Origin of the sequence: Enterococcus rivorum (assembly GCF_001742285.1) — a bacterium.
GTDB lineage: Bacteria > Bacillota > Bacilli > Lactobacillales > Enterococcaceae > Enterococcus_L > Enterococcus_L rivorum.
In genome coordinates this window covers 1-57,671 of record NZ_MIEK01000008.1, presented here as the reverse complement: position 1 = coordinate 57,671, position 57,671 = coordinate 1, and the positions used below count along the sequence as shown (strand labels likewise).

The following is a 57,671-nucleotide window of genomic DNA, read 5'->3' as shown; positions in this document are numbered from 1 at the left end:
AGAAGAAAAAACTGAAACCAGTCAAAATGAAGACTCAACAAAATACACATTGACTGAAAAAGAATTAGAAAAAGCTAAAAACATGGAGATTACAGCATTCGGTGATTCAGTGATTCTTGATGCTGCGGTTGAACTACAGGGAATTTTCCCAAAAATGGTTGTAAGTGGAGAAGTAGGAAGACAATTGTATAGTAGCGCACCAGAAATTGAGAAGTTGAAAAGTGAAAACAAGTTAAAGGATACAGTGCTTGTTGGATTGGGGACAAATGGTTCCTTTACTGAATCTCAGTTTAATACATTTATGGCCGCAATTGGCTCCGAACGTCGTGTTTATTGGGTGAATACAAGAGTTCCTACTCGGAGATGGCAAAATGAAGTAAATGACATGTTAAAAGCAATGGAAAAGAAATATAAGAATTTAAAAGTAATTGACTGGTTTAGTTACAGTAATGAACATGCTGATTGGTTTTATGAAGACCAGGTTCATCCAAATGTAGATGGAAGTATTAAGTATTCTGAATTTATTTCAAAAGCAATTTTAAATTAGAACTGGGATAGGGGAGGGGCTGTGACATTAGCATGCCCCAAACCACTAAAACCGAATAAACGGTGTTCCAGAAGCAACTCTCTCGGAAATAAGCCGAATAATCTCAAAAATATGAAAAGCTATTTTCGGTTTATTCGGTTTATTTCTCGGAGCTAACCACTTCTGTCATAACCTCTCTCCTATAATCTTAACCTGTTTTGGTTAGGTACAGCATAAAAAAGGCAATCACAAGGGTTCCGTAAAAATCTGGACATCTGTGATTGTCTTTTCATTTGTATTAAGAAAGGAGTAGCTGATAAGCAAAACGCTCACCATTTGAAACAGGTAACTGAATGTTGCCACGATACTCAAAACCAGTTTTTGTGATTAGGTGTTGCATGGCTTTATTTTTAGGATGAGTATCAATCCGAATATCGAAGTAATTCATTAATCGAGAAGTAGTTACTAGGTACCTTAAAAGAAGCTGTGCATATCCTTTTCCGTGGTAACGAGGATAAATGGCTACTCGATGAATGGCAACATAAGGCGAAGCACAATCGAGCCACTCTCCTGCTTCTAATTGTTCATAGGCAGCTTCTGGTTCATTTGAAATCGTTCCGATACCAACAATTTTATCTACAGCAATCAGAACATAACATTGCTTCTTTTGGATATCTTTTTGTAGGATTGTTTGACTAGGACCATCCCCATTTTGCCATTGAGGAATGTTTTTTTCGGAAAGAATAACTCTAGCCTGCTCAATTAAACTTAAAATTACAGGCAAATCTTTTTCTGTTGCTGTTCGCAAATAAATAGCTGTCATAAAATGCTCCTTGAATTAGAGATATTTAAAAATGGGTTCTATTTCAGTTCATAAATTTTTGAAGGGCGCCCAATTCCGACAGGACGTTCACCAATTTCATTAAAATGATGTAGCATGGCTTTTTTAAAATTAGAATGATCGATTGTTTTGTAATCGACTCCAGAAAATTTAGCAAAAACTTTTCGAGCCTCTGTAATGGTAAAATCTTTTCCCAAAACTTGCAAGACTTGAGGTTCGTGTTCCATTTTATTAGCTACTCGGTTAAAGGCCTTTAGAATGATTTCGCTGTGGTCGAAAGCCAAGGTGTCTTTTCCAGTAGATTCTCCCGTTTTTAAGTCAAGAATAATTTCGGTTTCTGCGTTTGTTAATAATAATTTTTCTTCTTTACGTTCCAAAGTGAACCAGCGGACTTCCTTCGCATCATCGCCTGCAATTAGCGGTTCTTCTCCAATAAAAGCTAGATAACTTACAGTTACGACCCAACCTCGAGGATCACGGTCTGGCCGACTAAAACTATGTAGCTGTTCAATATTTTCTTTTGAAATAATAACGCCGGTTTCTTCCTTAGTTTCTCTTAAAACACTTTCTCCTGTTGATTCGTTTCGATTTACAAAACCTCCAGGTAAAGCCCACGAAGCTCTGTAAGGATGCGCTTTTCGATTAATTAGTAATATTTTTAATTGATCTTCTTCTTTGTTGTAGCATAATAGAACGATATCAACTGTTAGAGAAGGTTTTTCATATTCTGGTAAATCTTGTTTGTTGTACCAGTTCAAAAACTCTGTTTCGCTTGCCTCTTGTTCGTAATATTTTTTTTCTTCTTCTTTTGAAGCAAAGTTTGGCACAATCTTCATCCTCTCTTATCTATATAAAAGTACTTTTTACTTTATTTTATCATTAACAATCATAAAAACAACTAAAGTCATCGATTTCTTGAAAGAAAACTTAAAATTTGTTACACTGAGAGCAACTTAACGAAAGAGATAGGTATTTTGACTATGTACAATACATCTACAAACAACTAATTTGAATACGCAATTGCGAAATTAGAATTCTGTAAGTAGATGAGTGTGCCTAAATTCAAAAAATATCCCAAATAGTAGAAGCGAACAACTGAATTTTTCTGTTTACTATTTGAAATCCGGTGAAAAAATTTAAGAAAAAATTGTGTGATTAGAGTACATTTTGGACTATTATCACTATTTTCTTGACAGTTTTTTTTAAAAGGATATTTAAACCATTATAGCGCGAGAGACCATCTTCTTCAGAATTGAAGGAGGTTTTTTTATGTCAATAGAGTTAAACAATATTGTAATGAGTTTCGGAGCTAGAGAACTTTTTTCAACGGAACATTTATTCATTACAGCAGGCAGTCGAATTGGGATTGTCGGGGATAATGGATCTGGTAAATCTACGTTACTAGCATTGATTGAAGGAAAAGTGACGCCAGATAAAGGAACAATTACACGCCATGAAGAAGTGTCGATGATTCGACAACTCATTGATGATACAACAACAAATAGTGGGGGAGAACAGACCAAACAAAGAATTAGAGATGCTCTAAGCAGTAATAAAGGGATTCTTTTAGCTGATGAACCAACAAATCACCTAGACGAAAAAGGCATCGCTTTTTTAGAAAGAAAATTGGCTGATTACCAAGGAACACTTTTAGTCGTCTCACATAACCGTTCTTTTTTAAACGAAACTGTCGATAATATTTTAGAAATTCAACAAGGGAAATTAACTTTGTTTGAAGGGAATTATGAAGCCTATCTTACTCAAAAAGAACAATTGGAACGAGAACAAGCCAGAGCTTACGAAAAATATCAAAAAGAACGGCAGCAGATCAAAAAGGCGATGAGAGCTGTTAGTAATCAGAGTGATCAGACCAGAAAAGCCCCACGGAGAATGGGAAATTCAGAAGCTAGGCTTCATAAAATGGGCGATCAAAGAGCAAAGAAAAATCTAGATAACAAAGTGAAAGCTTTGAATACACGATTAGGTCAGTTGGAAAAAATTGAAAAACCTAAAACTAAAAAGGAACTAGTGATTCCATTAACAACAGCACAAAAAATTCATAGAAAAGTAATGATCGAAGCAAATCACTTTAACCTATCTTTAGGAAAGAAACGCCTCTTTTCTGATGCTGAATTTAAGTTATTCACTGGATCAAAAACAGCTTTAACAGGAATAAATGGTTCTGGAAAAACGTCATTGTTTAAAGAAATAATATCAAAAAATGCTTCAATTACTTATGCTCATGGAGTAAAAATTGGCTACTTTAGTCAGACCTTTGAAAATTTAATCAACGATCAAACAGTCTTTGAAAATGTGAGTCGTCAATCGGTTCATGAAGAGCAAAGAGTCAGAGATTTATTGGCTCACATGCAATTTCGAGGAGAATCTATTTTCAATGAAATTGCTACATTAAGTGGTGGAGAACGAAGTAAGGTCGCAATTAGTCAATTACTCTTAGGGGATTATAATCTGCTATTACTAGATGAACCAACAAATCACTTAGATATTTCTTCAATAAATGTATTAGAAGAAGCACTATGTGCTTATCAGGGAACAATTCTTTTCATTTCTCACGATCAACAATTTATCGGAAATGTTGCAACAAAGAAATGGAAAATCGAAAATAAAAAAGTGAAAGGAACTCAAAAGCAGTTGACGAATTCAGAAAATCAAAAAGCTCAAGAAAAGTTAGTATTAGAAAATCGTAAGACGACCTTAATGTCGGACTTGTCTTTTGCTGATGAACACAAAAAACGAGTCTTAGAAGAAGAGCTTCAAAAAGTACTATTGCAATTAAAACAAGTTACGGAAAGCGGTTGACCTTTGAGTTTACTCCAATGATAGAATATCTGTGAGGTGATAAAATGAAAAGGAAATGGCATATCAAAGAAGCGTCTCAGCAATCTAAAATCAGCGAAGATACGATTCGTTTTTATGAAAAGGAAGGTTTAATTAAACCTGAAAGAGGAGAAAATAGGTATCGTCAGTATACAGAAAAAAACATGAAAGAGCTCCAATATATTGCGGTTATGAAATATGCCCATTTTTCGGTGAAAGAAATTGGAGCATTTATGAACTTGATGAATAGCCCCTTATCTGAAAATTGTAACGCTAAAGGACAAGAATTATTAGGGAAAAAAATAATGGATTTGAAGCAGGCAATTCATCATTATCAGCAGATTATTGAGCTACTAGAAGAGTTACCGATGCCAGATTCTTATTCTGAATATCTGGAAAAAAGGGATGAACTAGGTGAATATATGGATCAGTTTATCGGAAATATATTTAATAGCATTTATGAGGTCGCTGCCGATGAAAGTAATTAGAGAAAAGTTTCATAACCAATTAGTTACGATGCCTAGACTTTTTCCTATAAATTGTTATTTGATTAAAGAGCAAAAATTTATGACCCTAATTGATTGCAGCAAAAAAGGAGAGAGTCGTAAAATCATTGATGTGATTCAATCAGAAGGATGTCCCTTAAAGCATATTATTTTAACTCATGCCCATAGTGACCATATTGGTGATGTTGATAAGATAAAAAAAGTATTTCCAAAAGCAGAAATTATTTTATCAGAAAAAGAGAACCAAGATTTAAACCACAAGGAAAGGAAGTTGAGTCCCTTACCGGTTCAAGTAGACCGATTAGTTAAAGAGGGGGATTATGTGGGCTCTTTGCTTGTTAAAGAAACACCAGGACATACAAGAGGTTCCATCTCTCTTATAGATTTAAGGACTCATTTTGCCTTTGTAGGAGATTTAATACAAACGAAAGGAGGAAACGCAATTGCTGGTGATAGACGATTTATTTTTCCTTTTCCGGCTATGGCAACCCAAGACAAAACGGCTGCAATCCAATCTTTTGAAAAAATTAGCAAAGACCAATATGCTCGCTATTACTGTGGACACGGTTCTTACTTAGAGAACAATTCAGAAAAAATTCAACGAATGATTGCTCGAGGTAATGCAAAAATAAATTAGAATAGAACTCACTAAGAGGTCGTGACAGAAGTGGTTAGCTCCGAGAAATAAACCGAATAATCCGAAAATAGCTTTTCATATTTTTGAGATTATTCGGCTTATTTCTGAGAGAGTTGCTTCTGGAACACCGTTTATTCGTTTTTTGTGGTTTGGGCTATACTAATGTCACAGCTCCTTAGTGATTTTATATCTTTTTTTCTGTATTTTAAAAGATATATCCATATAGAGAAAGAGGATAAAAAAAGAAAAGGAATCTTTTTCATATCAATTTCTTTAATTTACTAATTGGTATAGAAAAGTTTACAAATATATATTAATAATGTATTATTAATTATAACATTATTATTGTGTGTCGGATGATAAATAATGTGTCGATAGCTTTTGCTGTATCTTCCCCAAAAAAAATACCAGCAAAAGCTATTCGTTAAAAGAACTATTTCAATAGATACTTTGTTTGGAATTAATAGATATTAATGTAAATCATATTTATTATGACAAAAGAAAAGCGAATGAAGAGTGAAAAATTATCATAAATTTGTTGCTAAACTAATTATTTCTAAATTTTAGGATTCACATTCTTTTTTTAAATATTAAAATGACTGTATAGTCATTTTTAGGGGGATTTACTATCAATAAAAGAGATGAAAAGAAGAAACGAACAAAGAATAAGATTTTAATCGCCGCTACTGAATTATATTCAGAAAAAGGCTTTGTTCAAACATCTGTAGATGAGATTAGTCAACGGGCTGGCGTAGCCAAAGGAACTATTTTTTTACATTATCAAAATCAAGACGTATTAATGGAAGCAGTGATTGCACAATTAAAACAAGAGTTTTCAGAAAAGATTGACAAGGTAAATCTAGAAGATATTGATACAGTGGAAGCCTTTTTATTTATTCATTTGGAAATTTTATCTCAACATGAAGCGCTGTATCGAAATTTTATTAGTCAAAGACGATTATTAGGTGAGCAAGTAAATGTTTGTTATTTAGGGATTCAATCTATTTTTTCACATCACTTTGGTTTACTTTTGAAGGAAGATATAAAGGTTCCATTAAGTATGCTATTTAATACATGGTTGGGATTAATTCATTATTACTTAAACAACGATGATTTATTTGGCAAGGAGGACATAATTTCTAAAAATAGAAATCAATGGATTGAAAATTATTTAAAGATGATTAAGTAAGGAGTGGAAAAAATGAAGACATGTGTTGCTTGTGGAATGCTTATGAGGAATAAAGAAGATTTTGCTTTGCAGGATATGACAAAAGATTATTGTGTCCATTGTGCTAGAGAAGATGGAACGATGCATAGTTTTCAAGAAAAAGTAGTTAGTATGACCGAATTTATCATTAGAACACAAGGACTAGAAAAAGCTGTTGCAAAAAAAGTGGCTGTTGCACAGTTAATGGAATTACCTTTATGGAAAGATCAGTCTCTATGAAAATTGAAGACGTTGACGGAATTGGTAAAGTAAGTAGTGGGAAATTGAAAAAAGTTGGAATTCATACTGCAGAAAAATTAGATGAAGTAGGAAGCAAAGCCGCCTTTTTACTTGTTTTTGAAAATGTAGATAAATCGGCATGTCTTTCTTTTCTATATTCATTAGAAGCGGGATGTCGAAGAATGCGAACCGTACAATTACCTTTAGAAACGAAAAAAGATTTACAAAAATTTTATAAGTCTTTAAAATAGTCAGGAAAAGAAAATATAGTATTTATCCATAATAAAGCGAACGTTTGAGAGATATTCATCGTTAGCTTTTTTATTTGTTATTTTTTTTGAAGTTAATTATTTGAGTAATTGCAAATTTTGTCCAAGAGGGTTGGACAAAACAATGTTTTCCTGTTGTTGTTTCTAGTATAGTCAGCGGTTACAATATGGATGACAGCAAGAGGCGTTGTCAGATTAATCTGCGCAGATTAAATCATCAATAAAACAAGAAAAGATAGTGGCTAAAGCGAATATGTTTTGTCACTAAGGAGGATATAGAATGGAGCAGACACAGGGAAATGTAAAGGTAAAAGTTCAGCAGTTTGGAAGTTTTCTTAGTGGAATGATTATGCCAAATATTGGTGCATTTATTGCTTGGGGAATTTTAACCGCGTTATTTATTCCGACTGGCTGGTTTCCAAATGAGCAATTAAATCAAATGACTGGACCGACAATCAATTACTTATTGCCTATTTTGATTGGTTTTACTGGGGGACGTCTTGTTTATGATATTCGTGGTGGGGTAGTAGGAGCCATGGTTACCATGGGAGTCATCACTGGATCAAACATTCCTATGTTCTTGGGAGCTATGATTGTTGGTCCTTTGGGTGCCTACTGCATGAAAAAATTTGATCAATTAATAGATGGAAAAGTAAAACCAGGGTTTGAAATGCTAGTAAACAATTTTTCTTCAGGGATACTCGCTTCTATCTTGGCTATTTTATCATTTTGGGTAATTGGCCCAGCTGTTGAAGGATTAAATGTTGCTTTGGCTTCAGGCGTAAGTTTCTTAATCGAACACTCGTTGTTACCTTTAGCGAGTATTTTTATTGAACCTGCTAAAGTCTTATTTTTAAATAATGCAATCAATCATGGGGTAATTAGCCCGATTGCAATTGAGCAAGCAGCAGAAACGGGTCGTTCGGTCCTATTTTTACTAGAAGCAAATCCTGGACCTGGATTAGGAATTTTACTAGCTTATACTTTGTTTGGGAAAGGGACTGCGAAACAAACCGCTCCAGGTGCAATTATTATTCATTTTTTAGGTGGAATTCATGAAATTTATTTCCCTTATATTTTGATGAAACCAGCCTTAATATTGGCAGCAATAGGTGGTGGAATGAGTGGTGTCTTTACGTTATCTCTTTTGAATGCAGGGTTAGTTGCACCAGCTTCACCAGGCAGTATTTTTGCCATTTTAGCCATGACACCTAGAGATGGTTATTTTGGAGTGATTGCAGGTATTTTAGTGGCAACCGCAGTATCGTTTGCTATAGGTAGTCTAATTTTGAAAACAGCTAAAGAAAGTGAAACGGATCTAGCAGCTGCATCAGAAAAAGTTAGTGCGTTAAAAGGTCGTCAAAGCGTGACACCAATGGGTACTTCAAACCAGGAACAAACAATGAACTTTAGAGAAACCAATGATAGTTTGGTGGAAACAAAAAAAATTATTTTTGCTTGTGATGCTGGAATGGGATCTAGTGCTATGGGAGCTTCTGTTTTGAGAAACAAAGTGAAAAAAGCTGGATTAGCTATTGAAGTCGTCAATTCAGCAATTGCACAGTTACCAGAAGATGCTGATATTGTCGTGACACATAAAGATTTAACCTCTAGAGCGAAAGAACGTCTACCAAAAGCGTATCATGTCTCTGTAGATAATTTTTTAAGTAGTGATAAGTATGACGAATTGGTTGCTGCATTAGTTCACGTTAAAAAATCAGAATAAGATAAAGAATTAGGGGGAAGCAAGCATGTATCTTTCAGCAAGAGCTAGATTAATTTTGGAACAACTATTAATTAGTCAGTTGCCAGTTTCTATAAAAAAAGTATCTGAAGAGTTGAATGTTAGTGAACGGACGATTCGTCGTGATATGAAAGAAGTGGAAGATACGTTGCTTGCTTACGATTTAAAGATAAAAAAAGAGCAAGGAAAGATAATATTAATTGGCACAGAAAAAGAAAAACAAAATTTTCGTTGGTATTTCATGGATTTATCCTATAACGAATATAGTCCAGAAGAACGACAACAGAAAATTCTTAAAGCATTGTTGAAAGAAGATGGAGGGCTCAAACTAGTTGGTTTGGCCAATGATTTAAATGTTACAGTCTCAACAATTAGCAATGATTTAACGAAATTAGAGGAATGGTTACCAGATTCAGTACAAGTTGAACGGCGAAGAGGTCTTGGTGTCTTTCTAAAAGGATCTGAGACCCAGAAGCGCAACTTAATGAGTGAAGTTTTTACTCAACAATTCCCTAATTATCAGTTACTTAAATTTTTTCAAGAAAAATCAAGAAGTGAGTTAACTAGCGAATGGATGGAAGACCGCTTGTTGAATTTGGTAGATGAATCATTGTTATGGAAAGTTGAGGGGAAAATTAGAGAATGGCGTGAAGAAAACCCTAATGTGGTTAGTGATGAAGCTTATTTAAATTTGGTTGTTCACATTGCGATAGTTGTGGAAAGGATACTTGAAGGTCATTTTGTCCAAGCGTATCGTTCAGATGAATCTTTGGAAGATTATCCAGAATTTCAATTGGCGAAACAATTATTGGCAGAGATTTTAGAGATGGAGGAAGAGGCTGTTCCAGATGGTGAAGCGACATATGTAACTCTTTATTTAAGAGGAGCAAAACCGAGGACAGCCGATGAACAGTTTATCGAAAATGAAGATATGCAAGTGGTTATCCTCGCCAATAAAATAATTAACCAAGTTGAAAAGGAATTAGGACAAAACTTACCTAAAGATCAATTATTAAAAGGATTAGTTTCGCATTTGAAACCAACTTTAAGAAGGTTAAAACAAGGGATGCGAATCTATAATCCTCTGTTAGAGTCTATCAAAAATGATTATTCAGAATTATTTACGATGATTCGTAGAATTTTTGATCAAATATATAAAGGAGCTATCGCTCCAGATGAAGAAATTGGCTATTTAGTTCTTCATTTTGGGTCTGTCATTTTACAACTAGAGAGTGAAAATGAATTTTCTGGATTAGTTGTTTGTGCTAGTGGAATAGGTACTTCACGTATGTTGGTTACGAGATTGCATCAAAGAGTGCCTCAATTAAAACATTTGAACACTGTTTCTCTTTTTGAGTTACCTCGAACAATTGCTGAAAAAAAAGTTGATATAATTATTTCCACCATCGATCTGGGAAACGTTGATTTTGAGTATTTTTTAGTTTCACCGATTTTAACAGAGCAGGAATTAGCTCAAATTGAGATGTTTTTACGAAATAAAGGAACCACGTATCAAAAAAGAATCCCTAAAGAGGAACAAAAAAGTCAGTTAACGTTATTAGAAGCTAGTAATTATTTAGAAGAACAACAAATCTATTCAGGCGTTGTTTTGTCTATTTTGAAAAATTTTAAATATGGAAAATTGGCAGAACAAGTAGGAACGATCGAAGATGTGATTCGAGCGATTTGCACCCAGCTTTTAGAGAAAGATCCAGAAATTGAAGTTGAGATACTGGTGAATGCGTTATATGGAGAAGGAAAATGGAGCGGTTTTGGGATTCCAGATACAAAAATTGGCATGTTTCATGCACGGGATGAATCAATTAAGCAACCATTTTTTCAACTGTTTTCTTTAGAGCAACCGATTTTAATCAAAAGTATGGATGACTCTAAATTATTGGTTGATAAGCTAGTCTTACTTTTAGCACCAGAGAAATTTTCTCAACAGGGCTTGGAAGTTTTAAGTTTTATTAGTGCAAATTTTGTCGATAATGAAGAACTTTGTCATTTGCTAGAGTACAGTTCTGTAGATGAAGTTTCTAGTTATTTTGTTGAACAGTTACTCCATTATTTAGACGATAGGAGGAAAAAAGATGATTGCGTTAAAGAAAGAAGATATTGTGTTGAATAAACAGTTTAACGATAAAATTGAAGCTATCGAAGGTGCAGGGGCGTTATTAAAGGAGCAAGGCTATATTTCCGAAGAATATATTGAAAAAATGATTGAAAGAGATGCTTTAACTAGTACTTTTATTGGCAATATGGTGGCGATTCCCCATGGAACAGATGATGCCAAAAAATTTATTTCGGAATCAGGAATTGTATTAATCCAAGTCCCAAATGGTGTTAGTTTTGATGGAAATGAAGTGAAATTAATTATTGGGATTGCTGGAATCGAAAATGAACATTTAGAATTACTTTCTGAAATTGCGATGGTTTGTTCAGAAATCGAAAATGTTGAAAAAATTATTGCTGCAACCTCTGAAGAAGAAATCATGGTTCTTTTTCAAGGAGGGCTTGTCGCATGAAGAAAAAAGCAGTTCATTTTGGTGCCGGAAATATTGGTAGAGGATTTATTGGCTGGTTACTAGTTGATGCAGGTTATGAAGTGGTTTTTGCAGATGTGAATCAAACAATCGTAAATGAAATAAATCTTAAAAAAGAGTATCAAGTGACTTTGGCGAATGAAGCCCAAGAAACATTCATTGTAAATAATATTGCTGCAGTTAATAGTAGTCAAGAAGAGGAGAAGTTGGTTCATCTAATCAGTGAAGCTGAGATAGTGACGACTGCTGTAGGTCCAACAATCTTACCTATATTAGCCCCAAGTCTTGCAAAAGGAATTAAGAACAGGATGGCTCAAAAGATAAAGCAACCATTGACGATTATTGCCTGTGAAAATATGATTGGTGGGTCAACTATTTTAAAAGAGCAAGTCTATCTTTTATTAGACAAAAAAGAACAAGGCTTTGCAGAGGAGTACCTAGCTTTCCCAGATTCAGCAGTTGATCGGATCGTTCCGAATCAAGAAAATCAAGATTTGTTAGCAGTTACGGTCGAGCCATTTTATGAATGGGTAGTAGAAACACCTGAAAATCCAGCAAACAGACCACAAATTGATGGATTAACGTATGTTTCTGATTTAACGCCATATATAGAAAGAAAATTATTTACTGTAAATACAGGACACGCAGTAACCGCTTATTTTGGTTATATGAAAAATATTGAATCTATTGAAGATGCGATCCATAATGAAAAAGTTCTTTTTATTGTGCGCAGTGCTCTTGAAGAAACCGGGGCTTTATTAGAAAAAAAATTCCGATTTTCTCATCGAGAACATCAAGAATATATTGATAAAATTATCGAACGGTTTAAAAATCCTTATGTTTCAGATTATGTTGTTAGAGTAGGGCGTTCACCGATTCGTAAAATTGGTGAGAATGACCGCTTTGTTCAACCAGCAAGGCAGTTTGTAGAGGCATTTAATGAAACACCGAAAGCATTGGCGGTAGCAGTAGCAGCTGCTTTAAAATTTGAAAATCCATCAGATGAAGAAGCGTGTAAAATTCAGTCGGCAATTGCTGAAAAAGGTTTAGATGCAGTAATAGAAGAATATACAGGCTTGAAACCTTACACTAAATTATTTGAAAAAGTTAGAGATTCATATTATGAGCTAGTATAATTAAAAAAAGGTTTTGGAATGTCATTAAAAACATTCCAGAACCTTTTAGTCGTTTATTGTGTTAATTCTAATAATTTATTTTTTAGATCTTCTTCCATATTACCTAGTTCAATTTCAGCAGAACGTCGTTTTTCTTTTCCTTCTTGCTGAATACGAAGCGTTTCTTGAATGGTTTCTACCAAATCGTTTTGTGTTTTTTGCAAGGTTTCAATATCAACAATGCCACGTTCATTTTCTTTAGCTGTTTCGATAGCAGAGATTTTCAACATTTCTGAATTTTTCTTTAATAAATCGTTAGTCGTTTCAGAAACTTGTCGCTGCGCAGTTACGGCATCTTTTTGACGTAGCAAGGTTAACGCAATCACTACTTGGTTTTTCCATAATGGAATGGCTGTGCTAATTGAAGATTGAATTTTTTCAGCTAATGCTTGGTTAGTATTTTGAATTAAACGAATTTGTGGTGCTTGCTGGATTGCAATTTGTCGTGCTAAACGTAAATCATGCGTTCGTTTGTCTAAACGATCTAAAAATTGGGTGTAGTCGTTGGCAATTTGCACATCCATTTGATCGCCAGATTCTTTCGCTTTGGCCATTGCTTCTGGAATGATGGTCATTTGCAATTCTTCCATTTTTAATTCACCAGCTGCAATATAGATATTTAAGGCATCGAAATAGTCTTTGTTTTTATTATAAAGCTGCTCTAACATGAGATTATCTTTTAGCAAGCCATCTTTTTCTTTATTCAGCTTAATGGCGATTTTATCAATCTGAGCCCCAATTTTTTGATATTTCGCTGTAATTTCATAAACAGACTGCTTCACTTTACCCATGAAACGTTGGAAAAAGTTGCCGTCGCCAGCTCTTAACTCATCTGGGTTAGCTTCATTTAAACGATACATTAAATCAGTCAAAGAATCACCGACAGGGCCAATGTCTTGCGCTTGAACATGGTTTAACATTGATTGAGAAAACTCACTTAATTTTGTTTGAGCAACAGAGCCATATGTTATGACTGCTTGTGCATCTTGTACGTCAATTTTAGAAGCTAACTCACGTGCTTGAATCTGACGTTCTTCTGGCAATTTATCTACTAAACGTTCCGCAACCTGTTGGCTTTGTAAAGCAGAAATTTCATTTTGTTGTGTCGTTGTTAAAGAATCAATCGGTGTAGAAAAAGGATTGTTTAACAAATCATCCAATGTGCTGTCAACCGAACTTACTTCTTTTGGCTTTTCTTCCATAAATATTACCTCCTAGAGTAAATGTAAGTTTACGCATAATAAACTAAATAATCATTAAGTAGTTTAAGTAAAAGTCACTAGTATGACTGTAAAGTTTAGCTATAGGTAAACTTAGAATGTGCCTAGGAAACTTTGTCGTTATTGTTTACAGACACATTCTATTAACTAATTTTTTCTAATTATTACTCTCATTATCCCTTTTTATACTATTTTTAGCAACGGAAATCTCAACATCTAGGTCATCTAAATCATCTGATACAAATTCTTGATAGTCTTTTTTGATTAATTTAGATACCTGATCGATTATTTGAGCACTTTCCTCTAGTTTTTCATAGGTTTCTTTCGATTTAATTTCGTGATCGCTAATTTCTAAAAATTTGTTGGTTAAATCTACAATGTTAGGTAAATGAGTATAAAGAAAGTGGTTTGCCAAATGAAGTTTCTTAGGTTCTTTTACTATTTCTTTAAACAAAGCTTTAGAAACACGCAGTGTATCATTTCGTAAATCAATTGCTCTTAGTTTCGTGGATTTATTCATATTTGCTTGTAATTGAACAATTTGCTTTTTGGTCGTGTTCATTGTATCTCGGAAAAAATTAATCTCTTGAGGACTCATACCAATACTTTCATAATGTTCTTCTGTAGATTTTTTTATACTAGGAACGTCTTCTAATTCATTTTTACATTTTCTTCTCTTTTTAAAAGAAAAAAGGAAGGCGATGATTAGAAGAGCAAGTAATGGTAATCTAAAAGGATCAAAAACCATTCTGAAAATGACTATTCCTAAGACTACTAGCACAACTATTTTAAATACACTTAATTTTTTCAATTAAATTCCCTCCGTTCATGTCATCAACTCTTTACAGTAACTATTTTAGCATATTCTCCAAGAAAGAATATCCGTCCAAAGGTTGATTTTGATTATTTATTGAAAATATAAGGATTACTTTATATAAAAATCAAAATTTCCTACTTTAGTCTTAGAGTTCTTTTGTCGCTCAGAAAACAAGCATTATTTTTTGGGGAATCAAATAAAGATAGAATGGACGACATAGATAAAGGAGCAAGGCTGAGATGGAGAAAATTAGTCATAAAAAGACCCGTCCTTTGGGGAAGGACGGGAAAGGAGTTAAAAATGAAAAAGTGTTTTGTTAGGGTTGTTTTGTTGGTATGAATAAATAATACAATGGAAATATGAATTTTTTGTGCCTATTTTTTTTCATCTTTGTAAATATTTATAGACAAATCCTTAAGATTTTAAATGAGAATGCTTTTCTCCTATTAAAAGAAAATAAATTTTTTGAAATAGTTCTATTTTAGCATAGAAGAAGGATGATAAAAATTAAAAGTTGCGGTATGATAACCATAGAAAGATTGGTGAAGCATATGATGGAGTTCAAAGATTTCGAAGAAAAAACACTTTCTCGAAAAGAACTATTTAAAGGAAATATTATTGAAGTTGTTTTGGATGAAGTTCAGTTGCCCGATGGAAGTGTTGGACAACGAGAATTGGTTTTTCATCCAGGCGCCGTAGCGGTTATTCCGATTACCAATGATAATAAGATGATTATGGTGAAACAATTCCGCAAACCGATGGAAAAGGTTATTCTAGAAATACCAGCTGGTAAGATTGATCCTGGTGAACAAGATAATCCAAGAGCAACGGCAAAACGTGAATTAGAAGAAGAAGCGGGGTATAAAGCAAATAAATTGATTCATGTTCATTCAATGTATCTTTCACCTGGCTTTGCAAACGAAATTGTCCATCTTTATTATGCGGAAAATTTGGAAAAAATAGATAATCCTTTGCCGCAAGATGAAGATGAGGTACTAGAATTGTACACATTAACTTTAGAAGAAGCGAAACAAGAAATAGCTAATGGTCTCATATGTGATGCTAAAACAATTTTTGCTATTCAATACTGGGAATTGAAACAATTAAAAGAAAAATAATAGGGAGGATTATTGATGGGCAAAGGTCCACTAATTACTCGATCTGAATTAAGGAAACGAAAAGAAGAGGAAGAACGTCTGGCTGAAAAAGAATTTAAAGTTGAAAAAAAAGCAGCTGACAAAGAATACCAACGAAAAGAAAAAGAAATTGCTAAATTTTATCGGAAAGAACAGCAAAAACAAAAACCGATTACAAAATCTCGATCTGGTGAACAAACGAAGATTCGAGAAAGAAGTAGTACCTTGAACAAAGCAATTATTATTATAGCTATTTTATTAGCGGTTGTTGCTTACATTGTATTGAATTTATAAGAGAAGAGGAAACTTGAATGAAAATAGGAATCATCGGGGCAATGGATCAAGAAGTAAAAATATTAAAAGAAACAATGACTGATACTCGTTCTTGGGAACGCGCTGGAGCATTATTTGTTTCTGGTTCTTTAGGAAGACATGAGATAATTGTTGTCCGTTCAGGAATTGGTAAAGTTTTAGCGGCAGTTACAACAACTGTATTAATTCAACAATACGGAGTAAACATGGTGATTAATACCGGCTCTGCAGGAGGGATTGGAAAAGGATTATCAGTTGGAGACATTGTTATTTCTGATAAATTAGCGTATTTTGATGTAGATGTTACTGGATTTGGTTATCAGCCAGGACAATTGCCTAAGATGCCACTTTATTATGAATGTAGCGAGTATTTACGCAGTGAAATGAAGAAAGCAGCCGAAAAAACTGGATTGTCTATTCGTCAGGGACTGATTGTTACAGGGGATTCATTTATTGATAATCCGCAAAAAATTCAAGAAATACTAGGGCATTTTCCAGAAGCTTTAGCTTGTGAAATGGAAGGGGCGGCAGTTGCTCAAGCAGCGATGCAATTTAACATTCCTTTCTTAGTTGTTCGTGCCATCAGTGATACTGCAGATCATGAGGCAACGAAAACATTTGACGAATTTATTGATGAAGCAGGGAGAGCGTCTGCACAAATGGTTATCCACTTTATTGAACACCTTATTTAAAAAAGGAGGGGAAATGAATGAGAGCGTTACTTTCAATTGACTATACGAACGATTTTGTAGCTACAAGAGGAGCCTTAACAACTGCTATAGATGGTCAAAATATTGAAAAAAATTTAGTGGCGGTTACGAAAGAATTCACAGAAAATGGTGACTTTGTAGTTTATGCAATAGATTGTCATAAAACAGACGATTTGTATCACCCAGAGCAAGAACTTTTTCCACCTCACAATATTGAAGGCAAAGCTGGTAGAGAGTTGTATGGCTCGTTATTAGATTTATATGAATCTACAAAAGAACGTCAGAATGTTTATTGGATAGATAAGCGTCATTATTCAGCCTTTAGTGGAACGGATCTTGATATCCGTCTAAGAGAGAGAGGCGTGTCAGAAGTATATTTAACGGGAGTTTGCACTGATATTTGTGTCTTGCATACAGCAGTTGATGCCTACAATTTAGGCTATAAAATCTTTGTTCGTAAAGATGCTGTAGCCAGTTTTGATCCTGTTGGGCATAGTTGGGCTTTGAATCATTTCAAGAGTGTTTTAGGGGCAGAAATTGTTGATTAAAAAGTTTTTTAACTTATTATGTAACATATAGTTTCATAATAAGTTACTAACTAATGAAATAGGTTTTATATCAAATCCTATTGGTAAAACAAAAAACTGAATAAAATCGAAGAGCTTGAAACAAAAAACAGAGAATCTCTGGTTTTTGTTTTAAGTTTTTTTGAAAGATGGAAAAAAGCGCGAATGATCTGGGCAGCTGGCCGGAAGCGACTTGGCGAAACCCATGCCAATTCCATTCCTACATCGAGTCAAAGCAGCTGTAAGAACATGGATACACAGCCGCTAATTCCCGATTTGCCCTTATAGCTGCGGAGATATTCGTCTATTTCTCCTGTTAATGCTATGAAAAAATAAGACCTTGAACAATGTAAATAGGTGAACGAAAATGATAGATATTACGGTAGCCATAAACAACCCGTTTGATTACCTTAATCTTGTGATTCACCCCTTCTGTAATCCCGTTAGAAAAAGAAAAACAGAAAGCGTTAGCCATTCCTTGTTTATGCTTTTTGAAGAATCTCAGTTTCTTTTTGAACCAGAAAGGCAATCGGAAATCTAGCGTATCAAGCTCTTTAAGGAAACACTTGTCATTTTGATGAGTAAATGCATATTTGAGAAATTGAACGGTATCGTAAGCAATACGCAAGGTTGAATTGTGGCTGAGTAATTCATCGACAATATCTGTTTGAGTTAATGGACGTTTGAATAGGGAATGCTAGCAATGATGTTGACTATCCAATTCAACTGAATCATTTAAAAGTAACTTCCAATACCGTTTGAGTTGACGGTACTGCTTCTGCTGTTGTGGAGAGGAATGCTGAAAAGAATTCATGGTCTTTATCCGCAGTTGATTTAAGGCTCGATTCATCTGTTGGACAATGTGAAAACAGTCAGTGACGAGTTGGACATTTGGAAATACCAACTTGAGTAATTGGTTATAAGGAGAGATGTTTAGCTGTTAGTCTAAGTAAAATTCTGTTATTCTTGTCCATAGAGGAACAACCTTTCTGATGAATTGTGTTTTTTGTCGATTTCATTTTATCAGCTTGTTGTCCTTTTTTTGTGTTTGAACACTCAAAAAATTGCTGGTGAATTTTCCTTTAGGAATTTCAACCAGCACAAAATAGTATAGAACCATGAAATAGAGATTATAATGTCAAAAAAAGGATTTGCCAAGGCAAGTCCTTTTTTGATGGATTATTTATTCAGTGTTTTGATTTGTTGTCTAACTTTTTTTTGTGCCCATTCATAGTGACTAGAGGTGGCAGAAACACAATAACTTCCTAGAGTGGAAGTTCCAGTCCAAGGGAGCTCATTTTTTGAAAATAGCTCTTCATTAGTGAAGGATTCAATCATTTCTGATACTTCTTGATGGCTGTTTTTAAGCAATTCTTTTGCTTTTAATAAAGAGGTTTCTTGATGTTTCGCTACAAAATCAATATTTAATTGACCGTAAGTTCTCCAATTGTAAGGTTCAGGTATAAAGGGAATTGCTGTTCCTTTTTGATTTGACTTTACCCAGTTAAGAAGCAATTGGTGCCATTCATGTAAATGGATTAAAACATCACGTAAGTTTTTATCCCGTTTCCAATGCCCCTCTTTTCTTTTTTGTAAAAATTCTTCACTAAATTCAAAATCTGTATTTTGCTCTCGCTCACTCATACTATCGATAAGTTCCCACAATTTTTTGAACTCATTATTTGTTGCTGTGATTAAATCTACCTTGGTTGTTGGTCGTACCATAATTTAGCACTCCTTTCTTGCTTATAGGTAGATACTATCATACATAAGGTGACACCTGTCTGTCACTTTATGATTCTAAATACATTTTCTTCATTTCGTCCATTTGTGCCAGTAAATTTTCTTTTACTTTTTGGGGTGATAGGACTCTTACACCTGTACCTAGTGACAAAAGGAATGAATACAACCAATAGTCATCTGGGAGTTGAGTCGATACAAGAAGTGAACCATCGTCATTCATTTTTATATCACTTGCATTAAATTCATCATAAACCCTGAATGTACTATCCTTTGAAAAAAGGAGGTTTAAACATAATGTATCTTTAAAGGCATCACTGGTATTTTCAATTTTTGGTATTTCAATGTTTTGTCTAGAAAAAGTTTCATTTTCTGAATCAATCTCGTTCATCCGATTGATTTTATATACTCTACATTCTTGATTCAATAAACAATAGGCTTGTAGATACCACGCTTTAGATTTGAATAATAACTTTAACGGGTAGACTTTTTTTTGGCTAGTATGTCCATTAGAGTTCGCATAGGTAAATGAAATTGCAACATTTTCGATAATAGTCTGTTTTAAGAGTTCAAATTTTTTATTGTCAATATCTTCATTTCCCCAACGAGAAAAGTTTACTTCAATCCAGTTAGTGTCAGTTTTTTTAAATAATGCTTGTAGTTTAGACAAAATATCCTGGGAATCTAGATTTTCAGTAGCTGCTAAGCTTTGTAACGCAAAAATAATTTGGTTCTGTTCATCTGTTGATAGCACTGCTTTATTTAATACGTAGTTTTCAAGAAGTGAAATGCCTCCACCTTTTCCTTTGCTAGTAAAAATTGGAATGCCAGCGATGGATAAGGCTTCTATATCACGTAAAATAGTTCTTTTTGATACTTCAAAATGCTTTGCTAATTCATCTGCTGTGACTTTTTTTCTTTCTAGCAAGAGATAGACAATTTCAAACATTCGGTTTAGTTTCAAAAGCTCCCTCCTTTTCTAAAAGCTATTTATCTATTGATGGTCATTATATCACGAGAAAAGAACGGCTTGTTGTGCACGGATGAATTGATTCAAAAAATTTTTTTGCCCCCTGTGAAAAAAGGAATTAAATATCGCTATTTTTGTATGAGATGAATATAGCAGATATAATAAAGAAAACATATTTGTTTCATATTAAGTCTGGAATCAAAAGAAGAGGAAAGATAAGGTGGAAAAGTAATGTCAAAAAAGCAGGAAGTAACAGTATACGAGCTATTTTATGATTTGATTTTTGCCTACGCCCTTAGTCGAATAGCAGTGGTTTTGGTGGTTCAAAGTGATAAAATGTTTGCCTTGAAGAATATTGTTGAATTTTTAATGATAGCTTTAGTTTTTTGGACAATTTGGACGTATCAAACAGTTTTTGCGAATCGTTTTTTTGAAAATGATTCTTCCAGTCCGCTATTTCTATTGTTTGATATGTTTTGGGTTGCTGTTTTAGCTCAAACAATTCATGAAAATTTTGAATTGACGTATATCACTTTTGCAGGAGTCACTTCTATTTTATTTCTTAGCATTGCAATCCAATATTATTTAAAGATGCATACGGTAGAGGACGATGAGACGAGGATTCTGTGCAACCAAATATCTGCTATCTTAGGGCTAGGAAGTGTGATTGGGTTTGTTACAATTTTTCCGTGGGGACGTTTCCAGCTACGTTTCACGCTCTATGCATTGTCGATTATAATCGTTGCCAGTTTTCCTTTGATTATGAGGAAGTCTCTTCAGAAATTTCCAACTAAGTTTGGACATTTAAAAGAGCGCTTTAGTTTACTTACACTTTTGCTGTTTGGTGAAGCGGTTATAACTGTAGCAAGAACAATTGAGTATAATCAGATAGCCATTGAAAGTATTTTCTTTTTTCTCCTAGTATTACTTCTTTTTTTATTCTATCATACAGCCTATAAATCAGGTGTTGCGGAAGAAAGAGAGACGGCTGGTTTAGTTTGGATTTATTCCCATTACTTTGTTTTCACAGGCTTAGGAATGAGTAGTGTGATATACGCAAACTACATTCAAGGAGCGGTTCAGTCATCTTATATCGTTTTGACAATAGGTGCAGCGTTATTGTTCTTTTTTGGAGGAATACTTGCCAATGTCATTGTCTATTCAAAACATGTTCATGACTATCAACCGTTTATTTTGAAAAATAGCCCATTTTTTGTCCTTTGGTTAGTGATTAGCTTCTTTACGTGGAAAATCGTTTTGTTGTTTTTAGGACTCAATCTTTTCTTTATTTTATTCTTGCTTTACAAAATGCAAAGAGAACTCATACAAAAAATGGATCGAATAGATAAAAGAGAATGAGAAAGAAGCCCCAGACTTTCGACCACCGTTTATTCAGATTTAGAGGATGAAACAAAACTGATTTTTAGTTTTGTTCCATCCTCCTTCTTATTTTTTACTAGTTATTAGCTTCGTTAGCTTTGGCCTTATTTAAATAGTTCTCTTTCATTTGTCTAGGCAATTTTTTGAAAGCATATTCTGCTTTAGTTGCTTCGCTACGAGTAGCAAATTTTTCAATATGAATCATTTTTACCGGTAAGCGAGAAAGGATTCGTGTGTATTTTGCTCCAGTTCCGTTGTTATGCTCTTTCAATCGTCGTTTTGGATCGGTCGTGTAGCCACCATAAAAAGTGTTATCTTTACAATGGAGAACATAGAAATAATGATCAGTTGCCATAAAGCATAGCCTTCATTTCTGCTGAATAATTGTTATCTTCATCGTATGTAAATAGAGGGGGAAGCACTTTAAATCCATCTTTTTTTCCATGTTTAATTCCTTCAATTAACAAAGTATTTGCTTCTCTTCCTTCTTTTGGATAGACGAATCTTATTCTTTTTGGGGCAATTTTTGCTTGCTCCATGGCATGAAGGATATCTAAAAAGCGATCCGGTCGATGGACCATTGCTAAGCGTCCGTTTGTTTTCAAAAGTTTTGCCGAGACTGTGATAACTTCTTCTAAAGAGGTATGGATTTCATGTCGGGCAATTGCTAGATAAGGATTAGGATTTTTAATGCTTGTAGGCAATTCTTTAAAATAGGGCGGGTTACATAGGACTAAATCAACAGAATCGGGTTTGATTACGGTAGCGGCTTCTTTTAAATCGAGCTCTAGCATTTCAACTTGATTTTCTAATTTATTTAAAGTGATACTTCGTTTTCCCATATCTGCTAGACGAGATTGAAGTTCGACTTGAATAATTTTTGCTTTTGTTTTTTGACTAGCAAAAAGTCCTACTGCTCCATTTCCAGCACATAAATCAACGATTTTACCTGATTTTGGTAAGTTAGGAAAATTTGCTAACAAGACAGCATCTAATGAAAATGAGAATACTTCTTTACTTTGGATAATTTGAATGCCATCAGCATATAATTGATCGATGCGTTCACCAGATAATAACATAAAACTCTCCTTTGGATAATTAGTTAATGAGTTTCTTTAATTGACAGATGATTACTGCTTCTGTATTATACTACTTTTAAAACTCTTAGAAAAGCGAAGGAAAAAGACTTGTAAAAATGGTTTGATTTCGTCATACTAGTAGCAGACAAAAAGAAAGGAAGAAAGTTATGTTTTTTACATTTATGCGTGGTGTAGTTCGTGTCGTTTTGCTCATCATTAATGGCAATGCCCATTATGAAAAAAAAGACCGACTGCCTCAAAATGAAAATTATATTCTAGTGGCTCCTCATAGAACATGGTGGGAACCTTTATATTTGGCAGTAGCAGGCTCTCCAAAAAAATTTAGTTTCATGGCTAAGAAGGAATTATTTAAAAATCCTATATTACGTTTTATTCTGAAACATGCCAATGCATTTCCCGTGGATCGAGAGAATCCTGCGCCAAGTGCAATTAAGACGCCAATAAAAACGTTAAAAAATACAGACCTAAGTTTGATTATGTTTCCAAGTGGCACTCGTCATTCAGCAGAATTAAAAGGAGGTGTCTCTTTAATCGCTAAAATGGCTAAAGTTAAAATTGTTCCAGCTGTATATCAAGGTCCATTAACCTTCAAAGATTTATTGAAGCGACGCAAAGTTATTGTTCGTTTTGGTGAACCAATAGACATCAGTGATATTAAGAAAATCGATAAAGAAGGAATTGCCGAGGTAGAAAAACGGTTACAGTTAGCTTTTGATACAGTCGATAAAGAAATAGACCCGAATTTTATCTATCAGATTAAAGAATAATATAATAAAGAAGTGCTTTAAAACGTAATGTTTTAAGGCGCTTCTTTTTGAGGTTTTAAGAGTATAAAGAAAAAGCCTGACGCTTGTTATTAAATCTGGTGTATTGGTAAATGAGAAAGCTTGGGAACGAAAGTTATTCTTTCCCATTAAATGGTCTAAATTTGTTATAATAGTAAGAAGCCCTTTTTTTATTGTCGATAAAATAAAAGGTAAACTCTGACTTGATTGATACAGGAAGGTGAAAAAATGCGTTTTTTACATACAGCTGATTGGCATATTGGAAAAAAACTTCATGGCTACGATCTGCTAGAAGAACAAAGGCATGCGTTTCAGCAGATATTAGCGATAGCGAAAGAGGAAGCCGTAGATGGAATTGTTATTGCAGGTGATTTATATGATCGCTCTGTTCCTGCGGTTGAGGCGGTGGAAACATTTAATGACATGATGATTCAAATGAATTTAATCGATAAGTATCCAGTCTTTGCTATTTCAGGTAACCATGATAGTAGTACACGTTTAGAAACGGGAGGACCTTGGTTCTCATATTTGAACTTTCACTTAGCAACACGTTTAGAACAGGCATTTCAGCCAGTTGAATTTATGGATACGCAATTTTTTTTACTTCCTTATTTTGAGCCAATTGCCGCTCGTCTTCATTTTGAAATGGATGAAATTCGCACTATCGATCAGGCAATGTCAGTGGTAATTGAAGAAATGAAGAAAAAGTTTGATCCTGAAAAATCACATGTCCTAGTTAGCCATTTTTTCGTTGCTGGAAGTGAAAAAACAGAATCTGAAACAAAATTAACAGTTGGTGGTTTGGATACAGTTCCTTTAAGCTATCTGGAAGATTTTGATTATGTTGCTTTAGGGCACCTCCATGGTAAAAATGCATTAAACGGAAAAAATGCTCGATATAGTGGTTCGCCATTAAAGTTTTCTTTATCTGAAATGAACCAAGAAAAAGGGGTTTGGATTGTTGATACAGATAAAAATACGACCATTTTCCGATTTAGAGAGTTGCAACCTCTAAGAGATATAAAACAATTGCAAGGCTCATTTTCTGAATTAACAGATCAAACATTTTATGAAAACTTGAACCGAAATGATTATATCCATATTCAGCTTACAGATCGAGCGGTTATTTCCAATATGATGAATCGTTTGCGTCAAGTCTACCCAAGAATCATTGGCGTAGAAAGACTTTATGGCAGAGATAATCCAATAAATAAAAATTCAGTTAAACCAAGTTTAAAAAAGTTAGCACCACTAGAATTAGTTGAACAATTTTTTGAAGAAGTGACCCACGAAAAACTGACTAGTCAGCAAGTAAAATGGGTTGAAGATAGTCTAAAAAGCATCCATCAAGAAGAAAGAGGGGAATAGGGTGAAACCATTAACTTTAGGGTTGAAAAATTTTGGTCCATATATTAAAGAAACCATTGATTTCACTTGTTTTGAAGATTCCTCGTTGTTCCTAATTAGTGGAAAGACTGGCTCAGGAAAAACGACAATCTTCGATGGGATGAGCTATGCTTTATTTGGAGAAAGTTCTGGAAAATTGAGACAAGGAAAAGAAATGCGCTCGACGTTTGCTGATGCTTCAGAACCAACGGAGGTTTGCTTTACTTTTTCTCATGGTGAGTATTGTTATGAAATCAATCGAAAACCAGAACAAGAATTGTATAAAAAGCGTGGAGAAGGGACACGAGTACAACCTGCAAAGATTTCATTAATAGTAAAAAATCAAGCGGGAAAAGAGCTGAAAGAATACACAAAGCGTCGAGAAGTGGATCAATTCATTCAAGAGTTACTTCATTTAGATGCGAATCAGTTTGCCCAAATCGTTTTACTTCCACAAGGAGAATTTCGTACATTTCTTATAGCCAATAGTGATGAGAAAGAAAAAGTATTACGGAATTTATTCGGAACTCAGTTATATCAGGCAGTAAATGAGAAGTTGAAGATTAGATTAAAGGAAACAAATAAAGGAATAGAAACTACTCAACAATTGATTCAAGCAAAAATGGAACAGATTTATTGGGAAACCCCTGTTGAAGAACTGACAGTGGATCAAGAGCTTGATTATCTAGAAATTCAACAACAACAGATGGTTCGGCAACAGCAAACAAAAAAAGAGCGTCTAGAAAAACTTCAAGAACAGAAAAAAAATAAAGAGCAAGAAAAGTATGCAGAAGAGCAACTGGTTCAACAATTCGAGAAAAAAGAAAAATTAATGAAACAGCTCCAAGAACTAGAAGAACAAGCAGAAGAAATAGACCAACTTAAAAATGAGTTGAAATTAACTGAATGGGCGCTTCAACAGCAACGGTTAATAGAAAAGTTAGATGAAACAGAGAAAATCATTCAAAAGTGCCAACAAAAAGAAAGTGAATATAGAAAGACCCAAATAGAATTAGATGATTTGCTTAAGAAAAGCAATCGAGAACAAAAAGAAAATAGAAAGCAAGAAAATGACATAAAAGCACAAAAACAGCAAATAACTCAACTTCAATTTCAACTGCCATTATATGAAAGTTATAGCGAACTTCAACAAGCTTTAAATGAAAAACAAAACATACTAACGAAGGTTGAAAAAGAGTTGCATCAACAAACTTCTGAGCTTGAAAAATATCAACAAGAGCAAGAGTTATTAAACAAAGAGATTGAAAAAAAAGCTGCTTTGGAAAGACAGCAAATGATCTTAGAAAGACAGCAAGAACAATGGCAAGTTTTTCTGACTGAATGGCAGAGTCAAAAATTGATATCCAAAAAAATTGTTGAATTAGAAGAACAAGTTCGTCTAGAAAAGCAACGATTACAAAGAAAAATAAACGCAACGATTCTTATTGCAGAAGAAGTGACTGCGGCCAAAAGCCAATGGGCAAGAATGCAAATTGGGCGTTTAAGTTTGCTGCTTGTTGATGGAGAAGCTTGCCCAGTTTGTGGAGCGCTAGAGCATCCCTTCAAGGAAGAGCATCGTGAGTATTCGATAGAGGAAATTCAAGTATCTGAGGCGTTGTTGGATACTAAGGAAAAAGAATTACAGAAATTAGAAGAAGAAAAAGTGACGCTTCAAACGACAATTATTCATTTAGAAAAAGAGTTACTAGAAAAGCAAGCGGATCAAAAACAACAACGAAAAAAAATAACTGAGATATTAGAAAACAAGCTATCTAACTTAGACTATGTCAACGAAATAGAACTAACAGATGGAGCTGTAAAAGAACAGAATGAATGGTTTAGTAATCAAGAAAGCGCAAATAAAGAAAAGTTAGCTATGTTAGCAGTGAAAATAGAAACCCTTGAGCTTTTGGAAGACACGTTAAAAAAACAGCAAATTATAGTCGAAAAACAAACCCTATTACTGCAACAGCTAACTCAGGAAAAAATCAGTTTGGAAGGACAACTGAAAACTCTTTTAAAACAACTAGTTAATCCTGACGTAACATTAGAAACACTCCAACGACAAATAGAGTTGTTGGAACAACAAGTAAATGATTGGGAAGAGGAACAAACCCGACTAACCAAAGTGCTGAATGAATTGATGGAAGAACAGCTATTGTTAGACAATACAGGAAAATATAATCTAGAACAATTAGAAGAACATGAAGTAGCTCAACAAGTACTGATTGCTGATTTAAAACAAACGATTTCAAAAGCGCCTTTTGAAATCAATGAACAACAATTGAGAGAACGACTAGCGCAGCGAGATTCCATAGAGCAGTTAAAAGAAAAAATACTAGCTTTCGAACAAGAAAAGAGTCAACTTGTTTATGCGTTTGAATCAATTATGGAGGAATTAAAAGAGAAAGAATTACCTGATTTAGAAATAGTTATAGCAGAAATAGACTTTTTAACTAAAAAAATTCAAACAAAAGAAGCAATTTTTTATCAATTACAAGAAAAAATTACTGCGAATCAAGAGATTTTTAAGCAAGTAATAGAATTAATTAATACTAATCAAAAAAAATTAGAGGAAGCTTCTGCTTTACAACAGTTAGCGGATACTGTAAATGGGAATAATCCAAGTAAAACTAGCTTGGAACGTTATGTACTTCAAACCTACCTTGAAGAAGTGCTAAAAGTAGCGAATTTACGTTTAGGAGCTTTAACAAAAAATCGATATCAGTTTGAATTGAACAAAACTTCTGGAAGTTACAAAAATCAAACAGGCTTAGAAATCAATGTCTATGATGATAATGCCGGAACTAGTCGGAGCGCTCATACATTATCAGGAGGTGAAAGTTTCATTGCCGCCCTTGCTTTAGCTTTATCACTAGCAGAAGTGATTCAAGAGCAAGCTGGAGGGGTCTTGATTGAGGCGCTGTTTATTGATGAAGGATTTGGTTCCTTAGATGAGGAAGCACTAGAAATGGCTATGGAGGCGTTAGAAACGATCGAAAATGAAGGCCGAATGATTGGGATTATTAGTCATGTAGGAGAATTAAAAGCTCGAATTTCACAGCAATTACAAATTCAAACAAATGGGAACGGACAAAGTAATGTAAACTATCAACTAGCATAGAAAGCAATGGAGGTGAGAAAATGAAGTGGAGTATCCCAGAGAGAATTGTTGAAAGAGGTCGTGACTATGTAAAGGAAGGTCGTGTGCTATCTGTTGTTCAAGACCCATCAAAAATGGTTTGGGTAGCTGAAGTTTTAGGCAGTGAAATGTACTTAGTCGAATTAGACGGAACAACCAAAGAAAATGATGTTTGCGAGTGTCCCTATTGGTTAGAACATGGCTATTGTAAGCATACAGTAGCAGTTGAACTTTCGCTAAAAAAGAGAGGGATTTCTCGAGTAATCAAACTAGGAGAGCCTGCTCCTTTAGAAAAACGAACGACTTCTGTATCTGAAATGTTTACAAGAGGCTTTTCGAAATTAAGCCATTTAGAAGAAAAGAAAAAGATCACTCCTTTAGTGGTTGAATTTTTACTAGACGTGATTGAAACGAATAACTACTATACTGAGTTATCGGTATTAGGTTTATCACTAAGAATTGGTTACAAAGGGGTTAAGCCAAAAACATATATTGTAAAGAATATCGGTGAATTTTTACTTTCCTATCAGAAGGAATCTGTGTTTATCGTCAATAAACAACACTATTTTGAGTTGAAAAAAGAGGCTTTTTCAATAGAAAATCAGGAACTTTTAAAAGAATTGACAGGTATTTTCCAGACAAGCCAATTATTGGGAGCGAATGGTGTACAAGTGAAAGGGAAAATCGATAAGCGTTACCTAATTGTTCCAATCGATCAAGCCCAAGAAATCATAGAAAAAATTGACAGAACGGGCCGTTTTCATTTAGTTGCAGGTGAATTGAATTATCGAAAAATAGCTTTCAGTCAGGAAAACTTACCTATTCGATTTATCGTCACTAAGCAGGAGGAAGACAGCTATCAATTACTAATTCAAGATGAATTAATGTTATTTTTAGCTCATTATCATTGGGGGATAAGTAAAGAAAAAATTTTTACTTTCACACAAGAACAAGAAGAAATCTATACAACCTTATTGCAATTATTAAAACGGATTAATCAACCTAAAATTGAATATAAAAAATCTGAGATTTCTGATTTATTTAGCTCAGTTATTCCATTGTTGCGAAAAATTGGAGAAGTCATTATTTCACCAGAAGTAGCAGCTGAGGTGGTACATCATCCTTTACAAGCCCTATTTGTTTTTAGGAAAGTTCGAGGGAATATTTATTTACGGGTTGATTTTCAATATGGAGAAGTAGTATTTTCGACGGATGACAAGCATACAGTTCTTTCGAAAGACAATCAAGAAGTGATTCGTAATACTCTTAAAGAACAAGAAATTTTTGAATTGGCAAAAGGTTTTTCTTACAAGGAAAATGGTAGTGGGTTTGAAAAAGTTCTACCTGCTGGGGAACAACTTTATTACTTTTTAAAAGCAGAAATTCCAACTTTTCGCCGTTTCGGTGAAGTTCATATGGGGAAAAAACTAAGAGAACTGTTTTTAGATGCACAACAGCATCGTCCGACAATTCAAGTATCTGATTCTGATTCATGGTTAGATGTACGTTTTGATATTACAGGAATAGATGAAGAAGAAATTGATTCCGTACTGGCAAGTTTATTAAGGAATGATCAGTTTTATACATTAAATACGGGAGAAATCCTCTCTTTAGAGTCAGAGGAATTTACTCAGACTAGTGAAATATTAATGATGCTGAGAAAAAACATGAAGCAAGTCAATGGTACTATTCAAGTGCCACGAAACCAAGGATTAATGATTGAAAATATGCTTGAGAACAATCATCGAGCTCATTTCTCTGATTCTTTTAAACAAATGGTTGGCTATTTGACTAACCCAGAAGAATTCGAAGTTACTTTACCGAAAGGGATTCAAGCTACGCTAAGAAATTATCAAGTGGATGGATTTAAATGGTTAAAAATGCTTAGTTATTATCAATTTGGAGGCATTTTGGCTGACGAAATGGGTCTAGGAAAAACCTTACAAACAATTACGTACCTACTTTCTGAAAAAGAAAGTAAGGAGCAAAAAGGAGTGGCATTAATCGTTGCTCCTGCAAGCTTAATTTATAATTGGCAAGCTGAAATTAAAAAATTTGCTCCAGATTTAAACTCGCAAGTTATTGCTGGAAATAAGGTAGAACGAGAAAAGTTATTAGAAGATACTCAACAAGATGTTTTTATCACATCCTATGCTAGTATGCGTCAAGATGTAGAATTGTATCGTTCATTAAATGTTGGCTATTTAATTTTAGATGAAGCACAGATGGTTAAAAATAGTAGGACTAAAACAGCACAAGCCATTAAAAGTTTAACGATTCCGCAGCGCTTTGCTTTAAGTGGCACGCCTGTTGAAAATAATTTAGACGAACTATGGTCTATTTTTCAAATGATTCTACCAGGATTATTCCCTGCTAAAGCGAAGTTTAGAGAGCTGAAGCCAGAGGAAGTTGCTAGAATTATTCAACCGTTTATTTTAAGACGAGATAAGAAAACCGTCTTGGATGATCTTCCTGAAAAAATTGATAGCAATTTGTATAGTGTTTTGACTGAAGAACAAAAAATGGTTTACTTGGCTTATTTAAAGAAAATGCAAGAAGATGTTAGTCAGATGGATCAGGATAGTTTTAAGAAGAATCGGTTGAGCATTTTAGCTGGATTGACTCGATTAAGACAAATTTGTTGTGATCCTAGACTTTTCATTGATGATTATACAGGTGGTTCTGGAAAAGTAGAGCAAGTGAAAGATATGTTGCTCGCTGCAAAAGAGAACCATCGACGCGTTCTGCTATTTTCCCAATTTACTAGCATGCTTTCATTATTAGAAAAAGAGTTAAATGAGCTTGGGTTAGATACCTTTTACCTTAGAGGAAGTACGAAACCAAAAGATCGAATTGAAATGGCAGATGCATTTAATGAAGGAGAGCGAGATGTCTTTCTAATTTCTTTAAAAGCAGGAGGAACAGGATTAAATTTGACAGGCGCGGATACGGTTATTTTGTATGATTTGTGGTGGAATCCAGCAGTAGAAGAACAAGCGGCTGGCCGAGCACATCGGATTGGTCAAAAAAATGTTGTAGAAGTTTGGCGAATGATTGCTGAAGGAACCGTTGAAGAGAAAATGGATTCATTACAGCAAGAAAAACGAGAACTTTTCCAAAAAGTAATTCAAGGAAATGAAGAGCAGTTGTCTAAGATGACGGAAGAAGATATTCGGACTATTTTAAGTATAGGGGAATAGTTAGTCATAACTTTTTATTTAGTAAATAAGAGAGAGGTTGAGACAGAGGTCGTTTTTGGGCGAGAAATTGGATCGCAAAGCGCATACGCTTTATGATTTGAGTGACTTGCGGGAAAAGTCCGAAGACCCAGACTTTTGACCACCGCTTATTCACATTTAGAGGATGAAACAAAACTGATTTTTAGTTTTGTCTCATCCTCTTACTTTTATTATGTTACTATTTAAATATTTTTGTAATTGTTTCAAAAAGAGTATCAAAAGATTGAATTTCAAAGAGATGAGTAGCTTCTTCTTTTTCAGGAAGTGACCGTAAGCGATGATTAAACCAAACAGAATGCCAACCGCCATTATAAGCTCCTGCGACATCATTTTCAAAGCTATCTCCAACGTAAAGTGTTTTATCAGGCTCCATCTTAAATTGTTTGGCAGCTAAGTAGAAAATTTCTTTATCAGGTTTTTGATAACCAGTGCTTTGAGAAATGATAATATTATCAGTAGGAACCCAGTTTTCTAAATTAAGCTGCTTCACTTTTTTATATTGATGGTCAGTGGGACCATTGGTAATAATTCCGATAGGAATATTTTTTTCTTTCAGATAATCTAAAAGTCTTTTTACTTCTGGATGCATAACAATATTGTCTAACTCATCTTCGTAAATTTGTTGGAAGAGCGTAGACTGCATTTCAGAAGGCTCTGAATACCCTAGATCTTTCAGTGATTCATTAATTCGATAGGTCCTCATATAGTTAATAGACCATTCGTTTGAAACGACTTTTGAAAAGGTCTCATCACTGTGAAAACGGAAACGAATGTATAAAGGATGAATATCTGATTCTTTTACTTCTGGAAAAATGCGAAGCACCGCATTTAGAAACGGCTGTTGTTGATCATAAATCGTGTCATCAACATCGAAAACAATAGTGTTCATTTAAATAATAGGCTCCTTACAATACAATTTTCTTTGAATAGTAACTATTCGTTTCTATTGTAGCGAATTATTTCACAAATGAACAGAAAGAATTTTTTCAGAAACTTTGCACGAGAGACTTTCTTTCCGTATAATAGGTAAAAGTAAAAAGTTTCAAGGAGGTCATTATGTTAAAAAGATTTTTTAGTTATTACCGTCCGTATAGACGTTTATTTTTATTGGATTTTGGTTGTGCTATTATTGCAGGATTATTAGAATTAGCATTTCCTGTTGTTGTGAATCAAGTAATTGACAAAATTATGCCTAGAGGAGAGTTCCGATTAATCGGGTTAGCGTGTTTGGGGCTATTTCTTTTTTATTTAATTAATACAGGTTTGCAATTTATTGTTGTTTACTTTGGTCATAAATTAGGAGTAAATATCGAAAGTGATATGCGACAAGAATTGTATGAACATTTACAAACACAGCCTTTTGAATATTATGACAATCAAAAAACTGGAAAACTAATGAGTCGTTTAACGTCTGATTTATTTGAAATTTCAGAAGTTGCTCATCATGGACCAGAAGATGTTTTTATTACAGTTATGACGTTAATCGGTTCTTTTATATTAATGTTAAGAATTCACGTTCAATTAGCTTTAGCAACCTTTATTTTATTGCCTTTTATTACGATTGCACTAGTCTTTTTTAATAAAAAGATGACAAGAGTGAACACTAAAATTTATGATAGCCTAGGTGAATTTAACGCTGGAATTGAAGCTTCAGTTAGTGGGATTCGTGTGACGCAATCTTTTGCCAATGAACATTTTGAGAGAAAAAGATTTAATCAGTTGAATCAGTTGTATCGTCAATCAAAAATTGTTTTTTATAAAGTAATGGGAATTAGTTCTTCTTATAATTATCTATTGATTCGTTTAATCAACTTATTTGCACTTATTTTTGGAGCTTATTATACTATCCAAGGCGCGATCTCAGAAGGACAGTTCGTAGCATTTATTTTATTATCAAATGTTTTCGTACGACCCATTGAAAAAGTAAATACTATGATTGAAAGTTATCCGAAGGGAATTGCAGGGTTTAAACGTTTTATAGAAGAAATGGATAAAAAGCCAACAATAGTAGACAAACCCAATGCTATTACGGTTCAACAGTTGAAGGGAGAGATCAACTATCACGAAGTTTCTTTTTCGTATGCTGATTCGACAAAAGTGTTAAATCACATCAATCTTGAAATTCTCCCGGGAGAAACCATCGCATTTGTTGGGAAAAGTGGTTCTGGTAAAACAACACTTTGTAATTTGTTACCACGATTTTACGAAGTAACAGAAGGAGAAATTACTGTTGATGGAATAAACATTCAAGATATGACGTTGGCTTCTTTGAGAAATCAGATTGGGATTGTCCAACAAGATGTTTTTCTTTTTCCAGGAACGATTCGAGAGAATATCTCTTATGGTAATTTAGAAGCGACTGAGGCCGAGATCCAGAAAGCTGTCAAGTTAGCACATTTAGAACAAGTTGTTGCACAGATGAGTGAAGGATTAGACACAATTATTGGTGAAAGAGGGGTGAAATTGTCTGGTGGTCAAAAGCAGCGAGTAGCTATCGCCAGAATGTTTTTAAAAAATCCTCCAATTTTAATTTTAGATGAAGCAACTTCAGCTTTAGATACAGAGACAGAGCAAGTTATCCAAGAATCACTAAATTCTTTAGCCGCTGGTAGAACAACATTGATTATTGCGCACCGTCTAGCCACCATTAAACATGCGACAAGAATTATTGTGGTTAGTGAAAATGGGATTATTGAACAAGGTTCCCATGAAGAACTATTACTAAAAGGTGGACATTATCGAGATTTATATGCTGCTCAATTTAGAAATTAAAATGAACAAAGACCAAAAACTTAGTACAAAAAAGAAGTACCACTATTCAAGACTAATTATCTTAAATAGTGGTACTTCTGTTACTAACTTTTCATTTTTTATTTTCTTTTACGTGGTTTTCTACCTAAACCAATACCATTTTTCATCCGTTGTAACGTTTTGTTAGCAACTAAACGAGCAACTTGTGCTCCTTCATCAAGAATGACATCTAACTCATCTGAGTGAAGTAACTCATTGTAACGAGTTTGGATAGGTAAAAGTAAATCAACAATTGCTTCAGCTAAATCTGCTTTAAATACGCCATAGCCCTGACCATTATATTTAAGAACCAAATCATCAATTGTAAAATCAGTAACAGCAGAGAAAATACTTAGTAAGTTAGAGATACCAGGTTTATTTTCCGGATCGTATTCAATGATACCAGTAGAATCAGTGACTGCAGATTTAATTTTTTTGCGAATAATATCTGGTTCATCTAACATAGAAATAAATGCTTTTTTATTAGGGTCAGATTTACTCATTTTTTTAGTCGGTTCTTGTAAGCTCATCACTCGACTACCATGTTCGGCAATTTTTACTTCTGGCATCGTTAAGATTTCTTGGTTAGGTTGACTGTATCGTTTATTAAAACGCTCAACAAAGTCTCTTGTTAATTCCAAATGTTGCTTTTGATCATCACCAACAGGAACTAAGTTCGCATTATATAAAACGATATCTCCTACCATTAATGGTGGATAGGTTAGTAGGCCAGCACTAACCCCTGTTCGTCCATTCTTTTGCGATTTATCTTTGAATTGAGTCATTCGCTCTAATTCACCAATTGTTGTATTACATTGAATTATCCAAGCTGCTTCGGCATGTGCTGAAACTTCAGACTGGATAAAGATTGTTGCTTTTTTAGGATTAAGTCCGACTGCTAGGTACAGAGCAGCTAAACTTAAAGTCTGTTGTCGTAGTTCCAAAGGAGCTTGAGGAACTGTAATTGCATGTTCGTCAACAACACAAAAATAACACTTGTAGTCATTTTGTAAGTTGATAAATTGTTTTATTGCACCAATATAATTTCCTATAGTTGGGGTTCCACTAGGTTGAATCCCGGAGAAAATAGTTTCCATAAAATAACCACCCTAATCAATTAATAAGATTCACTGTCACTATTATACATTAAATTGATGAGTAGTTGGAGAAAAAATAAAAAAAATAAAATGTGAAATTAGTACAGTTTTCTTAAAAAATTAAGACTGTACTAATTTTGTTGATAATTAGAAAGCGGTTGCGTAATCCCTTTCAGAAGTGATGAATAATTTTTTATTAATAAATGAAAGTCTTTAAATAACGGCTAGTAGAACAATAATATTTACAAAACTACTGGTAATTTGGATGGAAATTAGGTATACTGTTAGTAAATAGGGATATATTGTTATCTCCTATTTTAAAAATGTGATAAAAATCACAAAAGGAGTGATGCACTTTGTTGACACTTTTTACTTCCCCTAGTTGTACGTCATGTCGCAAAGCAAGAGCTTGGTTACAAGAGCATGAGATTTCATTCAAGGAAAGAAATATTTTCTCAGAACCATTAAATATTTCAGAATTGAAGGCGATTTTGAGAATGACTGAAGATGGAACAGAAGAAATTATTTCTACTCGTTCGAAGGTATTCCAGAAATTGAATATGGATCTTGATGAGCTTCCATTACAGGACTTGCTTGAATTAGTGAAAGAGAATCCAGGATTGTTACGTCGGCCAATTATGATTGATGCTAAAAGATTACAGGTAGGATTTAACGAAGATGAAATTCGACGTTTCTTACCAAGAGATGTTCGTCAATTAGAGTTACGCCAAGCACAGTTGATGGCAGGTTTATAAAAATTTTAAAGGGACCTTTGTCTATAAATTAGATAAAGGTTTTCTTTTTTGATTAAGGGAAAATTTGAAACAAAAATCACTTAAATCTTAAAGTGATAGGTATTGCTTGTCTGAAAAAGGCATGAGAAGCTTTTATCAATTACTTTAAATTTTGATAAGTCTATAATTGTTTTTGAAGTATTGTTACTTTTTTCTTTACATTTGGTGGGATTCAGCTACAATGAACGTAAGAAACAGTTTCATGATTGAAGCGAAAGCGAGGTGCATTGACATGGAAATGGAACATATTAACGAGAATACAATCCGAGTACTAATTGGTAATGAGGATTTAGCAGACAGAGGAATTACTTTTTTGGATTTACTTGGTAACCATAAAGAAGTAGAGAATTTTTTCTATAGTATTTTAGAAGAAGTAGATGTGGAAGACGAATTCCAAGGTAGTGAAGCTGTCACGTTTCAAGTGTTGCCAAAAAGTGATGGTCTAGAATTGTTTATCAGTAAAAATGCAACAGTTGATGATATGTCTTCTTTTGATGGAATGAATACTATGAATTCTGATGATGTAAGCGACATGATTCGCAAACAGATAGAAGCAGACTTTGTTGATGAAGGTCAGGATGTATCAAATGATGCAACTAAAAATATAGTGATTGAACTAGCCGATTTTGAAGCAATGATTCAGTTGTCAAATGAAGTTTTCTTGCCATCTGTTATGACTAATTTATATAAACTAAAAAATACTTATTACCTTCAAGTTATTTTTATGTTAGAAGAACTAGGAAAAAGTGAAGTTGAGAATGAGATTGCTCAATTATTAGAGTTTTCTAAAGTATCTACAACAACACCCGAAACATTAACAGAATACGGCACATTAATCATGGAACGAAATGCAATGGAGCTTACCCGTTACTATTTTTAAGCAGAATTTTCTTACCAGATGATAGAAAAGTGACTGTTAATTTGTTAGCTTTTTAAGTTGGGAAAAAACTATTTTAGTTTTCTTCCAACTTTTTTGTCGTCTGTAAAAAGAAAAATAGGTTATTTGCGTATATTATAAAGTAGGAGGGAATAGAATATGTTGATTGCATGTGACGAAAACAACCAATTAGTATCTCTGATGTCAGAAAGTGAAGAGCTTATTGAAAAAATTCGTGGTTCTAAGCTGTATTGTGTTTCATGTGGAGAGCAAGTTCGATTGAAAAATGGTCAAAGAAAGATAGCTCATTTTGCTCATATTAGTAAAAAAACTTGTGACTCTTTCTCAGAAGGAGAGACAGAAGAGCATCTTTTTTTGAAGCAAGCGTTAGCTAGTTGGTGTGAAAGGGATGGCTTGGATTATGAAATAGAAGCATATTTACCAGAATTGAATCAAAGACCAGACATATTAATTGGAAAGCTGGCATTGGAAGTTCAATGTAGTTCTATAAGCAAAGACAGGTTACTTCAAAGGACTAGGAATTATCTAGAGGCAGGTTATTATCCAATTTGGATTTGCGGAGAAAAACTAGCACCAAAAAACAAAATAAAGGAAGTCGCTAGAAGTTTATGTTATTTTTCTGAAAATAGTGGTTTTTATCTTTGGTCAATTGATTGGAGAGAGAAAGAATTGGCTATTCAGTTCCATTTAGAAGAACAATGGAATAGGCAGCTACATTCTGTTACCAAAAAGTGGTGCTTCAGTAGTGAATCTTTACTACAGATATTTTCTTTCCCTGAAAAAAGGCTGTTTTTCCACCAAAGAAAGCATAATACTAGAGAATTGGTACAGGCCTATTATCAAGATTTGAATAAGAAATTAGTTACAAAAGATCGATGTATTTTAGAAGTACAGGCGACTTTATATAACAAAGGTTTTCATTTATTGCATCTCCCTTATTGGTTTTATTATCCAGGAATTCGCCTCTTTTGTTGTAAACAATCAGATATTTTCGTAAAACAGAAATTTTTTGAATTGGTACAGTTTTATGGGAAAGAAGGGATTTGTAGTGAAGCTCTATTTATATTGGCAGTGAATGAATTAGAAAAAGCAGATATTTATTTGATAATTTTCCCAAATGTTTCAAAAAAAATACTAATTCAACAGTGTGTAAGAGAACTTTTTCATTGGTTAAAAGTTTGTCAGCTAATAAAAAAGATAGAGAATAAATGGTACTATAATCATAACATAATTTCTGATCAAACAATTTCTTTTGGAAATTGGCATAGCCAATTAGGGAATAAGTATCTAATTAGTGCTACTCCAATTGAAAATATGATACTATAAATTTGTATGAAAATTATGAAGGAGTGAGTGTATGACTGAAACAAAACAATTACCAAAGCGTTCAGAGTTGTCAGTAGAGCTAACTTGGGATTTAGCTAAAATCTTTAAAGATGATCTTGCTTTTGATAACGCGTGTGAGAGACTAACAAATGAGATAGAAAAAGCAGAGAGTTTTAAAGGAACACTTGGGCAAGGAGCGAAAGAATTTCAAGAAGGAATTGATTATTACTTAGCAATGTATCGGAAAATTGAATCAATTTACGTATATTCCCATTTGAAGAATGATCAAGACACGACAAATGCTACTTTTCAAGCGTTATATGGAAGAGCGAGTATGCTATTTTCTAAAGTTAGTGAAGCAATATCATGGTTTGAACCAGAAGTTTTAACGTTAAGTGATGAAAAAATTTGGCATTTCTTTGAAGAAAATAAAGAACTAGAAGTATATCGTCACTTTATAGAAAATATTTTGACTGACCGCCCTCATATTCTATCTTCGGATCAAGAGGCGTTGTTGGCTGGTGCAGGAGAAATTTTTGAAGCATCTAGCAATACCTTTTCAGTTTTAAATAATGCTGATTTAGAGTTTCCTATCATTGAAAATGAAACTGGTGAAAAAATTCAACTAACTCATGGAGTATATGGACAATTAATGGAAAGTGTGGAACGAGATGTTCGTAAACATGCATTTGAAGGTCTTTATAAAGTATATAATCAATTCAGAAATACTTTTGCCTCTACACTAAGCTCACATGTGAAAGCTCATAATTTTAAAGCTAAAATTCGCCAGTTTCCTTCAGCTAGAGCGGCATCATTAAATAATAATCATATTCCTGAAAGTGTATATGACAATTTGATTACTGTAGTAAACAAGCATTTACCTTTGCTTCATAGATATATTGCTTTGAGAAAACGGTTGTTGAATTTAGAGGATCTTCATATGTATGATATGTATACACCTGTCCTAGGTGAGATATCTATTCGATATAGTTATCAAGAAGCTAAAGAAATGACCCTCAAAGTTTTGGAACCATTGGGAGAAGAATATTTGTCAGCAGTTAAGCAAGCTTTTGATAATCGTTGGATTGACGTAGTAGAGAATCAAGGGAAACGAAGTGGAGCATACTCTTCGGGCGCTTATGATACCGCTCCATATATTCTATTGAATTGGCATGATAGTTTAGATCAATTATACACACTTGTACATGAGATGGGTCATAGTATTCATAGTTATTTTACTAGAAAAAATCAACCTTATGTTTATGGTGATTATTCTATCTTTTTGGCAGAAATTGCTTCGACGACAAATGAAAATATTTTGACAGAATATTTGTTGAAAACAGAAACAAATCCAAATGTTAGAGCGTATATTTTAAATCACTATTTAGATGGATTCAAAGGAACAGTTTTCAGACAAACTCAATTTGCTGAATTTGAACATTTTATTCATGTTGAGGATGCGAAAGGAACGCCACTGACGAGTGACTATCTTTGTGAGAATTATAGTCAGCTAAATGCAAAATATTATGGACCAGAAGTAATCAAAGATGAAGAGATTACAACAGAATGGACAAGAATTCCTCATTTTTATTACAATTATTATGTTTTTCAATATGCTACAGGTTTTTCAGCAGCTTCTGCTTTATCAAAGAAAATTTTGACAGAAGAACCTCAAGCTTTAGAGAACTATTTAATGTATTTAAAATCAGGTAGTAGTGATTATCCGATTGAAGTAATGAAAAAAGCTGGTGTAGATATGACGCAATCATACTACCTAGATGATGCAATGAGTGTTTTTGAAACTCGATTAAATGAATTTGAAGTATTGATTGAAGCGCTAGAAAAATAAAAGTCAAAAAAGATGTATGCCCTCTGTTGTAGAGAAAGCATACATCTTTTTGTATAGATATAGATACATAACAGGTATAAGGTTACAATAAATGAAGATGCGCTCTGGGAACAATTTGTTCACTTTTATGTTTAAGTTCCAAGTTATTGTGGAAATTTTGCAACATTTCATCCGTTGTTTCGCATAGCTGTTTTATTTCTTCCATAGAATCACAGTCTTCAACTAGAACGCCGTAATCACGCTCGCAGGCATAATTATAAACGACAGCGGAAGGATGTTTTTCAATGCCCATTTCACCAGCAATTTGTTGATCTGTTTGGAAAGATTCTTTAACAAAATCAGATTGTCGATCAATACGATACATTTCTAAATCGCCTCCCGCTTCAACAAATAAGCGTTCAGACAATTCAGGAGAATAGGGTATTTTATTTTTTGCCACGGCATTTTGTAATCCTATTAGTAATTGACGTCCTTTTTTCTTGCCTTGTAGTTGAGCAGCTTTGTAATCTAAGGCAGCAGAATAAATTGTTTCGAAAAGTTCATTTCGCTTCTGAATATCATTAGATGGAACATTAAACAAAGACAAAAGATGATTAATTGTTCTCATATTCAGTAGAGGAATAAAGCGAAACTGTATTTTTTTATTCTCAGTTTCAACTAGATGTAAAATATCCTTTTCGATATCAAGACAGACGCCACCCAAAGGATTAACGAACAAATAAATTTCAATCATCCATATTTCCTCCAATTTCCAATCATTCATAAAAATGTTTTCTCTTAAGCAACGTTTCTAATTTATCAAAAAAGCCAAAGAAAATAAAATGATTTGATTTTGTCTTAATAATTTCATTAGAACTTATTAGAAGAGGCAATCATCATTCGTTGAATTTTATTTGGAGCAACTTTTTCTTTGATAGTCAACTTTTTTAATAAAGAGATAAATGCTTTTTTTCCTTCTATAGCATTAGACACTTCCAGTTCAATTTCAAAATCATGTTGATTTCCAAACCAACTTTCATCTAAAGCTAGTAGTCCTTCAGGAATCTTTTTTTCAGCTCGTTTTGTTTTTAGCGAGCCGATAGTAGTTAGGTCACTTACAGAAAAACCTAAACTAATCAATTTATCATACACAATGCCATGATCGGGTAATTGATTCAATTCAATTAAATCTATAGCTATGTTTGGTGGCAGAGATTCACTGATTTCAAGTAAACCTTCATTAGCAGGTATCTTTAAAGTCAGTTCTGCTGAAAAAGGAAGAATTCGGATTCTTAAGCCCATTTGATTTTGTTTTAGTAGTAAGTCCTTCGAATCAAAGTAATAGTTTGTTTGAGTAAAACAATCTTCTTCTGTTATTTCAAAATGATTTAACAAGTGTGAAAACTCTTTTTCAGTTAATAAAGACTTAAATTCTATTTCCAAATTTTCACTCATAGCAAGGACTCTCTTTCTTAGTTTCAACTCAATTTTCACATACATTGTATGATTACGTCAAGAAAAGTGAATTTTGAAGAGAATAGTTATTAGAAAATTGTAAAAACATTTACAATTACTTAAATCATCCTATTTTGGGTGGCTGTATGGTAAAATAGGCAGTGGATAATATTCAAAGAAATTGAGGGATAAATATGGAAAAAGAGTGGGAACTTTTTTTAGCACCATATGAGCAAGCTGTGGGAGAGATGAAAGTTAAATTACGAGGAATTCGTAAGCAATTTCGAGAGCAGAATAAGCACACGCCAATTGAATTTGTTACTGGCAGAGTAAAGCCGGTTGATAGTATTTTAACAAAAGCTACATTGAGAAATATTCCGATAGATCGATTAGAAGAAGAGATGCAAGATATTGCTGGGTTGAGAATTATGTGTCAGTTTGTCGAAGACATTCATCAAGTAGTTAACATTATTAGAAATCGTAAAGATTTACAAATTATTCAAGAGCGAGACTATATCACAAATAAAAAAGCGAGTGGTTACCGCTCGTATCATCTGGTTATCGAATATCCAGTTCAACTAATTACTGGCGAAAAAAAGATTCTTGCAGAGGTTCAAATTAGAACCTTAGCAATGAATTTTTGGGCTACGATTGAGCATTCTCTGAACTATAAGTATCAGGGAGAATTTCCTGAAGAAATGAAGGATAGATTAGAGCGTGCAGCAGAAGCAGCTTATCAATTAGATGAAGAAATGTCCTTAATTCGAGAAGAAATTCAAGAGGCTCAGCATCTCTTTTCACATGGACGAGGAAGGTCTAAAAGGAATTATTTTTTGCATGAACAGGAAGAAAAAAAGCCGATTGATGAGTAAAAGGAAGGAATCCCATGAAAATAGCGATTGTTCATAATAATGAAGAAAAATCTAAGGAAGTTACGAAAAAATTACGTGTGTTATTAAAGAAAAATAATATTTTGATTGATGAAAATCAACCTGAATTGATTATATCTGTTGGTGGAGACGGTACATTACTTTCTGCTTTTCACCGATTTAGTCATCGATTAAATGAAGTCAGTTTTTTAGGTGTTCATACAGGACATCTTGGTTTTTATACGGATTGGCGAGATTATGAGCTAGAGGAACTGGTCGAAAGCTTGATGCTGGAGCAAGAAAAAAGTATCAGCTATCCATTATTAGATGTTAAAATTTGCTTTTGGGATGACACACCTGATAAACATTTTCTAGCATTAAATGAGTCTACAATAAAAAGAGGGACTCGCACGATGGTTGCGGATGTTTATATCAAAAATGAATTATTTGAAAGTTTTCGTGGAGATGGCTTGTCTGTTTCAACGCCAACGGGTTCTACCGCCTATAACAAGAGTATTGGGGGAGCAGTGCTACATCCAAGTATCAATGCTTTTCAGTTAACGGAAATTGCTTCACTAAATAATCGGGTTTTTAGAACGTTAGGTTCGCCGATAGTGATTGCTCATACGGAATGGGTGACGATAGAATTACAAGAAAGTAGTGACTATTCAATTACGATAGATCAGTTAGATATACGGCCGGACAACATAGAATCTATTCAATATCGGATTGCAGAAGAACGGATACATTTTGCATCCTACAAACATATGCAGTTTTGGCACCGAGTGAAAGATGCCTTTATTAGTGAGGATTAAAAAGTAGATGGAATTTAAGTGGAAATATGAGAAAGAAACCAAGCAGCAAATTAAATATTTTTTAAAGGAGCAGGGGATTTCTAAAGGTCTTTTGGCAAAAATAAAATTTCAAGGTGGTAAAATAGAAGTCAACGAAATAATCCAAAATGTTTTGTACGAATTAAGTTTTGGGGATCAAGTGAAAATTACGATTCCAGATGAAAAAGAACATGAAACCTTATTAGTTGATGACACACCAATTGAAATTATTTTTGAAGATGACCACTATTTAGTTATTAATAAGCCTTCTGGAGTAGCCTCTATTCCTGCACAATATCATCCTAATGGAACGATGGCCAATCGTGTAAAGGGATATTATAAAAAGCAAGGATATAACGACCAAGTGATTCATGTGGTTACTAGACTTGATCGAGATACATCGGGACTCATGCTATTTGCTAAGCATGGTTTCGCACATGCGATGATTGATCAAGAGTTAAGGAATAAACGAGTAACAAAAATTTATCAAGCTCTTGTTTGCGGAAAGATTACTTCTTTAGCACAGCACGGACGAATTACTTTGCCAATTGGTAGAGATTATACTTCTTTATTGAAAAGAAAAACGACTGAATCAGGTCAACATGCGGAAACAGAATACTGGTTAGAGGAGTCCGATGATAAAATTGCAAAAGTTCGCATTCAGCTTCATACTGGACGAACCCATCAGATTAGAGTGCATTTTGAAGCGATTGGTTGTCCTTTGATCGGAGACGATATGTACGGTGGTACGATGGATGCTGGGGTAACAAGGCAGGCGCTCCATTGTAATAGCCTATCTTTTATTCATCCTTTTACAAAGCAAGAGGTAGTTTTTGTTTCTTCTTTGGCTACTGACATGCAAAAGGTTGTAAATACATTAATTAAAAGGGGGGATTGGATTGAATGAAGGTCAGGAGATGGACGAGCATTTCTCATTGTTGGTAGAAACTTTAAAAAACAAGCAGATGAATGAATTTCGTGAATCTTTTTTTGCTTTGCATATTTATGAACAGGGACAACTCTATCAATCCCTTGATGAAATTGAACGCAAAGAAATCTATAGTTATCTTTCACCCAAAGAACTTGCTGATATGTTCGATGTGATTGAAGAAGATAATGAAAATATGAAGGATTACTTAGCAGAGATGCGTCCAAGTTATGCAGCAGAAATGTTGGCAGAAATGTATACGGATAATGCTGTAGACTTATTAAACATGTTAGAAAAGAGCCAAAAAGCCAAATACTTAAGTCTAATGAGCAAAGAATCTGCTGCAGAAATCAAAGAGCTATTGCATTATGAAGATGATACTGCTGGTTCTATTATGACAACCGAATATGTATCAATCGTTGCAAATCAAACGGTTCGTTCAGCAATGTATGTGTTGAAAAATCAAGCGGATGTTGCAGAAACTATTTATTATGTGTATGTTGTTGATCAAGAGAATCATTTAGTTGGTGTAATTTCTTTACGGGATTTAATTATTAATGAAGATGATACAATGATTTCAGAAGTTCTAAGTGAACGTGTAATTTCTGTTCATGTTGGGGATGATCAAGAAGATGTAGCAAAAATGATTCGTGATTATGACTTTCTAGCTGTTCCTGTAACAGACTATGATGATCATTTATTGGGAATTGTAACGGTAGATGATATTATTGACGTTATCGATGATGAAGCGGCCAGCGATTATTCTGGTTTAGCAGGGGTTAACGTAGAAGCAGTCAGCGAAAACCCGTTTAAAGCTGCGTCTAAGCGTCTTCCGTGGCTAATTACATTATTATTCTTAGGAATGTCTACCGCATCCTTAATCAGCCATTATGAGGCTTTGGTAAGTGAAGCAAGTATCTTAGCTGTTTTTATCTCATTGATCACTGGAACTGCTGGAAATGCAGGAACCCAATCTCTGGCTGTAGCAGTAAGGCGTTTGGCTTTTGCCGATGAGAAGGATAATAATTTTATTCGTTTAATCGTTAGTGAAGTCTTGACTGGTTTAGTAACAGGAGCTATTACAGGAATCACAATTTTGATTGTTGTTGGAATTTGGAAACAAAATTTACCTTTGGGCTTTGTGATTGGGATGGCGATGTTTTGTGCAATAACAGTTGCGAATCTGGCTGGAAGCTTGATTCCGATGTTAATGGATCGGTTGGGCTTTGATCCGGCTGTTGCCAGTGGGCCTTTTATAACGACTCTTAGTGATTTAACCAGTGTACTAATCTATTTTAATATTGCTGGTCTGTTCATGCAGTATTTTATTTGAAAATTGAATCTAAGAACTGTTTAGAGGATGATGCGTATGTATATTCTCTAGGCAGTTTTTTCTATATGAAAAAAGGTAACATTCATGAAAAAGTTAGAATGCTACCCTATTTTAGCTGTTTTATAAATAGTCATCTTTGTCTGGGTCAATGTGATGTTCACCACGGAAAGCCAAATCAATAAATTTATTTGTTTCATCTGAAGACATGTGCTTCGGTGCTTTGATCGTTTTGTGAATACTTTTGTCATTAAAATGATAAATAATAAAAGGCAGAGCCAAAGATAAAAGAGCACTGACGATTAAAATTATTAAATAAATAGAGGTTTCCCCAGCTGTGACAGATGCTGGTGGCACAAATGAAATAATTAATGAAGCAATCGAAGTGAATAAACCTAAACTAGCAATAATTGTTTTTCCAATGGTTCCTCCAAAAACATGGTAACCTCTAGGCAAATCTTGATGCTTAAAAATTAGAACAAAATAGCCAATATAAAAAAGTAGGTACGCCATTAAATAGACAACAACCGTTAAAGCAATGGCAATGAGGAAAGACAGATTATTTCCACCCCCGCCAAATGTTAAGAGCGCTGCCCAAAAAGTGACAACGACACCTTGAACTAAAACTAAATAAACAGGCACATCATGCTTATTCACTTTTCTAAAAATAGGAGGTAATAATCCTTGTTGAGCGGCAGCATACAACCCTCTAGCTGGCCCAACAATCCAACCACTGACTTCTCCGATAACCCCAATGGCAATCATTAAGGCGACCGAATTTACTAAGATGTTTAAGTTAGGGCTAATAGTCGCGAATAAAGATTCCAACGCTTGTAAAATCCCGCCACTTAAAGATATCTTAGAGGCTGGAATAACAGCAGCAACAGATAAGCCGCCAATTGTATTCAACAAAATTGCAGCTAAAACAACAATAAGCATAGCAATTGGATATTCTTTTTTAGGATTTTCTAGTTCATTAACGTAGGAAGCAGAGGCTTCAATTCCCATATAAGAGAGAATAAAAGAAATAAATACGACTAAAGTGTTTGGTTTAGTAAAATCTGGAAAAAATGACGCTTTCGACAAATGAAACTGAAGAGGATTTCCTTTCAAAATGTACAAAATAAATAGGCAAAATAAAATAATAGCTGGAATTAAAATACCAACAAAAAAACCAATTTTACCGAACTTTTCGGTATTTTTTGTTCCTCCAAATTGAGAGAATGTTAGTATCCAATAAATAATCACAATACCAATAAATTTAAGCCAAGGATTGCTATTTAGCTGTGGAAAATGAAAGACATAAGAAATAGCGCTTAAAATAAAATATAGCATCGTAATAAAGCCTATGGTTACTTGAAACCACTGGAAGAACACTGCTGCGAAGCCAAAACGTTCGCCTAATGTATTCTTGACCCAAGTGAAAATCCCACCTTCTTCCCAGCCATCTATGGTTGCCATTTCGGCAGAACAGAGGGCAGTAGGAATAAACCAAAGTAGTCCACCAACAATCAGGAAAAAAACTAGCTGTAAGCCTGATGTAGCAAAAATAGGGTATTCGTAAACATCCATAACCATTGCAATGGTTATGGAAACAAATCCAATCATTGAGATTGAGGTACTCTTTTTCTTCATGATTAAAAACTCCTTTTCAGAAAAAATACAGGTAAAAATAAATTCACTTTTTTATACTTCTTACCTATCTTTAATTGTAGGGACAAAAGGTAGAAAAAGCAAAGGAGAGAGTACAAAAAAATCTGCCTATTCAAATAGAGACCAAATTGAAGAAAATTTTCACTTCAATTTGGTCTCTATTTGAGTTTATAAAAGTTTTCTAGTAGACAAATTGAAAACAGCTTAATTTTATATGGCTACAATTTTTGTTCCGTGTACTTCCGAAACATCTAATTCTTCAATGACTTGTTGAATATTTTCATTAGAAATGCCACCACCAGGAAGAATGATCAGCCGGTTATCTGCATAACGAATTAATTCTTTTAGGTGAGCAAAATTTTCTGTAATAGGTGTTTTTGATACGCCGCCATGAGTTAAAATTCGATGAACCCCATGTTCAGCTAGCCAGTCAATCGCTTTAAATTGATTTTCTTGGTTTAACTGATCGAAAGCCATATGGAAAGTTATTTGCAGTCCTTCGGCAGTTTCTATTAATAATTCTAGCGCTTCTTCATCTAACCAGTTTTCAGAAGTTAGACAGCCAAAAACAACACCATCAGTTCCCAGTTTTTTTGCTTCAATTAAATCTGTGTGCATAATTTTTAGTTCAATATCGTTGTAAACAAAATCTCCACCTCGTGGACGAATCATTGTCATTACTGGAATTGATTTTTCACCCGCATAAGCCACGACTTCTTCAATCACACCTGTACTAGGAGTTGTTCCACCGACAGCTAGATTATCACACAATTCAATTCTATTAGCGCCATTGCGAGTAGCGGTAGGAATATCTGTAAAATTTTCAGCACAAAATTCTTTTATCATATTTTTGCTCCTTATTCATTCAACTTATAAGATGTCATTTTTATTGGTTAAAAATGATATCCAATGGCATTGTACCATATATCTTTTTATTGCCAAAGCCTCAATCTCATTGTAAGATTGGATAGATTAAGAAAAGTGTTACGCAAATTAGCAGTTGTAAAGGAGTTCAAAAATGATTAAAAAAATTGATTCAGCTAAAGCTTTTTTAGAGAATCATCTGGAGATACTTGCCTGTCCTTTTTGTCATCAGCCATTCAAATTAGAAAATTTTAGTCTTGTGTGTAGTCAAAATCATCAGTTTGATTTGTCCAAAAAAGGAACCTTGTACTTTTTAACTCATAGTATTCAAACGGAATATGATAAAAAAATGTTGTTTCACAGAGGATTAATGATTGAAAGCGGCATGTATCAACCAGTTCTAGATAAACTAGCAACGGTTATTAATCTTGAAGGAACAACTCTTGATGTTGGCTGTGGAGAAGGTAGTTTTTTATCTGAGTTAAGCAAAAGAGGAGCAGTCGGACCAAAGATAGGTTTTGACATCTCCAAAGAAGGAATATATTTAGCTAGTAGTCAGCCAATCGATGCGTTTTGGTGTATTGCAGATTTAACCAATTTACCTTTCTCTGATGCTTCTATTGATTCAGTTTTAAATATATTTTCTCCTTCTCATTATAATGAATTCAATCGTGTCTTAAAACCAGAGGGGGCTGTGGTAAAAATTGTTCCCGAAGTTCATTATTTAAGGGAGTTGCGTGAAGCCTTTTACCCGAATAATCCAGAAAAACAAGAATATTCTAATGAAAAAGTTGTGGCAAAATTTGCACAAGAAATGGAAATGACTCATAATGAGCGAGTAACTTATACTTTTGAGATTCCTGAAGCTCGTCGTTTGGATCTGTTGGAAATGTCACCTCTTGAGTGGCAAGTTGATAGAAAGGTAAAAGCTGAAATTCAAGCAAATCCGTTGACTTCTATCACAATTGATGTACGAATGTTAAAAGGGAACAGAAGATAACGCTTTCATTTTTACCAATTTGAGAAAAACCCTTGCAAAGCTCTGATATTGGTGTTATATTACATACAAGTTGTTTTTTCATTGGTTTTTATCAGGTTCCTGTTCTGATAAAAGTTAGTGAGAAGAGCTTCACTAACGTAACGACTCGCAGTGCTAGACACCGAGACGATACGTTTTTTTTCTATCATTTTTTCACAAAAAAGTGGTTGATTTAGTACACTAATAAGTGACTTGTTGATGTGAAGTAGCATCTTACTTGTCTAACTGCTACTTAAAAATACTATCATTATAAAGAATTGAAAGGAAGTTAGATAATGACAAATCATATTGTTTTATTTGAGCCTCAAATCCCAGCAAATACTGGAAATATTGCAAGAACTTGTGCAGCGACTAATTCGCCGTTGCATTTGATTGAACCTTTAGGATTTTCCACGGATGATAAACAGCTAAAACGTGCCGGACTAGATTACTGGCATGATGTAGATATTACGTATCATAAAGATTTACCTAGTTTTTTAGAGTATTTGGGCAATCAAGAATTACACTTAATTACTAAATTTGCGAATAAAGTATACAGTGAAGTAAATTATGATAATCATCAAGACCATTATTTTATGTTCGGGAAAGAAACAACTGGCTTGCCAGAAGAATTTATGAGAGAAAACGCAGAGAAATGTTTGCGTATTCCGATGAACGATGAACATGTTCGCTCATTGAACCTCTCTAATACAGCTGCATTGGTCATATACGAAGCGTTAAGACAACAAGATTTCCCAAACTTAGAACGATCTCATCACTACGATGGAGATAAAATAGACTAGGATTTGTTTGAAACTATAATGCTATCCGATTTTTTCAGAGAATGGTGTTGAAGTCTAGGAAGAAAACGTAGCTTATGTGGTGCATAAGCAAGGCTTTATGACAATGAGTGATCTCTGATTCACGAAAATATTCGTCGCAGTAGTTTTCAGACACATCCTAATACTGAAAGAAAAAGGACCCTTCTTGTTTAGCGTCCTTATTTTCTTTGTCTTGTTTTAAGTAAAGTACAAGCGTGGAAGGTAGGATTCGAACCTACACCTCGGTAGTAAGAGAATAAACATAGTCTCTGTAATGACGATTGAATACGCCATTGTCACTAGTGAGTTGTAACACCACGTTCATCCACGAAGTAAAATAAGTAATGTTTTTTAACTTGGATTAACTATAACCTACTAAGATTAAGGGAAACATAAAAAAGTTTGAAGAAAGTGTGATACTTTTCGAAAAAGCTGTGAATTGTCAGAAAATTCCTGCATAAGTTGGAAGAATCAGAAAAATGTGACCTGTTTTATGCTATTTCTTTCATAGAATTTTTTTTGTGAAAATGATACACTGAATAAGATTATACAAAAGAAAGAATAAACATAAGGAGAAATCAAATGGAACTATATTTTACCCGTCACGGGAAGACAGAATGGAACCAGGAACTACGATTTCAAGGAATGAGCGGAGACTCACCATTACTTCCTACTAGTTATGAAGAAATTAAATTATTAGGCCAAGAGTTACGGGAAGTCCCTTTTGAGAAGATTTTTTCAAGTACATCATTACGTGCCCGCAAAACGGCAGAAGGAATTAGAGCCGAATTGCAGTCGCCAGTTGAAATTGTTTATACCGATTTGCTAAAAGAGCTGGGCTTAGGCAAGCTTGAAGGGCAATCAATTGAAGAAATGAGAGAATTTTATAGTAAAGAATTAGACCACATGCGCTATCGTCTAGACTTATACAACCCTAAAAGCTTTGGAGGAGAACCGATTCAGCAAGCGATTGATCGAATTACTACAGTAGTAGAAGGTGCTCTTTCAGAGGGAGAAGGCCCTTATTTATTTGTTGGCCACGGAGCGTCGCTAACAGCAGGAATTCAAGCCTTGACAGGGAAAGAGCTAGGGGAGTTAAGAAGTATGGGCGGATTAAAAAATAATAGTTTATCTATTTTGAAAGTGACAGAATTCGAAAAATCTACTCCATTTGAGCTGAAGGTATGGAATGATGATTCTTTTTTGCGAGAGAGTGTTGAGGGTGCTGAAAAGCAAGAGAATTAGAGCGTTTTTTGTTCACTAGTAAATGAAAACGAAGCGTGTTGATAAAAGAGGTGACAGAAAGATGCTAACAACAATAGGAGAAGAAAAGCAGTATATTGTTGGACAGGTTCAAGCAATTTTTTTCCAAAATCCAAGTAACTTTTATAAGGTTTTACTTGTTCAAGTAAAGGACACCAATACTGATTATCTTGAAAAAGAGATTGTTGTTACAGGTAGTTTTGGACAGATTCAAGAAGAAGAACTGTATCGTTTTTTTGGTCATTTTATTGATCATCCGCGATATGGGAAACAATTTCAAGTAGATAATTATCAGCAGGAGCGTCCAACCTCTGCTAGTGGTGTAGTGAATTATTTATCAAGTGAAAAATTTCCGGGAATTGGGAAAAGAACAGCGGAAAAGATTGTTGAAATTTTAGGAGAAGATGCGATTGATCGGATTATCAATGATCCAAGTACACTGGAAGAAGTTCCTACACTAAATGAAAAAAAACGTCAGACAATTGTTGAGACAATTCGTTTAAATCATGGCATGGAACAAGTGATTGTTGGCTTAAATCGTTATGGGTTTGGTAGCCAGCTTTCTTTTACAATTTACCAAACATATAAAGAAGAAACCCTAGAAATTATTCAAGAAAATCCTTATCAGCTAGTGGAAGATATCGAAGGTGTAGGGTTTAAACGAGCAGATAATATTGCGGAGCAGCTAGGAATTCAAGCGGATTCTGAAAAACGAATTCGAGCAGCAATCTGCCATGAAATTTTTCAACATTCGATTCGCTCTGGGAATACCTATGTAGAAGCAGAAGTTTTGCTGCAGGAAACGATTCGTACATTGGAAAATAGCCGACCAGTTGAAATATCGATGGATCAAGTAGCAACTGAAATTATTCATTTGGTTGAAGAAGGAAAAATTCAACAAGAGGAAACGAAGTTATTTGAGAATAGCCTTTATTTTTCTGAATGGGGTATCGGGAATTCAATTCAGCGATTGCTTTCGAGGAAAAAGGAAATTCACTATGAACAAGAAGAAATCGAAAAAACGATTCGAATGATTGAAAAGCAACAGAAGATTCAATATGGAGATTCTCAACAAGAGGCGATTATTGAAGCGATTAAATCACCATTATTCATTTTGACAGGTGGACCTGGAACGGGGAAAACAACAGTTATTAACGGAATCGTGTCATTATTTGCTGAACTGAATGGTTTATCATTGGATATTACGGACTATTCCCAAGAGATGTTTCCTATTCTGTTAGCTGCACCAACTGGTCGAGCAGCGAAACGAATGAATGAAACGACCGGATTGCCAGCGAGTACCATCCATCGGCTTTTAGGATTATCTGGGAGAGAGAAGAATCCTAGTATGTCTGCTAAGGAGTTAGAAGGTGGTTTATTAATTGTAGATGAAATGTCAATGGTAGATACTTGGTTAGCAAATACCCTTTTCAAAGCGATTCCTACCAATATGCAAGTTATTTTTGTTGGAGATAAAGATCAGCTACCATCTGTGGGACCAGGTCAAATTTTACATGATTTACTACAAATCAATGAAATCCCCCAAAAGGAATTGACTGAAATCTATCGTCAAGAAGGCGGTTCTAGTATTATTCCTTTAGCTCATGAGATCAAACAAGGAAAATTGCCTAAGGATTTTACTACCAATCAGAAGGATCGCTCTTTTTTCAGTAGTGATGTTTATCATATAGAAACTTATGTTCGTCAAATTGTCACGAAGGCAAAAGAAAAAGGTTTTTCTGCGCAGGATATTCAATTGTTGGCACCTATGTATCGTGGAGCGGCTGGAATTGATGCTTTAAACAAAATGATGCAGGAAATTTTTAATCCTAATCCAGGCAATAAAAAAGAAGTGAAATGGAACGAATCCGTTTATCGTATTGGAGACAAAGTGCTTCAATTAGTCAATTCACCTGAGTTGAATGTTTTTAATGGCGATATGGGAGAAATTGTAGGAATTATTTTGGCAAAAGATTCTGAGGATAAAGTGGACGAGTTAGTGCTTCAATTTGATAATAATGAGGTTACTTACAAAAGAAATGAGTGGAATAAAATTACTCTTTCTTATTGCTGTTCTATCCATAAAGCGCAAGGTAGTGAGTTTAAAATGGTTATTTTGCCAATGGTACAGCAATATCATCGCATGCTTCAAAGAAACTTGCTTTATACCGCTGTGACTAGGAGTAAAGATATTTTAATTCTTTTAGGAGAAGTTCACGCGTTTCAAACATGTGTTGCCCATGAATCTGCCAGTCGATTAACTAGATTGAAAGAGCGAATTACGGAATCAAGTACTATGTCATTGACGGTTCGAATGAAGCTAGAGGCTTATGAAGATGGAATAGCACAAGAGTCACCATTTGCTGAATCGTTAGATGAAAAGCCTGTTTTGCCGAGTGATGGGATAGAAAAAGACAAAAAGACTCCGATAGCTTTAACTGTTGAAGCAGAAAAGCCAATAAATGAGGAACCAAAAGTAGAGACTTTTTCACTTTTTCAGCAAGAAACAGAAGAAATAATTGAAGAAGTTGAAGAACAAATGAATCATCTATTAACGATAGAAATGATAAAGAATCAAAAAATTGATCCAATGATTGGGATGGATGGAATTACACCAGAACAATTTATGAAATAAATAGTTGAATTTTAAACGATTGAGCGATAAGAGAGATACTGCAAGCATAGATAGGAATTGTTGAGAGTGAAATTATGTTTGCTAGTATTAATTGAGATTTAAGGTATGTGGAATGAAGCGTATTGAGCTTTGTTCTACATATTTTTTTGATTAGTGGATGTTTTGCTTTTATTTTAGAGCATAGAGTACAATGAAATAAAGGAATTATTCAAAATCTGTCGAAAAATTTCTATTTTCCAGTAGATGAATAAAAGTTTTTTTTCGATGGTTTATCAAAATGAGTGAACCAGGAAACTATATCCGCTTCACTACTAGCAGTTGGTGCCAGTGAAAAGCCGTGGAACCGTTCTGAGCCTAAAGATTAGGTCTCAGAGCTTCCAAGCTTCAAACTTGGGGTTAAACAGATGGCACAAGCCCAAGTAATTCACATTGGATTCTATCCACGGTTATTGGTACCAACTACAATTTCGGATGTGTTTGAAAACTACTACGACGATTATTTTTGTGAACAGCATGTAACTCGTCATCAGAAAGCCTCGTTTATGTATCACATAACCTGCGTTTTCTTCCTAGATTTCCAAACTATTCACTGAAAAATTCGGATGCTACTATCGTTTTCAAGTACCTCCTAGTTCTGCTATTTTTTAACATCCAGTTATTTTTCTTGCCTTCTGATTCGCTTGATGAATTGGAAGATAAGCGATTAAAAAGTGGAGGGGAGTATTTCCTGAAATCCATGGAAAACTAGTGATGACAAAGGATTAGAGTTTCCTAAATTACTCGAAATTTGCAAGGAGGTGAGAGCGTGTTATTTGTTTTATTTGTAATTGCGGCTAGTTTTGTCGTATATACAGCGATTAATGTGACTAAATATGTATCTGCTTTTAATGAGAAAGCAAACATTTCAACAGGTTTTGTAGGATTGATTATTTTTTCATTAATCACAAGTCTTCCCGAATTACTTACTTCCAGTTATGCAATTATTTTAGGTCAGCCAACAATGTCATTTGGGAACATCTTAGGGAGTAATGTGTTTAATTTATTAATATTGACGATTATCAATCTGATTTTTTTAAAGAAAAGAATGTTTAATAATGTCTCATATGAGAATCAAAGAACGCTATACGTAATTATTACTTTGAATGTAATAGCATTGTTAGGTTTGTATTTCCCTTGGTCATTGCCTATTCCATTTTTCCATATTTCAATCGCAAGTGCGACGATTTTTATTTTGTATTTTTTGGTTATTTATCGTTCATATAAAAGTCAGGATATACAAGAAGAAGAGGCTGAAAGTAGTGGTCTAATGCATTTGACTATTCAACAAATTGTTCTCAGGGGTCTTTTATATATTGTGTTAATGATTATTTTTAGTTTAGTTATGACTAGAATAAGTGATCAAATAGTCATTGCGTACCCTGAAATTGGTGCGACTTTAGTAGGTACGTTAATGTTAGCTGTTGCAACATCATTGCCTGAACTAGTCACAACGTATACTCTTTGTAAGATGGGGCATGCCAATATAGCGATTGCAGGAATTATCGGTTCTAGTTTGTTCAATTTTAACATTTTATTCGTAACAGATTTATTATCTACTAAGCTATCTATTTTTGAACAGGCGTATCAGTCGCCAGATATTGATATTTTAAAAGTTCTAGTTTTTTTAGGTATGGGTTTAACCATTTACTTGAGCATCTATTTCAAAGTAGCAAAAAAACTCAAAAAAATTCCTTACGTAGCTTTTTCTCTAGGGTTAATTGCCATTTATCTTTATTGTATTCAATTCATGTTTTCTTAAACATGTCATTACAATTCTAGGACTGTAGGATAGATCATCAAAACGATCTAATTCTATGGTCTTTTGTGTTTGATGAAAAGCTATAAGAAACAAAGTTAGAATGATTGAAAAAAATTTTTTTAGTTCAAATTTTTGATAAGTCAAGTAGGTTTCTTGTTGTACTTTGAGAATATTTATTGTTATTATTTTAATACTAGAATGTTTGTAGAAAGAATAGATTAAAATGTACTGTAAGGAAGAAGAAGAAAATAGTAATAACTGGAGGAGTTCTATGGAAAAAGGTGAAGAAATGGCTATTGAAACATTTTTAGCACAGATTGGCAATCATCAAAATCCGGCGACAGGAGCAATTAACACGCCCTTGTATTTTTCAACAACCTACGAACACCCAACTTTAGGGGAGTCAACTGGGTTTGATTATACTCGGACAAAAAATCCTACTAGGGACGTTGTTGAACATGCATTAGCTGTTTTGGAAAATGGAGCAGTGGGTTTAGCAACGAGTTCTGGTATGAGTGCGATTCAGCTAGTGTTGAATCAATTTCCAATAGGGAGTCAAATCGTCGCTTCAAGAGATTTATATGGTGGGAGTTATCGCTATTTTAAAGAGTTAGAGAAAAAGGGGCTTTATAAATTTATTTATGTAGATGATGAAAATCAATTTGAAGGGGCAATGAACGAAAGAACAACAGCGGTCTTTTTGGAGACACCAAGTAATCCCTTAATGAGAGAAGTATCTATTGAAAAAATTGCTGCTTTAGCTCATAAAGTTCAGGCTCAGGTTATTGTTGATAATACTTTTTATACGCCATTGATTCAAAGACCCTTAGATTTAGGGGCAGATGTTGTTATTCATAGTGCCACTAAATATTTAGGAGGTCATAATGATCTTTTAGCTGGAGCCGTGATTACAAAAGATCCTACCATTGGAGAAAAACTGGCTCATGACTTGAATACGACTGGAGCAGTTCTTTCTCCGTTTGATAGTTGGCTATTAATTAGAGGATTAAAGACCTTAGGACTACGAATGGAGCGTCATGAGAGCAATGCTAGGGCTATTTTTGACTATTTGAACAATGAACCTCAAGTGAAAGAAGTTTTTTATCCTGGAAAAGGGGGAATGATTAGCTTTAAAATAGAATCAGCAGCTACCATTGTTACTTTTTTAAAGGAACTGAAAATTTTTACTTTTGCTGAGAGTCTAGGTGGCGTAGAGAGCTTAATTACGTATCCAACAACACAAACTCATGCCGATATACCGAAAGAATTAAGAGAGTCCTATGGTTTAACTGAAGACTTGCTGAGAATTTCAACAGGAATTGAGGCTAGTAAAGATTTGATTGCCGATTTAAAACAAGCATTTTCAAAGTTAGTAGATTAATTTTAAAAGGAGTACAAGTTATTTTATTTTGCTGAAAATAAATAATGATAGAAATCGAAAAAAATAGTTTGATTATCAAAGTAAAATAGTTGATAATTTAAGGTGAGGCTACTTAATAATAAGAAGTCCAGATTAGTGTCTTTTATCAATAAGAAATTTTATAAGTAAATTGTTCATTTAGAAAGGATGTTTTTTTATGGCGAATCTATTAGAAAGAAAAACAATAGTTGTGATGGGAGTTATTAATAAGCGAAGTATTGCTTGGGGTTGTGCAGATGCTTTAAAGAAAAATGGAGCGCGTGTTGTTTTTACTTATCAAAATGAACGTGTAAAAAATCAATTGCTGAAAATCGTTGATGCAGATGATGTATTAGTTGAATGTGATGTTAGTAAAGATGAAAATATCGAAGCTGCCTTTTCAGAAATTCATAGTAACGTTGGCAATTTTGATGGATTGGTTCATTCTATCGCTTTTGCGAATAAAGAAGAATTGGAAGGGAAGATTGCAGAGAGTAGCAGAGAAGGATACGCTATGGCTCAAGATATCAGTGTTTTTTCTTTATTAGCCGTTGTTAAATATGCTTTACCTTATTTAAATAAGAACAGCAGTATTGCGACTATGACTTATATTGGGTCAGAAAGAGCTGTACCAAACTATAATGTAATGGGATTAGCAAAAGCTTCTTTAGAGGCTGCAGTCAGATACCTAGCTGTTGACTTAGCAGAGCAATCGATTCGCGTGAATGGTATTTCGGCTGGTGCGGTTAAAACATTGGCCGTGACAGGAGTGAAAGATTATGATAAACTCTTAAAAATATCGGAAGAACGTACGCCGGATGGTAGGTCAGTAGATATTTTTGAAATAGGAAACGTTGCAGCCTTTTTAATGAGTGACTTGTCGACAGGGGTTGTCGGAGATATCATTTATGTAGATAAAGGTGTTCATTTAACGTAATAGAAAAGAGAGTGGGACAATAGTCAGAAATACATCTGATTGTTGCCTCACTTTTTTGATTTCTAAAAAAAGAGAATGTTCCGTTTAAAAAACAAGAGGGATC

Annotated in this window: 50 protein-coding genes and 2 pseudogenes (1 of these 52 running past the window's edge); 37 read left to right on the top strand and 15 right to left on the bottom strand. The window is 34.2% G+C overall.

The features are described 5' to 3' along the window. On the top strand, positions 1–547 hold the 3' portion of the coding sequence (locus BCR26_RS03980; RefSeq protein ID WP_069697682.1) for an acyltransferase family protein. Its footprint begins 1,301 nt before the window's first position; the window shows 547 of its 1,848 coding nt (coding positions 1,302–1,848); its start codon lies off the left edge, out of view; the stop codon is at positions 545–547. Positions 548–824: 277 nt separating this feature from the next. On the opposite strand, the gene BCR26_RS03975 is transcribed toward BCR26_RS03980, so the two are convergent. Together BCR26_RS03975 and BCR26_RS03970 are read right to left on the bottom strand one after the other, a co-directional pair. Continuing rightward, a complete protein-coding gene (locus tag BCR26_RS03975) occupies positions 825–1,349 on the bottom strand; it encodes a GNAT family N-acetyltransferase (RefSeq protein ID WP_069697681.1) in 525 nt (174 codons plus the stop codon). Positions 1,350–1,387: 38 nt separating this feature from the next. Next, positions 1,388–2,194, bottom strand: a complete 807-nt coding sequence (locus tag BCR26_RS03970; protein WP_139124875.1) for an NUDIX domain-containing protein — start codon at positions 2,192–2,194, stop codon at positions 1,388–1,390. 442 nt (positions 2,195–2,636) lie between these two features. Between BCR26_RS03970 and abc-f the strand changes: the two genes are divergently transcribed. The 11 genes and pseudogenes from abc-f (at position 2,637) to BCR26_RS03920 (ending at position 12,490) form a co-directional block, all read left to right on the top strand. Next, on the top strand, positions 2,637–4,187 hold the full coding sequence (gene abc-f / locus BCR26_RS03965) for a ribosomal protection-like ABC-F family protein (protein WP_069697679.1): 1,551 nt from the start codon (positions 2,637–2,639) through the stop codon (positions 4,185–4,187). Positions 4,188–4,231: 44 nt separating this feature from the next. Further along, complete coding sequence (locus BCR26_RS03960; protein ID WP_069697678.1) at positions 4,232–4,693, top strand: MerR family transcriptional regulator; 462 nt, start codon at positions 4,232–4,234, stop codon at positions 4,691–4,693. Further along, positions 4,680–5,348, top strand: coding sequence for an MBL fold metallo-hydrolase (locus BCR26_RS03955; protein ID WP_069697677.1), 669 nt, complete (start codon positions 4,680–4,682; stop codon positions 5,346–5,348). The genes BCR26_RS03960 and BCR26_RS03955 overlap by 14 nt, the downstream gene beginning before the upstream one ends. A 628-nt stretch (positions 5,349–5,976) precedes the next feature. Next, positions 5,977–6,147: pseudogene (locus BCR26_RS19200) on the top strand (TetR/AcrR family transcriptional regulator); the annotation flags it as partial. Next, on the top strand, positions 6,148–6,537 hold the full coding sequence (locus BCR26_RS03950) for a hypothetical protein (protein WP_069697676.1): 390 nt from the start codon (positions 6,148–6,150) through the stop codon (positions 6,535–6,537). Positions 6,538–6,549: 12 nt separating this feature from the next. Continuing rightward, on the top strand, positions 6,550–6,795 hold the full coding sequence (locus tag BCR26_RS03945; protein WP_069697675.1) for a zinc ribbon domain-containing protein: 246 nt from the start codon (positions 6,550–6,552) through the stop codon (positions 6,793–6,795). Beyond that, a complete protein-coding gene (locus BCR26_RS03940) occupies positions 6,792–7,046 on the top strand; it encodes a TfoX/Sxy family DNA transformation protein (RefSeq protein ID WP_069697674.1) in 255 nt (84 codons plus the stop codon). Before BCR26_RS03945 ends, BCR26_RS03940 begins: the two co-directional genes overlap by 4 nt. 298 nt (positions 7,047–7,344) lie before the next feature. Further along, positions 7,345–8,790, top strand: coding sequence for a PTS mannitol transporter subunit IIBC (locus tag BCR26_RS03935; RefSeq protein ID WP_069697673.1), 1,446 nt, complete (start codon positions 7,345–7,347; stop codon positions 8,788–8,790). Between the two features lie 25 nt (positions 8,791–8,815). Continuing rightward, positions 8,816–10,939: a BglG family transcription antiterminator gene (locus BCR26_RS03930; protein WP_069697672.1), complete on the top strand. Its 2,124-nt coding sequence runs from the start codon at positions 8,816–8,818 to the stop codon at positions 10,937–10,939. Further along, entirely contained in the window at positions 10,902–11,336 is a 435-nt protein-coding gene (locus BCR26_RS03925) for a PTS mannitol transporter subunit IIA (protein ID WP_069697671.1), read from the top strand. Before BCR26_RS03930 ends, BCR26_RS03925 begins: the two co-directional genes overlap by 38 nt. Next, positions 11,333–12,490: a mannitol-1-phosphate 5-dehydrogenase gene (locus BCR26_RS03920; RefSeq protein WP_069697670.1), complete on the top strand. Its 1,158-nt coding sequence runs from the start codon at positions 11,333–11,335 to the stop codon at positions 12,488–12,490. Before BCR26_RS03925 ends, BCR26_RS03920 begins: the two co-directional genes overlap by 4 nt. A 53-nt stretch (positions 12,491–12,543) precedes the next feature. Here BCR26_RS03920 and BCR26_RS03915 read toward each other — a convergent pair whose 3' ends face one another. After that, complete coding sequence (locus BCR26_RS03915; protein WP_069697669.1) at positions 12,544–13,731, bottom strand: toxic anion resistance protein; 1,188 nt, start codon at positions 13,729–13,731, stop codon at positions 12,544–12,546. A 175-nt stretch (positions 13,732–13,906) separates the two neighbouring features. Further along, entirely contained in the window at positions 13,907–14,560 is a 654-nt protein-coding gene (locus tag BCR26_RS03910) for a 5-bromo-4-chloroindolyl phosphate hydrolysis family protein (protein ID WP_069697668.1), read from the bottom strand. Positions 14,561–15,117: 557 nt separating this feature from the next. Here BCR26_RS03910 and BCR26_RS03905 point away from each other — a divergent pair. From BCR26_RS03905 to BCR26_RS03890, 4 genes are read left to right on the top strand one after another with little or no spacing between them, the layout of a single operon-like run. After that, complete coding sequence (locus BCR26_RS03905; protein WP_069697699.1) at positions 15,118–15,684, top strand: NUDIX hydrolase; 567 nt, start codon at positions 15,118–15,120, stop codon at positions 15,682–15,684. A gap of 15 nt (positions 15,685–15,699) precedes the next feature. Beyond that, positions 15,700–15,996, top strand: coding sequence for a cell wall synthase accessory phosphoprotein MacP (gene macP, locus BCR26_RS03900; RefSeq protein WP_069697667.1), 297 nt, complete (start codon positions 15,700–15,702; stop codon positions 15,994–15,996). 17 nt (positions 15,997–16,013) lie between these two features. Further along, positions 16,014–16,706: a 5'-methylthioadenosine/adenosylhomocysteine nucleosidase gene (locus BCR26_RS03895; RefSeq protein ID WP_069697666.1), complete on the top strand. Its 693-nt coding sequence runs from the start codon at positions 16,014–16,016 to the stop codon at positions 16,704–16,706. 17 nt (positions 16,707–16,723) lie between these two features. Continuing rightward, entirely contained in the window at positions 16,724–17,272 is a 549-nt protein-coding gene (locus BCR26_RS03890) for a cysteine hydrolase family protein (RefSeq protein WP_069697665.1), read from the top strand. 340 nt (positions 17,273–17,612) lie between these two features. Here the strand turns inward: BCR26_RS03890 and BCR26_RS18915 are convergent. The 3 genes and pseudogenes from BCR26_RS18915 to BCR26_RS03880 form a co-directional block, all read right to left on the bottom strand. After that, positions 17,613–18,221: pseudogene (locus tag BCR26_RS18915) on the bottom strand (transposase). 248 nt (positions 18,222–18,469) lie between these two features. Next, complete coding sequence (locus BCR26_RS03885; protein WP_069697664.1) at positions 18,470–19,015, bottom strand: ClbS/DfsB family four-helix bundle protein; 546 nt, start codon at positions 19,013–19,015, stop codon at positions 18,470–18,472. Between the two features lie 67 nt (positions 19,016–19,082). Then, positions 19,083–19,994 (bottom strand): helix-turn-helix transcriptional regulator, encoded by a 912-nt coding sequence (locus BCR26_RS03880; protein ID WP_069697663.1) that lies wholly within the window; start codon positions 19,992–19,994, stop codon positions 19,083–19,085. 237 nt (positions 19,995–20,231) lie between these two features. Here BCR26_RS03880 and BCR26_RS03875 point away from each other — a divergent pair, with 237 nt between their 5' ends. Next, a complete protein-coding gene (locus tag BCR26_RS03875) occupies positions 20,232–21,359 on the top strand; it encodes a low temperature requirement protein A (protein WP_069697662.1) in 1,128 nt (375 codons plus the stop codon). A 97-nt stretch (positions 21,360–21,456) separates the two neighbouring features. Here BCR26_RS03875 and BCR26_RS03870 read toward each other — a convergent pair whose 3' ends face one another. Then, on the bottom strand, positions 21,457–21,735 hold the full coding sequence (locus BCR26_RS03870) for a GIY-YIG nuclease family protein (protein ID WP_069697661.1): 279 nt from the start codon (positions 21,733–21,735) through the stop codon (positions 21,457–21,459). Beyond that, complete coding sequence (locus tag BCR26_RS03865; protein ID WP_069697660.1) at positions 21,725–22,459, bottom strand: tRNA1(Val) (adenine(37)-N6)-methyltransferase; 735 nt, start codon at positions 22,457–22,459, stop codon at positions 21,725–21,727. Before BCR26_RS03865 ends, BCR26_RS03870 begins: the two co-directional genes overlap by 11 nt. Positions 22,460–22,626: 167 nt before the next feature. Here BCR26_RS03865 and BCR26_RS03860 point away from each other — a divergent pair, with 167 nt between their 5' ends. From BCR26_RS03860 to BCR26_RS03845, 4 genes are all read left to right on the top strand, one after another. Beyond that, the gene (locus BCR26_RS03860; protein WP_069697659.1) at positions 22,627–23,247 is read left to right on the top strand and encodes a lysophospholipid acyltransferase family protein; all 621 of its coding nucleotides are present in this window, start codon (positions 22,627–22,629) and stop codon (positions 23,245–23,247) included. A 246-nt stretch (positions 23,248–23,493) separates the two neighbouring features. Beyond that, complete coding sequence (locus tag BCR26_RS03855; RefSeq protein WP_069697658.1) at positions 23,494–24,633, top strand: exonuclease SbcCD subunit D; 1,140 nt, start codon at positions 23,494–23,496, stop codon at positions 24,631–24,633. A 1-nt stretch (position 24,634) separates the two neighbouring features. After that, positions 24,635–27,775: an AAA family ATPase gene (locus BCR26_RS03850; protein ID WP_069697657.1), complete on the top strand. Its 3,141-nt coding sequence runs from the start codon at positions 24,635–24,637 to the stop codon at positions 27,773–27,775. Between the two features lie 20 nt (positions 27,776–27,795). Then, on the top strand, positions 27,796–30,993 hold the full coding sequence (locus tag BCR26_RS03845) for a DEAD/DEAH box helicase (protein ID WP_069697656.1): 3,198 nt from the start codon (positions 27,796–27,798) through the stop codon (positions 30,991–30,993). Between the two features lie 217 nt (positions 30,994–31,210). Here BCR26_RS03845 and BCR26_RS03840 read toward each other — a convergent pair whose 3' ends face one another. Continuing rightward, positions 31,211–31,921: an HAD family hydrolase gene (locus BCR26_RS03840; protein ID WP_069697655.1), complete on the bottom strand. Its 711-nt coding sequence runs from the start codon at positions 31,919–31,921 to the stop codon at positions 31,211–31,213. 167 nt (positions 31,922–32,088) lie between these two features. Between BCR26_RS03840 and BCR26_RS03835 the strand changes: the two genes are divergently transcribed. Beyond that, positions 32,089–33,804, top strand: coding sequence for an ABC transporter ATP-binding protein (locus BCR26_RS03835; protein ID WP_069697654.1), 1,716 nt, complete (start codon positions 32,089–32,091; stop codon positions 33,802–33,804). Between the two features lie 98 nt (positions 33,805–33,902). Here BCR26_RS03835 and trpS read toward each other — a convergent pair whose 3' ends face one another. Beyond that, a complete protein-coding gene (trpS, locus tag BCR26_RS03830; protein WP_069697653.1) occupies positions 33,903–34,919 on the bottom strand; it encodes a tryptophan--tRNA ligase in 1,017 nt (338 codons plus the stop codon). Between the two features lie 356 nt (positions 34,920–35,275). On the opposite strand from trpS, the gene spxA reads away from it, so the two are divergent. From spxA to pepF, 4 genes are all read left to right on the top strand, one after another. Then, complete coding sequence (gene spxA, locus BCR26_RS03825; protein ID WP_069697652.1) at positions 35,276–35,674, top strand: transcriptional regulator SpxA; 399 nt, start codon at positions 35,276–35,278, stop codon at positions 35,672–35,674. A 271-nt stretch (positions 35,675–35,945) separates the two neighbouring features. Further along, on the top strand, positions 35,946–36,593 hold the full coding sequence (locus tag BCR26_RS03820) for an adaptor protein MecA (RefSeq protein ID WP_069697651.1): 648 nt from the start codon (positions 35,946–35,948) through the stop codon (positions 36,591–36,593). Between the two features lie 156 nt (positions 36,594–36,749). Continuing rightward, on the top strand, positions 36,750–37,937 hold the full coding sequence (locus BCR26_RS03815) for a competence protein CoiA (RefSeq protein ID WP_069697650.1): 1,188 nt from the start codon (positions 36,750–36,752) through the stop codon (positions 37,935–37,937). A gap of 31 nt (positions 37,938–37,968) precedes the next feature. Beyond that, the gene (pepF, locus tag BCR26_RS03810) at positions 37,969–39,786 is read left to right on the top strand and encodes an oligoendopeptidase F (RefSeq protein WP_069697649.1); all 1,818 of its coding nucleotides are present in this window, start codon (positions 37,969–37,971) and stop codon (positions 39,784–39,786) included. Between the two features lie 82 nt (positions 39,787–39,868). Here pepF and BCR26_RS03805 read toward each other — a convergent pair whose 3' ends face one another. Together BCR26_RS03805 and BCR26_RS03800 are read right to left on the bottom strand one after the other, a co-directional pair. Then, positions 39,869–40,519, bottom strand: a complete 651-nt coding sequence (locus tag BCR26_RS03805) for a DsbA family protein (RefSeq protein ID WP_069697648.1) — start codon at positions 40,517–40,519, stop codon at positions 39,869–39,871. Positions 40,520–40,635: 116 nt separating this feature from the next. Beyond that, positions 40,636–41,220: a CYTH domain-containing protein gene (locus BCR26_RS03800; protein WP_069697647.1), complete on the bottom strand. Its 585-nt coding sequence runs from the start codon at positions 41,218–41,220 to the stop codon at positions 40,636–40,638. 194 nt (positions 41,221–41,414) lie between these two features. On the opposite strand from BCR26_RS03800, the gene yjbM reads away from it, so the two are divergent. Genes yjbM through mgtE form a run of 4 tightly spaced genes read left to right on the top strand, consistent with a single transcriptional unit; the run spans position 41,415 to position 45,183 of the window. Then, complete coding sequence (gene yjbM / locus BCR26_RS03795) at positions 41,415–42,092, top strand: GTP diphosphokinase (protein WP_069697646.1); 678 nt, start codon at positions 41,415–41,417, stop codon at positions 42,090–42,092. Between the two features lie 14 nt (positions 42,093–42,106). Continuing rightward, positions 42,107–42,904 carry an NAD kinase gene (locus BCR26_RS03790; RefSeq protein ID WP_069697645.1) on the top strand — a complete coding sequence of 266 codons (798 nt, stop codon included), beginning with the start codon at positions 42,107–42,109 and terminating at the stop codon, positions 42,902–42,904. 7 nt (positions 42,905–42,911) lie between these two features. Beyond that, positions 42,912–43,829, top strand: coding sequence for an RluA family pseudouridine synthase (locus BCR26_RS03785; RefSeq protein WP_069697644.1), 918 nt, complete (start codon positions 42,912–42,914; stop codon positions 43,827–43,829). Further along, on the top strand, positions 43,822–45,183 hold the full coding sequence (mgtE, locus tag BCR26_RS03780) for a magnesium transporter (RefSeq protein WP_069697643.1): 1,362 nt from the start codon (positions 43,822–43,824) through the stop codon (positions 45,181–45,183). The genes BCR26_RS03785 and mgtE overlap by 8 nt, the downstream gene beginning before the upstream one ends. Positions 45,184–45,303: 120 nt before the next feature. On the opposite strand, the gene gadC is transcribed toward mgtE, so the two are convergent. Both gadC and BCR26_RS03765 read right to left on the bottom strand, forming a co-directional pair. After that, positions 45,304–46,815 carry a glutamate/gamma-aminobutyrate antiporter gene (gene gadC / locus BCR26_RS03775; RefSeq protein ID WP_069697642.1) on the bottom strand — a complete coding sequence of 504 codons (1,512 nt, stop codon included), beginning with the start codon at positions 46,813–46,815 and terminating at the stop codon, positions 45,304–45,306. Positions 46,816–47,043: 228 nt separating this feature from the next. Beyond that, the gene (locus BCR26_RS03765) at positions 47,044–47,679 is read right to left on the bottom strand and encodes a copper homeostasis protein CutC (protein ID WP_069697640.1); all 636 of its coding nucleotides are present in this window, start codon (positions 47,677–47,679) and stop codon (positions 47,044–47,046) included. A 172-nt stretch (positions 47,680–47,851) separates the two neighbouring features. Here BCR26_RS03765 and BCR26_RS03760 point away from each other — a divergent pair, with 172 nt between their 5' ends. The 7 genes from BCR26_RS03760 (at position 47,852) to fabI (ending at position 57,568) form a co-directional block, all read left to right on the top strand. After that, positions 47,852–48,697, top strand: coding sequence for a methyltransferase domain-containing protein (locus BCR26_RS03760; protein WP_069697639.1), 846 nt, complete (start codon positions 47,852–47,854; stop codon positions 48,695–48,697). Between the two features lie 314 nt (positions 48,698–49,011). Beyond that, positions 49,012–49,518 carry a tRNA (uridine(34)/cytosine(34)/5-carboxymethylaminomethyluridine(34)-2'-O)-methyltransferase TrmL gene (gene trmL / locus BCR26_RS03755; RefSeq protein ID WP_069697638.1) on the top strand — a complete coding sequence of 169 codons (507 nt, stop codon included), beginning with the start codon at positions 49,012–49,014 and terminating at the stop codon, positions 49,516–49,518. A 600-nt stretch (positions 49,519–50,118) separates the two neighbouring features. Further along, entirely contained in the window at positions 50,119–50,781 is a 663-nt protein-coding gene (locus BCR26_RS03750) for a histidine phosphatase family protein (protein WP_069697637.1), read from the top strand. 61 nt (positions 50,782–50,842) lie between these two features. Beyond that, on the top strand, positions 50,843–53,434 hold the full coding sequence (gene recD2, locus BCR26_RS03745; RefSeq protein ID WP_069697636.1) for an SF1B family DNA helicase RecD2: 2,592 nt from the start codon (positions 50,843–50,845) through the stop codon (positions 53,432–53,434). A gap of 805 nt (positions 53,435–54,239) precedes the next feature. Then, entirely contained in the window at positions 54,240–55,232 is a 993-nt protein-coding gene (locus BCR26_RS03740; RefSeq protein WP_069697635.1) for a sodium:calcium antiporter, read from the top strand. Between the two features lie 271 nt (positions 55,233–55,503). Next, positions 55,504–56,613, top strand: coding sequence for a PLP-dependent transferase (locus BCR26_RS03735; RefSeq protein ID WP_069697634.1), 1,110 nt, complete (start codon positions 55,504–55,506; stop codon positions 56,611–56,613). 196 nt (positions 56,614–56,809) lie between these two features. Then, entirely contained in the window at positions 56,810–57,568 is a 759-nt protein-coding gene (gene fabI / locus BCR26_RS03730; protein ID WP_069697633.1) for an enoyl-ACP reductase FabI, read from the top strand. The last annotated feature ends 103 nt before the right edge of the window (positions 57,569–57,671 follow it).

Bases quoted from the DNA above. Each gene is read 5' to 3' on its own strand.
- pepF (WP_069697649.1), top strand. From the start codon at position 37,969: ATGACTGAAACAAAACAATTACCAAAGCGTTCAGAGTTGTCAGTAGAG.
- abc-f (WP_069697679.1), top strand. From the start codon at position 2,637: ATGTCAATAGAGTTAAACAATATTGTAATGAGTTTCGGAGCTAGAGAA.
- BCR26_RS03820 (WP_069697651.1), top strand. From the start codon at position 35,946: ATGGAAATGGAACATATTAACGAGAATACAATCCGAGTACTAATTGGT.
- BCR26_RS03875 (WP_069697662.1), top strand. From the start codon at position 20,232: ATGTCAAAAAAGCAGGAAGTAACAGTATACGAGCTATTTTATGATTTG.
- macP (WP_069697667.1), top strand. From the start codon at position 15,700: ATGGGCAAAGGTCCACTAATTACTCGATCTGAATTAAGGAAACGAAAA.
- recD2 (WP_069697636.1), top strand. From the start codon at position 50,843: ATGCTAACAACAATAGGAGAAGAAAAGCAGTATATTGTTGGACAGGTT.
- BCR26_RS03765 (WP_069697640.1), bottom strand. From the start codon at position 47,679: ATGATAAAAGAATTTTGTGCTGAAAATTTTACAGATATTCCTACCGCT.
- BCR26_RS03750 (WP_069697637.1), top strand. From the start codon at position 50,119: ATGGAACTATATTTTACCCGTCACGGGAAGACAGAATGGAACCAGGAA.
- fabI (WP_069697633.1), top strand. From the start codon at position 56,810: ATGGCGAATCTATTAGAAAGAAAAACAATAGTTGTGATGGGAGTTATT.
- BCR26_RS03955 (WP_069697677.1), top strand. From the start codon at position 4,680: ATGAAAGTAATTAGAGAAAAGTTTCATAACCAATTAGTTACGATGCCT.
- BCR26_RS03885 (WP_069697664.1), bottom strand. From the start codon at position 19,015: ATGGTACGACCAACAACCAAGGTAGATTTAATCACAGCAACAAATAAT.
- BCR26_RS03915 (WP_069697669.1), bottom strand. From the start codon at position 13,731: ATGGAAGAAAAGCCAAAAGAAGTAAGTTCGGTTGACAGCACATTGGAT.
- BCR26_RS03735 (WP_069697634.1), top strand. From the start codon at position 55,504: ATGGAAAAAGGTGAAGAAATGGCTATTGAAACATTTTTAGCACAGATT.
- BCR26_RS03785 (WP_069697644.1), top strand. From the start codon at position 42,912: ATGGAATTTAAGTGGAAATATGAGAAAGAAACCAAGCAGCAAATTAAA.
- BCR26_RS03895 (WP_069697666.1), top strand. From the start codon at position 16,014: ATGAAAATAGGAATCATCGGGGCAATGGATCAAGAAGTAAAAATATTA.
- BCR26_RS03870 (WP_069697661.1), bottom strand. From the start codon at position 21,735: ATGGCAACTGATCATTATTTCTATGTTCTCCATTGTAAAGATAACACT.
- trpS (WP_069697653.1), bottom strand. From the start codon at position 34,919: ATGGAAACTATTTTCTCCGGGATTCAACCTAGTGGAACCCCAACTATA.
- BCR26_RS03890 (WP_069697665.1), top strand. From the start codon at position 16,724: ATGAGAGCGTTACTTTCAATTGACTATACGAACGATTTTGTAGCTACA.
- BCR26_RS03935 (WP_069697673.1), top strand. From the start codon at position 7,345: ATGGAGCAGACACAGGGAAATGTAAAGGTAAAAGTTCAGCAGTTTGGA.
- BCR26_RS03920 (WP_069697670.1), top strand. From the start codon at position 11,333: ATGAAGAAAAAAGCAGTTCATTTTGGTGCCGGAAATATTGGTAGAGGA.
- BCR26_RS03800 (WP_069697647.1), bottom strand. From the start codon at position 41,220: ATGAGTGAAAATTTGGAAATAGAATTTAAGTCTTTATTAACTGAAAAA.
- trmL (WP_069697638.1), top strand. From the start codon at position 49,012: ATGACAAATCATATTGTTTTATTTGAGCCTCAAATCCCAGCAAATACT.
- BCR26_RS03950 (WP_069697676.1), top strand. From the start codon at position 6,148: ATGGAAGCAGTGATTGCACAATTAAAACAAGAGTTTTCAGAAAAGATT.
- BCR26_RS03960 (WP_069697678.1), top strand. From the start codon at position 4,232: ATGAAAAGGAAATGGCATATCAAAGAAGCGTCTCAGCAATCTAAAATC.
- BCR26_RS03975 (WP_069697681.1), bottom strand. From the start codon at position 1,349: ATGACAGCTATTTATTTGCGAACAGCAACAGAAAAAGATTTGCCTGTA.
- BCR26_RS03865 (WP_069697660.1), bottom strand. From the start codon at position 22,459: ATGTTATTATCTGGTGAACGCATCGATCAATTATATGCTGATGGCATT.
- BCR26_RS03840 (WP_069697655.1), bottom strand. From the start codon at position 31,921: ATGAACACTATTGTTTTCGATGTTGATGACACGATTTATGATCAACAA.
- yjbM (WP_069697646.1), top strand. From the start codon at position 41,415: ATGGAAAAAGAGTGGGAACTTTTTTTAGCACCATATGAGCAAGCTGTG.
- BCR26_RS03905 (WP_069697699.1), top strand. From the start codon at position 15,118: ATGATGGAGTTCAAAGATTTCGAAGAAAAAACACTTTCTCGAAAAGAA.
- gadC (WP_069697642.1), bottom strand. From the start codon at position 46,815: ATGAAGAAAAAGAGTACCTCAATCTCAATGATTGGATTTGTTTCCATA.
- BCR26_RS03790 (WP_069697645.1), top strand. From the start codon at position 42,107: ATGAAAATAGCGATTGTTCATAATAATGAAGAAAAATCTAAGGAAGTT.
- BCR26_RS03860 (WP_069697659.1), top strand. From the start codon at position 22,627: ATGTTTTTTACATTTATGCGTGGTGTAGTTCGTGTCGTTTTGCTCATC.
- BCR26_RS03945 (WP_069697675.1), top strand. From the start codon at position 6,550: ATGAAGACATGTGTTGCTTGTGGAATGCTTATGAGGAATAAAGAAGAT.
- BCR26_RS03855 (WP_069697658.1), top strand. From the start codon at position 23,494: ATGCGTTTTTTACATACAGCTGATTGGCATATTGGAAAAAAACTTCAT.
- BCR26_RS03835 (WP_069697654.1), top strand. From the start codon at position 32,089: ATGTTAAAAAGATTTTTTAGTTATTACCGTCCGTATAGACGTTTATTT.
- BCR26_RS03845 (WP_069697656.1), top strand. From the start codon at position 27,796: ATGAAGTGGAGTATCCCAGAGAGAATTGTTGAAAGAGGTCGTGACTAT.
- BCR26_RS03815 (WP_069697650.1), top strand. From the start codon at position 36,750: ATGTTGATTGCATGTGACGAAAACAACCAATTAGTATCTCTGATGTCA.
- BCR26_RS03805 (WP_069697648.1), bottom strand. From the start codon at position 40,519: ATGATTGAAATTTATTTGTTCGTTAATCCTTTGGGTGGCGTCTGTCTT.
- BCR26_RS03925 (WP_069697671.1), top strand. From the start codon at position 10,902: ATGATTGCGTTAAAGAAAGAAGATATTGTGTTGAATAAACAGTTTAAC.
- BCR26_RS03760 (WP_069697639.1), top strand. From the start codon at position 47,852: ATGATTAAAAAAATTGATTCAGCTAAAGCTTTTTTAGAGAATCATCTG.
- BCR26_RS03930 (WP_069697672.1), top strand. From the start codon at position 8,816: ATGTATCTTTCAGCAAGAGCTAGATTAATTTTGGAACAACTATTAATT.
- BCR26_RS03940 (WP_069697674.1), top strand. From the start codon at position 6,792: ATGAAAATTGAAGACGTTGACGGAATTGGTAAAGTAAGTAGTGGGAAA.